At 73.8% G+C, this 56814-nt stretch carries 45 protein-coding genes and 5 pseudogenes; 22 read left to right on the top strand and 28 right to left on the bottom strand.

What is annotated here, in order from left to right; genetic code table 11:
• Positions 1–63 precede the first annotated feature (63 nt).
• From ADK60_RS36010 to ADK60_RS36000, 3 genes are all read left to right on the top strand, one after another.
• Positions 64–3798 (top strand): DUF5682 family protein, encoded by a 3735-nt coding sequence (locus tag ADK60_RS36010; protein WP_079008982.1) that lies wholly within the window; start codon positions 64–66, stop codon positions 3796–3798.
• On the top strand, positions 3795–5762 hold the full coding sequence (locus ADK60_RS36005; RefSeq protein WP_053651043.1) for a hypothetical protein: 1968 nt from the start codon (positions 3795–3797) through the stop codon (positions 5760–5762). Before ADK60_RS36010 ends, ADK60_RS36005 begins: the two co-directional genes overlap by 4 nt.
• A 159-nt stretch (positions 5763–5921) precedes the next feature.
• Positions 5922–6389 carry a MarR family winged helix-turn-helix transcriptional regulator gene (locus tag ADK60_RS36000; protein ID WP_045943029.1) on the top strand — a complete coding sequence of 156 codons (468 nt, stop codon included), beginning with the start codon at positions 5922–5924 and terminating at the stop codon, positions 6387–6389.
• A 54-nt stretch (positions 6390–6443) separates the two neighbouring features.
• Here ADK60_RS36000 and ADK60_RS35995 read toward each other — a convergent pair whose 3' ends face one another.
• From ADK60_RS35995 to ADK60_RS35975, 5 genes are all read right to left on the bottom strand, one after another.
• Positions 6444–7016, bottom strand: coding sequence for a GTP-binding protein (locus tag ADK60_RS35995; protein WP_030391834.1), 573 nt, complete (start codon positions 7014–7016; stop codon positions 6444–6446).
• Positions 7017–7143: 127 nt separating this feature from the next.
• Positions 7144–7524, bottom strand: a complete 381-nt coding sequence (locus ADK60_RS35990; RefSeq protein ID WP_030391835.1) for a DUF742 domain-containing protein — start codon at positions 7522–7524, stop codon at positions 7144–7146.
• The gene (locus tag ADK60_RS35985) at positions 7521–7952 is read right to left on the bottom strand and encodes a roadblock/LC7 domain-containing protein (RefSeq protein WP_045943028.1); all 432 of its coding nucleotides are present in this window, start codon (positions 7950–7952) and stop codon (positions 7521–7523) included. The genes ADK60_RS35990 and ADK60_RS35985 overlap by 4 nt, the downstream gene beginning before the upstream one ends.
• The gene (locus ADK60_RS35980; RefSeq protein ID WP_053651042.1) at positions 7952–10258 is read right to left on the bottom strand and encodes a sensor histidine kinase; all 2307 of its coding nucleotides are present in this window, start codon (positions 10256–10258) and stop codon (positions 7952–7954) included. Before ADK60_RS35980 ends, ADK60_RS35985 begins: the two co-directional genes overlap by 1 nt.
• Positions 10259–10636: 378 nt before the next feature.
• Positions 10637–11908: an acyl-CoA dehydrogenase family protein gene (locus ADK60_RS35975; protein WP_045943032.1), complete on the bottom strand. Its 1272-nt coding sequence runs from the start codon at positions 11906–11908 to the stop codon at positions 10637–10639.
• Positions 11909–12467: 559 nt separating this feature from the next.
• Between ADK60_RS35975 and ADK60_RS41285 the strand changes: the two genes are divergently transcribed.
• The 4 genes from ADK60_RS41285 (at position 12468) to ADK60_RS45315 (ending at position 17907) form a co-directional block, all read left to right on the top strand.
• Positions 12468–13532, top strand: a complete 1065-nt coding sequence (locus tag ADK60_RS41285; RefSeq protein ID WP_063772565.1) for a GAF domain-containing protein — start codon at positions 12468–12470, stop codon at positions 13530–13532.
• Positions 13533–13912: 380 nt separating this feature from the next.
• The gene (locus tag ADK60_RS35965) at positions 13913–15430 is read left to right on the top strand and encodes a lipase maturation factor family protein (RefSeq protein WP_079008985.1); all 1518 of its coding nucleotides are present in this window, start codon (positions 13913–13915) and stop codon (positions 15428–15430) included.
• A 262-nt stretch (positions 15431–15692) separates the two neighbouring features.
• A complete protein-coding gene (locus ADK60_RS47940; RefSeq protein ID WP_159400718.1) occupies positions 15693–17804 on the top strand; it encodes a hypothetical protein in 2112 nt (703 codons plus the stop codon).
• Positions 17767–17907 (top strand): hypothetical protein, encoded by a 141-nt coding sequence (locus ADK60_RS45315; RefSeq protein ID WP_159400717.1) that lies wholly within the window; start codon positions 17767–17769, stop codon positions 17905–17907. Before ADK60_RS47940 ends, ADK60_RS45315 begins: the two co-directional genes overlap by 38 nt.
• Positions 17908–18025: 118 nt before the next feature.
• On the opposite strand, the gene ADK60_RS35955 is transcribed toward ADK60_RS45315, so the two are convergent.
• A complete protein-coding gene (locus ADK60_RS35955; protein WP_502687475.1) occupies positions 18026–18823 on the bottom strand; it encodes a helical backbone metal receptor in 798 nt (265 codons plus the stop codon).
• A 192-nt stretch (positions 18824–19015) separates the two neighbouring features.
• On the opposite strand from ADK60_RS35955, the gene ADK60_RS35950 reads away from it, so the two are divergent.
• The 3 genes from ADK60_RS35950 (at position 19016) to ADK60_RS35940 (ending at position 22221) form a co-directional block, all read left to right on the top strand.
• Positions 19016–20107, top strand: coding sequence for an ABC transporter substrate-binding protein (locus ADK60_RS35950; protein ID WP_079008981.1), 1092 nt, complete (start codon positions 19016–19018; stop codon positions 20105–20107).
• A gap of 105 nt (positions 20108–20212) precedes the next feature.
• A complete protein-coding gene (locus ADK60_RS35945; protein ID WP_053651053.1) occupies positions 20213–21247 on the top strand; it encodes a FecCD family ABC transporter permease in 1035 nt (344 codons plus the stop codon).
• Entirely contained in the window at positions 21244–22221 is a 978-nt protein-coding gene (locus ADK60_RS35940) for an ABC transporter ATP-binding protein (protein WP_079008979.1), read from the top strand. Before ADK60_RS35945 ends, ADK60_RS35940 begins: the two co-directional genes overlap by 4 nt.
• Here ADK60_RS35940 and ADK60_RS35935 read toward each other — a convergent pair.
• The 3 genes from ADK60_RS35935 to ADK60_RS35925 all read right to left on the bottom strand — a co-directional run bounded on the left by ADK60_RS35935 (position 22206) and on the right by ADK60_RS35925 (position 26194).
• Positions 22206–23204: an L-tyrosine/L-tryptophan isonitrile synthase family protein gene (locus tag ADK60_RS35935; protein ID WP_079008978.1), complete on the bottom strand. Its 999-nt coding sequence runs from the start codon at positions 23202–23204 to the stop codon at positions 22206–22208. The two genes, ADK60_RS35940 and ADK60_RS35935, sit on opposite strands and share 16 nt — an antisense overlap.
• Before the next feature lie 117 nt (positions 23205–23321).
• Positions 23322–24683 carry a cytochrome P450 family protein gene (locus ADK60_RS35930; RefSeq protein ID WP_079008977.1) on the bottom strand — a complete coding sequence of 454 codons (1362 nt, stop codon included), beginning with the start codon at positions 24681–24683 and terminating at the stop codon, positions 23322–23324.
• 56 nt (positions 24684–24739) lie between these two features.
• Entirely contained in the window at positions 24740–26194 is a 1455-nt protein-coding gene (locus ADK60_RS35925; RefSeq protein ID WP_053651040.1) for an MFS transporter, read from the bottom strand.
• A gap of 229 nt (positions 26195–26423) precedes the next feature.
• Here ADK60_RS35925 and ADK60_RS35920 point away from each other — a divergent pair, with 229 nt between their 5' ends.
• Positions 26424–27161 carry a class I SAM-dependent methyltransferase gene (locus tag ADK60_RS35920; RefSeq protein WP_053651039.1) on the top strand — a complete coding sequence of 246 codons (738 nt, stop codon included), beginning with the start codon at positions 26424–26426 and terminating at the stop codon, positions 27159–27161.
• 81 nt (positions 27162–27242) lie between these two features.
• Here the strand turns inward: ADK60_RS35920 and ADK60_RS35915 are convergent, their stop codons facing one another.
• A complete protein-coding gene (locus ADK60_RS35915) occupies positions 27243–27830 on the bottom strand; it encodes a sigma-70 family RNA polymerase sigma factor (protein WP_053651038.1) in 588 nt (195 codons plus the stop codon).
• A gap of 55 nt (positions 27831–27885) precedes the next feature.
• Here ADK60_RS35915 and ADK60_RS35910 point away from each other — a divergent pair, with 55 nt between their 5' ends.
• The gene (locus tag ADK60_RS35910; RefSeq protein WP_053651037.1) at positions 27886–28179 is read left to right on the top strand and encodes a zf-HC2 domain-containing protein; all 294 of its coding nucleotides are present in this window, start codon (positions 27886–27888) and stop codon (positions 28177–28179) included.
• Positions 28180–28644: 465 nt separating this feature from the next.
• On the opposite strand, the gene ADK60_RS35905 is transcribed toward ADK60_RS35910, so the two are convergent.
• Positions 28645–29511, bottom strand: coding sequence for a hypothetical protein (locus ADK60_RS35905; RefSeq protein ID WP_053651036.1), 867 nt, complete (start codon positions 29509–29511; stop codon positions 28645–28647).
• A 330-nt stretch (positions 29512–29841) separates the two neighbouring features.
• On the opposite strand from ADK60_RS35905, the gene ADK60_RS35900 reads away from it, so the two are divergent.
• Both ADK60_RS35900 and ADK60_RS35895 read left to right on the top strand, forming a co-directional pair.
• Complete coding sequence (locus ADK60_RS35900; RefSeq protein ID WP_079008976.1) at positions 29842–31215, top strand: cytochrome P450; 1374 nt, start codon at positions 29842–29844, stop codon at positions 31213–31215.
• Positions 31216–31306: 91 nt separating this feature from the next.
• Complete coding sequence (locus ADK60_RS35895) at positions 31307–32752, top strand: CoA transferase (RefSeq protein WP_079008984.1); 1446 nt, start codon at positions 31307–31309, stop codon at positions 32750–32752.
• A gap of 71 nt (positions 32753–32823) precedes the next feature.
• On the opposite strand, the gene ADK60_RS35890 is transcribed toward ADK60_RS35895, so the two are convergent.
• Positions 32824–33423, bottom strand: coding sequence for an HdeD family acid-resistance protein (locus ADK60_RS35890; protein ID WP_063783367.1), 600 nt, complete (start codon positions 33421–33423; stop codon positions 32824–32826).
• Between the two features lie 193 nt (positions 33424–33616).
• Here ADK60_RS35890 and ADK60_RS35885 point away from each other — a divergent pair, with 193 nt between their 5' ends.
• Positions 33617–35443, top strand: a complete 1827-nt coding sequence (locus ADK60_RS35885; RefSeq protein ID WP_053651035.1) for an NAD-binding protein — start codon at positions 33617–33619, stop codon at positions 35441–35443.
• A gap of 36 nt (positions 35444–35479) precedes the next feature.
• Here the strand turns inward: ADK60_RS35885 and ADK60_RS48560 are convergent, their stop codons facing one another.
• The 6 genes and pseudogenes from ADK60_RS48560 to ADK60_RS35860 all read right to left on the bottom strand — a co-directional run.
• Positions 35480–35848: a hypothetical protein gene (locus tag ADK60_RS48560; protein ID WP_199839830.1), complete on the bottom strand. Its 369-nt coding sequence runs from the start codon at positions 35846–35848 to the stop codon at positions 35480–35482.
• Between the two features lie 8 nt (positions 35849–35856).
• Complete coding sequence (locus tag ADK60_RS35875; RefSeq protein ID WP_286185324.1) at positions 35857–36234, bottom strand: transposase; 378 nt, start codon at positions 36232–36234, stop codon at positions 35857–35859.
• Positions 36235–36631: 397 nt separating this feature from the next.
• Positions 36632–37198, bottom strand: a complete 567-nt coding sequence (locus ADK60_RS35870; RefSeq protein WP_079008974.1) for a GNAT family N-acetyltransferase — start codon at positions 37196–37198, stop codon at positions 36632–36634.
• A gap of 74 nt (positions 37199–37272) precedes the next feature.
• Entirely contained in the window at positions 37273–38211 is a 939-nt protein-coding gene (locus ADK60_RS35865; protein WP_053651034.1) for a MerR family transcriptional regulator, read from the bottom strand.
• A gap of 223 nt (positions 38212–38434) precedes the next feature.
• A pseudogene (locus tag ADK60_RS42690) lies at positions 38435–38539 on the bottom strand (M15 family metallopeptidase); the annotation flags it as partial.
• A pseudogene (locus ADK60_RS35860) lies at positions 38539–38804 on the bottom strand (GNAT family N-acetyltransferase); the annotation flags it as partial. The pseudogenes ADK60_RS42690 and ADK60_RS35860, both read right to left, overlap by 1 nt.
• Positions 38805–38962: 158 nt before the next feature.
• On the opposite strand from ADK60_RS35860, the gene ADK60_RS35855 reads away from it, so the two are divergent.
• A complete protein-coding gene (locus ADK60_RS35855) occupies positions 38963–39685 on the top strand; it encodes a maleylpyruvate isomerase N-terminal domain-containing protein (RefSeq protein WP_353651787.1) in 723 nt (240 codons plus the stop codon).
• Positions 39686–39783: 98 nt separating this feature from the next.
• Here ADK60_RS35855 and ADK60_RS42680 read toward each other — a convergent pair.
• From ADK60_RS42680 to ADK60_RS35850, 3 pseudogenes are all read right to left on the bottom strand, one after another.
• Positions 39784–40104 (bottom strand): annotated as a pseudogene (locus ADK60_RS42680) (transposase); the annotation flags it as partial.
• A 44-nt stretch (positions 40105–40148) separates the two neighbouring features.
• A pseudogene (locus tag ADK60_RS47205) lies at positions 40149–40448 on the bottom strand (hypothetical protein); the annotation flags it as partial.
• Positions 40393–40947 (bottom strand): annotated as a pseudogene (locus tag ADK60_RS35850) (flavoprotein); the annotation flags it as partial. The pseudogenes ADK60_RS47205 and ADK60_RS35850, both read right to left, overlap by 56 nt.
• Positions 40948–41002: 55 nt before the next feature.
• Here ADK60_RS35850 and ADK60_RS35845 point away from each other — a divergent pair.
• The 3 genes from ADK60_RS35845 to ADK60_RS45310 all read left to right on the top strand — a co-directional run bounded on the left by ADK60_RS35845 (position 41003) and on the right by ADK60_RS45310 (position 42877).
• Complete coding sequence (locus ADK60_RS35845) at positions 41003–42190, top strand: helix-turn-helix domain-containing protein (protein WP_053651033.1); 1188 nt, start codon at positions 41003–41005, stop codon at positions 42188–42190.
• A 103-nt stretch (positions 42191–42293) separates the two neighbouring features.
• Positions 42294–42728, top strand: a complete 435-nt coding sequence (locus ADK60_RS35840) for an ATP-binding protein (RefSeq protein WP_053651032.1) — start codon at positions 42294–42296, stop codon at positions 42726–42728.
• Positions 42725–42877, top strand: coding sequence for a hypothetical protein (locus ADK60_RS45310; RefSeq protein WP_159400716.1), 153 nt, complete (start codon positions 42725–42727; stop codon positions 42875–42877). The genes ADK60_RS35840 and ADK60_RS45310 overlap by 4 nt, the downstream gene beginning before the upstream one ends.
• 67 nt (positions 42878–42944) lie before the next feature.
• Here ADK60_RS45310 and ADK60_RS35835 read toward each other — a convergent pair whose 3' ends face one another.
• Together ADK60_RS35835 and ADK60_RS35830 are read right to left on the bottom strand one after the other, a co-directional pair.
• Entirely contained in the window at positions 42945–43724 is a 780-nt protein-coding gene (locus ADK60_RS35835; RefSeq protein ID WP_053651031.1) for an enoyl-CoA hydratase, read from the bottom strand.
• A 131-nt stretch (positions 43725–43855) separates the two neighbouring features.
• Entirely contained in the window at positions 43856–44890 is a 1035-nt protein-coding gene (locus tag ADK60_RS35830; RefSeq protein ID WP_053651030.1) for an enoyl-CoA hydratase/isomerase family protein, read from the bottom strand.
• A 128-nt stretch (positions 44891–45018) separates the two neighbouring features.
• On the opposite strand from ADK60_RS35830, the gene ADK60_RS35825 reads away from it, so the two are divergent.
• The 3 genes from ADK60_RS35825 to ADK60_RS35815 are packed head-to-tail and all read left to right on the top strand — an operon-like array spanning position 45019 to position 51034.
• On the top strand, positions 45019–50079 hold the full coding sequence (locus tag ADK60_RS35825; protein ID WP_053651029.1) for an HD domain-containing protein: 5061 nt from the start codon (positions 45019–45021) through the stop codon (positions 50077–50079).
• A complete protein-coding gene (locus ADK60_RS35820; protein WP_053651028.1) occupies positions 50076–50435 on the top strand; it encodes a hypothetical protein in 360 nt (119 codons plus the stop codon). The genes ADK60_RS35825 and ADK60_RS35820 overlap by 4 nt, the downstream gene beginning before the upstream one ends.
• Entirely contained in the window at positions 50432–51034 is a 603-nt protein-coding gene (locus ADK60_RS35815; RefSeq protein ID WP_053651027.1) for a hypothetical protein, read from the top strand. Before ADK60_RS35820 ends, ADK60_RS35815 begins: the two co-directional genes overlap by 4 nt.
• Positions 51035–51132: 98 nt before the next feature.
• On the opposite strand, the gene fahA is transcribed toward ADK60_RS35815, so the two are convergent.
• From fahA to ADK60_RS35790, 5 genes are all read right to left on the bottom strand, one after another.
• A complete protein-coding gene (gene fahA / locus ADK60_RS35810; RefSeq protein WP_053651026.1) occupies positions 51133–52356 on the bottom strand; it encodes a fumarylacetoacetase in 1224 nt (407 codons plus the stop codon).
• Positions 52353–53231, bottom strand: a complete 879-nt coding sequence (locus tag ADK60_RS35805) for a hypothetical protein (protein WP_053651046.1) — start codon at positions 53229–53231, stop codon at positions 52353–52355. Before ADK60_RS35805 ends, fahA begins: the two co-directional genes overlap by 4 nt.
• Positions 53228–54427, bottom strand: a complete 1200-nt coding sequence (locus tag ADK60_RS35800; protein ID WP_045941495.1) for a homogentisate 1,2-dioxygenase — start codon at positions 54425–54427, stop codon at positions 53228–53230. The genes ADK60_RS35805 and ADK60_RS35800 overlap by 4 nt, the downstream gene beginning before the upstream one ends.
• An 86-nt stretch (positions 54428–54513) precedes the next feature.
• Positions 54514–55728, bottom strand: coding sequence for a 4-hydroxyphenylpyruvate dioxygenase (hppD, locus tag ADK60_RS35795; protein ID WP_053651025.1), 1215 nt, complete (start codon positions 55726–55728; stop codon positions 54514–54516).
• A gap of 271 nt (positions 55729–55999) precedes the next feature.
• Positions 56000–56575 (bottom strand): hydrolase, encoded by a 576-nt coding sequence (locus tag ADK60_RS35790; RefSeq protein WP_079008971.1) that lies wholly within the window; start codon positions 56573–56575, stop codon positions 56000–56002.
• Positions 56576–56814 lie beyond the last annotated feature (239 nt).

The raw sequence follows: 56814 nt of genomic DNA, 5'->3' as shown, positions 1-56814 counted from the left end.
CCCGGCCCCGCACATCCCCCTCCACCCTTCCCCCTCCCCGAACTTCCACCGAGAGGTGAACACATGAGCAGCGCGGTGCCGCCCGGCGGGGCGGGGCTCGGCCACGACGACCCGCGAGGGGCGGTCGCGACCGAGGCGGCCCGACTGGCCGCCTCCGGCCTCGACGCACCCGGGCCCTTCCTGATCGGGGTGCGTCACCACGCCCCTTCGCTCAGTGTCGTCGTGCCCGCGCTGCTGGACGCCGCCCGGCCCGATGTCCTGCTGGTCGAACTGCCCACCGAGTTCCAGCCCTGGCTCGACCTGCTCGCGGACGAGGCCACCCGGGCCCCGGTCGCCCTCGCCGCCGCACCCGCCGCCGACCGTCCGGACGACGCGGCCGAGGGCGGTGGGCTCGCCTTCTACCCGTTCGCCGACTTCTCGCCCGAACTCGCCGCCCTGCGCTGGGCCCGGCGGCACGGCGTCGAGACGGTCGCCTGCGACCTGCCCCTCGCCGTCCGCGACCGGTACGCCGGCCGGGATGCCGATCGGGACCGCACCGGCCCCGGCGACCCCCGGCCCGGCGTCGCCGACGCCCTCCGCCGCCGCCTCACCGGCCGCGAGGACGACGAGGACCTCTGGGACCGCCTGGTCGAGACCGCCGCCCCCGGCTCCACCCCGGAGGCCGTCCGCCGCGCCGCGCTGCTGGTCGGCTGGGCGCTGCGCCGCGACGCCCGGGACGGCACCGGCATCGACCCCTACGACCTGCGGCGCGAGGCCTGGATGCGGGCGCGCATCCGGGAGGCGGCCGAGGGCGGACGCCGCGTGGCCGCCGTAGTCGGAGCCTTCCACGCGCCCGCGCTCCTCCCGGCCGGGGCGGACGTCGCCAAGGCACCCGGGCCCGACCCCGACCCCGCCCCCGACCTGGTCCCGGACGGCCGCCACGCCGTCTCCCTGATCCCCTACACCTACCCGCTGCTCGACGCCCGCTCCGGCTACCCGGCCGGCATCCGCGACCCCGAGTGGCAGCACACCGTGCTCGACGCCGCCGGGGACCAGGACCGGCTGGCCGAGGCGCTGGTCACCACCGCCGTGCGGATCTGCGAGGCCCTGCGCGGCCAGGACCACCCCTCCGGCCCGGCCGACGCCCGCGAGATCGTCCGCCTCGCCGGCGACCTCGCCCGGCTGCGCGGCCTGGCGGCCCCCGGCCGGGGCGAACTGGTCGAGGCCGTGCAGAGCGCCCTCGCCCAGGGCGAACCGCTCGGCCGGGGCCGGGCGGTGGCCCGCGCGCTGGAACGGGTCCTGGTCGGCACCCGCACCGGCGCGCCGACCCCGGCCGCCCCGCGCAGCGGCCTCGCCCCCGCCGTCGAGCGACTCCTCGCCGAGCTGGGCCTGCCCGGCCCGGGCGACACCGCCGAGCCCACCCCGCGCGAGCTGCGCCTCGACCCGTTCCGTTCGACCCTCGACCGCCGCCGCGAACTCCTGCTCCACCGGCTGACCGCCTGCGGTGTCCCCTACGCCGAACCGGTCGAGTCCACCGGCGCGGGCGGCACCGAGACCCTCACCACCCGCTGGCAGGTCCGCTGGACCCCGACCGTCGCCGCGATGCTCACCGTCGCCGGCACCCAGGGCGTCACCCCGGCCCAGGCCGCCGAGGGAGCCCTGCGCGAGCGGCTGCGCCGGGAGCGGCAGGCCGACGGCCCGACCGCCCGCGAGGTCCTCCAGGGCCTCGCCGAGGCCGACGCCTGCGGCCTCCCGGCCCTCACCGGCACCCGCCTCGACCAGCTCACGGCCGTGCTCCCGGAGAGCGGCACCCTGCCCGAACTCCTCGACGCCCTCGCCCTCCTCGACCGCCTCACCGCCACCCGTCGCCCGACCCCGGCCCCGGGCACCCCCGACCCCACCAGTCCCGCCAGCCTTTCCGGCCCCGGGTCGGAGGCGTCGTTCCTGGCCGCGCTGGCCGCCGCCGCCGAGGTGGTGACGGTCGCGGCGGTGCGGCAGTTGGAGGGGCTGGGCGGATCGGACGAGGCCGACGACGCCAGGGCGCTGGTCGAGCTGGCCCGGCGGGCCGATCTCTCCGGCGGTCTGCGGCTGCGCCACGCACTGGCCGAACTCGCCGACCGGGGGAGCCCCTTGGTGCGCGGTGCGGCCGGTGCCGTGCGGGTGCTGCTCGGGCAGGAGGTCCCGGCGGTCTTCGGGGACCGGGCCGCCTCCTGGGTCGACGGCGCCACCGGCCCCGATGCCCGGCAGGCCCTGGGCCGGTCGCTGGTCGGTCTGCTGACGGCCGCCGAAGGGCTGTTCTCCACCGCCCCCGAGGTGCTCGAACCACTGCTGGAGCGGATCGCCACCCTCCCGGACAACGCCTTCCTGGACCGTCTGCCCGCGCTGCGCGGGGGGTTCGACACGCTCAGCCCGGCGGCCCGGGAGCGGCTGCTGACGCTCGTCGAGGAGCGCCTGGGGGCCCGGCTGGACGCGCTTCCGGAGGAGGTGCCGCCCGCCCTGCTCGCCGACTGGTCCCGCGCCGACCTCGCGGCCCGATCCGCGCTCGCCCGCCGGGGGCTGCTCCCACCGAGCCTCCCGACACCTACCCAGGCGGCACCCACCGACAAGGCACCCGTCCCCGAGCCCGTGTCCGTCCCCGAGCCGTCCGGCACCCACGCCCTCGGCGCGGCCGAGCGCTGGCGGCTGCTCCTCGGCCGCCCGGGCAGCGGCCGCCTCGGCGGCCGTGCCTCGCGGCTCGCGTCCGCGCTCGACGAGCTCTACGGCACGGGGCACGGCGAGGGCTCCGGCCCCGGTCTCGACGGCCGGGGCGGGGCGGGCGGCAACCGGGGCGGCCGCGAGGCGCCGTACCCGGGCGTGCGCGAGTGGTCCGAGGAGCTGACCGCCCTGTTCGGGCCCGGCATCCGGGAGGAGGTGCTGGCGGCGGCCGTGGCCCAGGGGCGCGGCGACGCCCTGGAGGCGATCGACCCGGGTGCCGTCCGGCCGTCGGTCGACCTGTTGCGCACCGTCCTGGAGCACGCGGGCGGCCTGCCCGAGGCCCGGTTGGCCGGACTGCGGCCGCTGGTCCGGCGCCTGGTCGACGAGTTGAGCCGGGAGTTGGCGACCAGGCTGCGCCCCGCCCTCACCGGGATCAGCGTGCCGCGTCCGAGCCGGCGCCCCGGTGGCGGCCTGGATCTGCACCGCACGATCCGCGCCAACCTGGCGACCGCCCGGCCCGCCGCCCCCTCGATCGGCGGCGGCAGCGGCACCGACATCGGTACCGAGCCGGGCCGCATGGTGATCGTGCCGGAGCGCCCGGTGTTCCGGACCAGGGCCAAGCAGGCGTCCGACTGGCGTCTGATCCTGGTCGTGGACGTCTCCGGCTCGATGGAGTCGTCCACGGTCTGGGCGGCACTGACCGCGTCGATCCTGGCCGGGGTGCCCTCGCTGAGTACGCACTTCGTCGCCTTCTCGACCGAGGTGGTCGACCTGACCGACCGGGTGACGGATCCGCTCGGTCTGCTCCTGGAGGTCCGGATCGGCGGCGGCACCCACATCGCCGCCGGGCTCAAGTACGCGCGGGAGCTGGTGACGGTGCCGTCCCGCACGCTGATCGCGGTGGTCAGCGACTTCGAGGAGGGCGGCCCGGTGGGCGGGCTGCTCGCGCAGACCCGGGCGCTGGTCGACTCCGGGTGCCATCTGCTGGGTTGTGCCGCACTGGACGACACCGGCACGGCCCGGTACTCGAAGGCGATCGCGAGCCGACTGGTCGCGGCCGGGATGCCGGTGGCGGCGCTCAGCCCGCTCGAACTGGCCCGCTGGGTGGGGGAGAAGGTCCGATGACGGAAGCGGTGCAGGACGTGACGGGGACGCGGGTGCAGTGGCCGGCGGTGCGACCGGAGGTGGTCGCCGAGGTGGTGGCCGGACTGTCGGCGCGCCTCCAGAAGCGCCTGGACGGGGCCGCCGCCAAACTGGCCGAGCGGCCGGTGGAACGGACGGGCGAGGACTGGCGGATCGCCGTGGACGAGGAGGCGGAGCTCGTTCTGCACGCACCGGGCGGGGTGGTGGCCACCTCGGGTGATGTGCGCTGCGGTTGCCTGCTGGCGCCCGCCTGCGTGCACCGGGCGGCGGCGGTCACGGTCTGCCCGCTGGCCGACGGCGAATTGCCGGCAGCACAGGCCGAACCGGCTTCGGCCGACAGCGAGCCCCCGACCTCCGCCCCGGCCCCTCTCGCCGAAGGTCCGCAGGACGACGCTCCGGCCGCCGGAACGCTCGGCGCCGCCGAACGCGCCGCCGTCGACCAGCTGCACCGGGTGGCCTCCGCCGCACTCGCGGCGGGCGTGGGCGGTACCGGCGCGGTGCTCCAGGCGGAGCTGTTGCGGGCGGCCCACCGGGCCCGGCTGGCCGGGCTGCACCGGTCGGCGGCCGCTGCGGTGGCGGTGGTCACCCGGGTCCGGGCGGCCCGGTCGGGCGAGCCGGACCACCGCCTCGCCGACCTGGTGGCGGGCCTGCGCGAGCTGCTCGGGCTCAGCACGGCCCTGTCCGCCGCGGCGGCGGCGGACACTGCCGGTCCGGGCGTCGCCGCCCTGCGGGGGACGGCCCGCCAGGTGTACGCGCCTGCGGGCGGGTTGCGGCTGTACGGACTGTTCTCCGAGCCGGTGCTGACGGCCACCCACGCGGGGGTGCTCACCTGGGCGGTCGACGCGGGCGGCGGCCTGCACACGATGGCCGAGATCATGCCGCACACCGACGCCGCCGCGGCGGCGCCGCAGGCGGTCGGAGCCGGCAACCGGGCGGTCCGGCTGGGCGACGCGATGCTCAGCCACCGCGAGTTCACCCGGGCCGGGCTGGCCGTGCAGGGCGCGACCAGGTCGGCGGCCGGGAGGCTCGGGGCGGGCGCCTCGGTCCGGGCGGTGCGCGCGGCGGGGGCGGCCTGGACGGCAGAGCCGGCGGCCCGGCTCTGGGCCGAGCCGCCGGCCGCCCAGGTGGCACGGGCGCTCGACGCGGCCGCACTGCCCCCGGAGGTCCGGCCGCCCGGCGGTGAACTCCTGTTCCTGGACGTGACACTGCTCGGGGCGGTCCCGTACGGGCCGGGCGGGGAGCCGAGCTTGCTGGCGGACTGCGGGGGAGTGGTGGTGGCGCTGCGTGCCGCGCACGACCACCCGGGGCTCGCCCACCGGGGCAACCTCGCACTGCTCGCGACCGCCCCGGGCCTGCAACTGCGGGTGATCGGCCGCCTGGAGCGCTCGGCCCGCCCCGAGCTGCGCCTGCTGGCCGTCGGCGAGCCCCCGTCCACCCGACCCGCGGAGGCCCCAACCCCGGAGCCCCGGCCTCAGGACGTCCGGCCCCCGTCCCTCGCCCTGCCCGCCGATCGCGCCGGTCGGGTCAATCTCGGCCTGGAGCGGCTCCAGACGGCGGACCTGACCCTCCCGCCCCGGGACGCGGCTCCACCGCTCACGGCCCTGCCCGCGGGGCCGCTCCCGCCGACCGCGCCGGTGCACCTGCTGTCCCGCCGGGTGGAACAGACGGTGACCGGCGGCCGGGCGGTGCTGGCGCTGGGGACCGGGGCGGCGCGCGGCGACCGGGCCCGGTTGCGGTCGGCGGGGCTGGCCACCGGTGCATCGCTGCTGGAGGGTCTGCTCGGGGCGGCGGTGGACCAGCGGCGCGACGTCTTCGGGCGGGTGGTCGCGGACGACCACGAAGCCTTCGCGGCCGCCTGGTTGGCGGCGGCCTGGTACGAGGAGGAGTTGGCCTCGGCACTCTGTGCGACCGCCTGGTCCCAGGAGGCTCCCGGCAATCAGCTATAAGGAGAACTATTTGCACAAGCAGATATGCCGCGCCAAATGGCATACTTGAACGAAGCGGAACGTTCGAACGGCCGGGGGCCTGCCGGAGGGGGCCGGCCGCCCGGGGCAGGACCCCGCAGGACCGTACGAGCACATGACCCGAGCAGGGAGACGCGAGCCATGGGGATCCAGGACGATGCCGCCGAGATCCGCGCCAGCGGCTGGCGCACGCTCGCCGCGCTGCACGGGCTGATCGACTCGGCCCTGGAGAAGGCCCTGCAGGCCGAGTACCGCCTCTCCGTGGTCGAGTACACGGTCCTGGAGGCGCTGTCGCGGCAGGACGGCTGGCACATGCGGATGCAGCAGCTGGCCCGCGCGGCGGCGCTGAGCAGCAGCGCCACCACCCGGCTGGTGAGCCGGCTGGAGGAGCGCGGGCTGCTCGGCCGCTATCTGTGCGCGGACGACCGGCGCGGCATCTACACCGAGCTGACCGCGCAGGGCCGCGAACTGCTGCGGGCGGCGCGGCCGTTGCACGACGCGACCCTGGAGGCGACGCTCACCGGGGCGGCCGACCTCCCCGAACTGGCGCCGCTGGTGCGCGCGCTCCACGACCTGGAGCCGGCTCCCGCCTCCCCGGCCGGCTCCTGAGCACGGCGCTGAGCACCGGCCGCCCGGACATCAGGCCGCCCGGACGGACGGTGCTCAGCGCCGCGAGCTGAGCGCGTCCTCGTGGACCCGGTCGAGCAGGGCGAGCAGCAGTTCCTTGCTGGACGCGCGCTCCCGGACGTCGCAGAGCACGACCGGCACACCCGGGTCGAGGTCGAGCGCGCGCCGGACGTCGTCGGGGGTGCAGTCGCGGCGCCCGTGGAAGCAGTTGACGCCGATGGCGAACGGGATGCCGCGCTGCTCGAAGAAGTCGACCGCGGCGAAGCTGGACTCCAGTCGGCGGGTGTCGGCCAGCACGATCGCGCCGAGTGCGCCGAGGGCCAGGTCGTCCCACATGAACCAGAACCGGAACTGCCCCGGGGTGCCGAACAGGTAGAGCACCAGGTCCTGCCGGACGGTGATCCGGCCGAAGTCCATCGCGACGGTGGTCGTCGACTTGCCCTGGACGCCGTCGAGGCTGTCGACCCCGATGCTGGCCCGGGTCATCCGTTCCTCGGTCTGGAGCGGTTCGATCTCACTGACCGAGCCGACCATGGTGGTCTTGCCGACGCCGAAGCCGCCGGCCACGAGGATCTTGACCGCGCCCGGCACCAGGCTCTGGGTCGTCACGTCTGGTCTCCTGGAAGGGAACTGAGCGGAAGAGCGAAAGGTCGGAAGAGCTGCGAAGCGGAAGAGCTGCGAAGCGGAGGGACGGAGGGGCGGCGGAACAGGCCCGTCCCGATCGGGCCCGACCCGGTCAGAGCCGCCGGACACCCTCGATCACGGCCCGGATCAACGCGATGTCCGGTGCCTCGGCGAGCTGGACGGGTGCCCGGGTGAGGATCATCCTGGCCTCGGCGAGGTCGTCCAGTAATACCTTGACCACGCTCACCGGGAGGTCCATGGTCGCCGCGATCTCGGCCACCGCCAGCGGGCGTTCGCGGCAGAGGTCGAGGATCGCGGCCGGTTCGGGCGTCAACCGGCTGGTGTCCGTGCGCGGGTCGGCGGTGACCACCAGGGTGATCAGCGCGAATCCGTCACGGACCGGTCCGGTGCGCCCGTTGGTGATGGCGTAAGGGCGGACCAGATGGCCCGCGTCCTTGTCGAAGAACCAGGCCTCGTCGGCGTCGACGGTCACGCACCGCCACCCACGCCCGGCTGGCCGGCGTCGCTGCGCGGCGCCGCGGTGAGGTACTGGCCGACCTGCTTCACCAGCATGTTGATCTCGTAGGCCATCAGCCCGGCGTCGACCGCCTCACTGGTGAGCACGGCGAGCCGGGCACCCTGGCCGGCGGTCGTGACGAACAGGAACAGCTGGTCCATCTCGATCACGGTCTGCCGGACCCGCCCGCCGTTGAACCGGTGGCCGGCGCCGCGGGCGAGGCTCTGCAGACCGGAGGCCACGGCCGACAGGTGCTCGGCGTCGGCCCGGTCCAGGCCCTGGGAGAGCCCGATCAGCAGGCCGTCCTCGGAGAGGACGATGGCGTGCCGGGTCTCCGGGACCCGCGCCACCAGCTGGTCCAGCAGCCAGTTGAGGTCGCGCTGGGTATCGGTGTACTGCGTCATCACTGCTGTTCCTTAGCTGCGGAAGGTGCGGCCGGGGCAGCGGGCGCGGCCGGCGCGTCCGCGTCGGGTGTCGCCGCACGGGCGGTGCGGGTGCCGCGCTGGATGGCGGCCATGGTGGCCCGCGAGCGCTGCGGCGAGGGGTCGTCCGCGGACGGTCCGAAGGAGCCGTTCCCGCCGGTCCCGCCGACGCCGTCGGCCCCGTCGGGAGCCGCCGGGCCGGTGCGGGCGTACGGGGCGGGGGCGGGTGCGCCGGGCCGTCCGTACGCGCCGGGGTGGCCGAATGCCGTGCCCGGCGCGTTGGCCTCGCGCAACTGCTCGGCGAGGCTGGCGTTGCGGACCCGCTGCGGCAGCACGCGCGGGGTGCGCAGCTCGCCGTCGGGGCCGTGCTCCGGCGTGGTCTCCTCGGCGCGCTGGTGCGTGGGTGCCGTTGCCGCCGCGGAGGCCGCCGCGGCCGCCGTCGCCGCTGCGAGCGCCGCGAACGCGGCCGTCGGCCCGTCGCTGCCGTCCGCCGCCGACTCCCCGGCCCCGGCCACCGCCGCCCCGTCGTCCGGGCCGGGCTCGTCCTCCGGCTCGCCGTACGGCCGGGGCATGGCCGGTCGGGCCACCACCACGGCGCCCGGCAGACCGGGGATCGACGAGCCCACCGACAGGCCGGCGTTGACCGTCGGGTCGTCCTCGTCGCGGGTGCCGCCCTGGGGGTAGCGCGCGAGCAGTTCGCCGATCACCACGCTGCCGTCGAACCGGTCCGCGGTACCGCCGAGCACTCCGGTCGGGTCGTCACCGTACGGGACCGGGTCCGCGACGGGGGCCGGAGCCTGAGCCGGAACCGGAGCGAAAGCCGGAGCCGGGGCCGCACCTAGGGCCGGGAGCCCCTCCGTCACGGCGGCCTCGGTCCCACCGGCCACCGAATGCCCGGCCACCGAATGCCCGACGCCCGAAGCCTGCCCGAACTCCTGCCCCTGCCCGAAGTCCTCTCCCTGCCCGTACTCCTGTCCCTGCCCCGCCCCCGGCCGGGTGCCCAGCAGCCCGCCCAGGACCCCGGCGAGCGCGCCGGACAGCTCCTGGTCGATCTCGCCGAGCTCCGCGTCCGCGTCCGCCCCGCCGCCCGGCGGCAGGTCGGGCACGGGCGTCCGGGTGACCCGGGCGCCGGACGGCAGGCCGGGGAGGGCGGCCGGCTGCCCGGCCTGCTCCAGCAGCAGCGCGGGCACCAGCACCACGGCCCTGGTCCCGCCGTACGGCGAGGGCCGCAGGGTGACCTGGATGTCGTGCCGCGCGGCGAGCCGCGCGACCACGAACAGGCCGAGCCGCAGGTCGTCGCCGAGCGCGGAGACGTCCAGCTCGGGCGGGTTGGCCAGGTAGTCGTTGAGCCGCTCGTACTCGTCCTCGGCCATGCCGAGGCCGCGGTCCTCGACCTCCACCGCCAGGCCCTTGGGCACTTCCTGCGCGGAGACCTGCACCTGGGTGTAGGGCGGGGAGAAGGTGGTGCCGTTCTCGATCAGTTCGGCGACGAGGTGGATCACGTCGGCCACGGCCTGGCCGCTGAGCGAGGCCCGGGGTACGCCCTGGACGACGACGCGCGAGTAGTTCTCGGTCTCGGAGACGGCGCTGCGCAGCACGTTGACCATCGGGACGGCGTTGCGCCAGCGCCGGGCGGGCAGGGCGCCGCCCAGGATGACCAGGTTCTCGGCGTTGCGCCGCATCCGGGTGGCGAGGTGGTCGACCGCGAACAGTTCGCGCAGCAGCTCGGGTTCCTCGTGCTCGCGCTCCAGCGCGTCGAGCATGCTGATCTGGCGGTGGATCAGGATCTGGGTGCGCCGGGCGATGTTGAGGAAGACCTTCTTCGTCCCCTCGCGGCCCTGGGCCTGGTGGACGATCGCGGCGACCGCGGCCTGCCGGACGGCGGCGAGGCCGTCGGCGGTCTGCTGGACCTCGTCGCCGATCCGCCGGGAGGGAGTCCAGGCGGGCGGGGTCGGGACCGACTCGCCGGCCTGGAGCCGGCCGACGACCTGCGGGATCTCCTGCTGGGCGAGGGACAGGGTCTCGGCGTGGAGGTCGGCGAGCCGGCCCGGGAGGGTGCGCGCGGCGCGCAGGCCGCGGACCAGGCTCCAGAGGAGGACGGCGGCGACCACGGCGGTGCCGCCGTAGAGGGCGGTGCGTTCCCCGGCGTCGCGCAGCAGGTAGGCGGCGTAGCCCCAGGCGGCGGCGAGGCCGAGGCAGGGGACCACCGCGAGGGCGAGGAGCGAGCTGCGGAGGGAGCCGGACCGGCCGGCGCGGTGGCCCGTCCGGGGGGCCGATATGCCTGGCATCTGATTCCTTGTAGCAGGGCCGAACGGCGGTTGTCCGTGTGCGGTCCGACCGCGGTCGCGGGGCGCCACGGCCGGCGGTGCCCGGAGGGTTGCCGGATCCGGTGACGCCTTGTCACCGTCCGGACGGATTCTGCACGGCCGCCGACTGCAGGCACGCTACCAGCCTCAGGTGCCCTCTGGGCAACATCAACTGACGATATGTGAACGGGTGATGACAGGGCGGCCGGGGCGTTCGGGGTCGGTCCCGGGGGTCGTTCCGGCAGGTCGGAGGAGGTGCGGGGAGGGCCTGACGGCTTTCCGGAGGCCGGGGTCCGGTCGCCGGAAAGCCGTCAGGGACGTGTCAAGAGCACCCGTGGGGAGGTCCCGGCGCTGCCCGGCTCAGCCCGCCAGCGGCATCCGCAGCACGGCTGCCGTCGCGCCCTGCGCCTGCGCCTCCATCCCGTCCTCGCGCTCGGCCAGCTCGGTCCACGCCCAACTGGCGAGATGGGCGAGCTCGGCCGACCACTGCTTCCCGTAGGTGCCCGAGGCCACCTGGCCGAGCCGCAGCCGCTGGACGTCCGAGGTGCCGGCCGGCGGGTAGACGTGGGTGGCGTCGCGCAGATAGCGCTCGATGTGGAAATCGGCGTGCAGGCCGCGGGCGGCGTGGATCTCCATCGCGTTGCGCGCCGAGTCCAGCGCGTACTCGGTGTTGATCAGCTTGGCGTTCATCAGTTCGGCGTCGCACGGCCGGCCGTGGTCCAGCTGGTGCGAGGCGTGGTACGCGGCGAGCTTGGCGGTCATCAGCCGGGACTGCATCTCGCCCAGCTTCAACGCGATGTTGGGCAGTTGGGACAGCGGCTTGCCGTACATGATGCGTTCCTCGGCGAACCGCGCGGTGTCCTCGACGATCGCCCGGTGGATGCCGAGCGCGACCGCCGCCAGGTTCAGCCGCCCGTAGAGGGTCGAGGACGAGTAGGCCACGTCCAGGCCCTGGCTCTCCAGGCCGAGCCGGTTGGCGACCGGGATCCGGCAGTCCTCGAAGACGAGTTCGCCGAAGCTGAAGCCGTGCAGACCGCTCTGCGAGCCCAGCTCGCCGGTCCGGAAGCCCGGGCGGTCGCTCTCCACCAGGAACGCGGACAGCCCCTTGCTGCCCTCGCCGGTGCGGAGCACCACGCCGTGCACGTCGCCGATGTGCGAGTTGCCCACGAACCACTTGCGTCCGTTGAGCACGTACTCGTCGCCCTCGCGCCGGGCGGTGCCGCTCATCCCGAGCACATGGCCGCCGGACTCCGGTTCGGTGACGGCGATCGTGGGCAGCGCCGTCCCGTTGGCGAACCTGGGCAGCCAGTGGCGGCGCTGGGTGTCGCTGCCGAAGTGGATGACCTTGGCGACCCCGAGCTGCGAGGCCTGGGCGATCGCCCCCATTGCGCCGCTGACGCGCGACAGTTCCTCGACGATCACGGTTTTGGCCAGGTGTCCCAGTCCCAGTCCGCCGAATTCGCGCGGGATGGTGACGCCGATCCAGCCACGGCGGGCGATCTCCCGCGCGAGCTCGAATTCGACCTGGCGCTCGGCCTCCATTCTGGCCACCTGCGGGCGTACTTCCTTCTCCGCGAACTCGCGTACCTCCACTCGGAGGCTCTCGTGTCGCTCGTCGGTGAAGTAGTCCATCGCCATACCAGGTCCTCTCGGTTCGGGTGGTTCGGTGGATGTGCCTCCGTCCGTGCAGCCGATCCGCTTCGGCCGCCGAGGGGTGGGGGAGTGACGGTGGCGGCCGGTTGCCCCTGAGTTGCAGCCGGTGCGTGCGGATGTGCCGGCGGTGGCCCACGCTGCCCTTGGGGACCGCCGTTTTTCGGCAGGGCTCATTGTCATATGTGCGTCGGAAGCGCTCTACAGTGGATCTTGGATTGGCGTGATTCGGGCCGTTCGCGGACTACCGGGGATTGAAGGGGCGTCTGGTGGGGAAGTGACCTCTCCCGCTTTTGTGATCCGGGGTTTCCGTCGGTACCCGTTCCGGTTGTCCGCCGCTTCCCGTGCCGGTCGCCCGGCCGTTCCCGGCCCGTTCCCGCGCGGCGGCCCGCCGGACGGCCCTCCGCCGCCCGCAGGTGGGCCGCCCGCCGCCTCGCCGCCGACATGCGGCTTTGACTGAGCATCAGCAGCGGGGAAGGGGAGGGCCCGGGAGCGCGTAAGGCGCCGGATGTCTGATTACATGTGCGCCATGACTGATGTGATGAGCACTCAAGGCCAGTTCCCGGGTGCCGCCGGCGAGTCCGAGAGGGCCCGCAGGCTGCGCAGCCTGGGCCTCAACGAGCCCACCGCGGACGAGGCCTTCGACCGCTTCGCCCACCTGGCCGCCAGCATCACCCGCGCCCCCATCGCGATGGTCAACTTCATCAACGACGAGCGGCAGATGTTCCGGGGGCTCTACATCCCGCCAAACTCCACCGATGCGGTGGCCGAAGAAGGCTCCTCGTGGGCCGATCGCGGCATCGCCTTCGACCTTCCGACCCGGGAGATGCCGCTGAGTCACGGCTTCTGCCCCCACGTCGTCGCGCAGCGTTCCCCCCTCGCGCTCGACGACATCCTCGCCTACCCCCGGTTCGCCGGGAACCCGGTCGTCGACGAACTGGGCGTCCGCGCCTACCTCGGCGCCCCGCTCGTCGACGACACCAACACCGTCATCGGCACCGTCTGCGTGCTCGACCGCGAACCCCGCCAGTGGGGCCGCGAACGGCTGCGCGACATCCAGCACCTCGCCGAGGCCCTGCTCTCCGAGATCCGCCTGCGCGACAACCTGCTCGCCCAGCAGCAGGAGATGTTCGCGGCCTTCGACGGCTCGCCGTTCCCGATCATGCTCACCGACGGCCCCGGCCAGGAGATCCGCTACGCCAACGCCCAGCACGCCGACACCTTCGGCGCCCCGGCGGCGTACGGCGCCGTCGGCCTGGCCTACCCCCAACTCGGCGCCGCCGGCCTCCAGCAGGCGGTCTCCGAGGCGTACCACACCGGCCGCGCCACCGTCCTCAACGAGGTGCGGGTCCAGTCCCTGCGCCCCGAGGCCCAGCGCGGGCAGCAGATCTTCAGCTTCACCTGCACCCCGCTGCGCACCGCCCGCACCGGCCAGGTCACCGGCGTGCTGACGGTCGGCATGGACGTCACCGCGCAGTCCCGCACCGAGGAGGAACTCGGCACGCTCGCGGCCCTCCTGGTGGACCGCCTCCAGCAGAACGGCACCCCCCCGGTCGGCCGCCCCGGCCTCGGCGCGGGGGAGACCGGCCTCGTCCTGCCGGGCTGAGCACGACCGGCCCGGCCCGACCGCGTGCGGGTCACCCCCCCCGGACCGCGTACGCACCACCGGAGTTCCGTACGGCGCAGCACCGGCCGCCACCGCGGCGGCACCGCGCCCCGACCCAGTCCCGACCGCTCGACCAGCTCCCGCCCAGCTCCCGAACGCTCGACCAGCTCCCGACCAGGTTCCGCCCAGGTCCCGAACGCGCCCCGACCGCGCGTCGGACCGCAGCACGGCCGCCCACCGCGGCGAGCCGTCCCATCGCGGCGGGGCGCCTCTCACCCCCGAGGAGAGGCTCCCCGCCGCGCTGCTGTCCGGGTGAACCGCCCGCCGCCGTCCCGCCGGACCGGCCCCCGCGGCCGCCGCCGGTGGTAGGCATGGGCCGCATGCAGTGGTTCGCCGCCCCCGAGTACTGGCTCAGCAGACTGCTCGTGCAACGGATGCTGGCCGCCCTCTACCTGATCGCCTTCCTGGCCGCCGCCCGGCAGTTCCGCGCCCTGATCGGCAGCCGCGGCATGCTCCCCGTCCCCCGCTTCACCGCCCGGGTCCCGTTCCGGCAGGCACCCGGACTCTTCCACCTCCACTACAGCGACCGCTTCTTCGCCGCCGCGGCCCTGACCGGCGCCGTGCTCTCCGCCGCCCTCCTCGGCGGCCTCGGCGACGCCGTCCCGCTCGGAGTGTCGATGCTCTGCTGGGCGGTGCTGTGGGTCCTCTACCTGTCGATCGTCAACGTCGGGCAGACCTGGTACTCGTTCGGGTGGGAATCGCTGCTGCTGGAAGCGGGTTTCCTGGCCACCTTCCTCGGCAACGCCGACACCGCCCCGCCCGCCCCCGTCCTGTGGCTGCTGCGCTGGCTGGTCTTCCGGGTCGAGTTCGGCGCCGGACTGATCAAACTGCGCGGCGACAGCTGCTGGCGCGACCTGACCTGCCTGCGCTACCACCACGAGACCCAGCCGATGCCCGGTCCGCTCAGCTGGTTCTTCCACCACCTGCCCGGTCCGCTGCACCGCGTCGAGGCGGCCGCCAACCACCTGACCCAACTCCTCGTCCCGGTCTGCCTGCTCCTCCCGCAACCCGTCGCGACCTTCGCCGCCTGCGTCGTCGTCGCCACCCAGCTCTGGCTGGTCGCCTCCGGCAACTTCGCCTGGCTCAACTGGCTCACCGTCGCGCTCGCCCTGGCCGCCGTCGACCCGGTCCGCCTCGGCCTGCCCGTCCACCCGCGCGCCTACCCGGGCACCCCGGTCTGGTTCGAGGCCCTGGCCCTGGCGCTCACCGCCGCCGTCCTCGTCCTGAGCTACTGGCCGGTCCGCAACATGGTCTCGCCCCACCAGGTCATGAACCGTTCCTTCAACCGCCTCCACCTGGTCAACACCTACGGCGCGTTCGGCAGCGTCAGCCGCACCCGGCAGGAGGTCGTGCTCGAAGGGACGGACGAGCCGGTGGTCACCCGGCACACCGTGTGGAAGGAGTACGGGTTCAAGGGCAAACCCGGCGACGTCCGCCGCCTCCCGCGCCAGTACGCCCCCTACCACCTGCGGCTGGACTGGCTGATGTGGTTCGCCGCCATCTCCACCGGGTACGCCCGGCCGTGGTTCCTGCCGTTCGTCGCCCGGCTGCTCGTCAACGACCCCGACACCCTGCGCCTGCTGCGGCACAACCCCTTCCCGGACACCCCGCCGACCCACGTCCGGGCGACCCTCCACCGCTACCGGTTCACCGATTGGCGCGAACTGCGGCAGACCCGCGCCTGGTGGCACCGCACACCGCTGACCGAGTACCTCGCGCCGGTCGACCTCGCCGCCCTCGCCCGCGCCGGACACCATCCGCCACCGGCCCCGGGCAGGGCCGGAGCGGCCGGTACGGACCCGGACGGCCGGTCCCGGCGTGCTCCGAACGGGTGGTGAGCGGGTGACGACCGGTGACGCGGACCACCCGGCCGGCCCTCCCGGGTGGCGCCCGGCCGGGCGCTGTGGCACGCCACACCGCCCCGAGGAGTGGTGGGTGCGTGCATGGCTCGAACGGGCACCCGTATTCTTGGCCTCCGACCGGCAGCCCTACCGCGCGCCCCCTCAGCCCCACCCGCCGGGGCCGCACCGCGCACCCGGACCGCCGCCCCCTCGCCGCCAGCCCACGCCCCCGCCGCAGCCGCCCAGAACCGGACCTCACATGACAGTGCTTCACTCCCGCAACGCCGACGCGGCCGACGCAGCCGGCTCCGCAGACGTCAAGGACACCACGGCCGCCACGGACTCCACGGCCGCCGCGACCACCACCGACACCGACCTCCGCGAGGACCTCGGCCGCTACGCCGAACTCGGTGCCTTCACCCTCACCGCCGACACCCATCCCTGGTACGCGGCGCTGGACACCGTCGCCACCCCCGAGGACGCCCGCGCCGCGTCCACCGTCCTCGCCGAACTGCGCGGACACGACCTCCAGCAGGTCTGGGACGACGTCACCGCGCTCGCCGCCGACGTCCGGATCGACGCGCCGGACACCGTCGGCAAGACCGCCGTACTCGTCGAGATGCTCCAGCTCCTGCGCCGCACCTCGACCGTGCTCGCCCCGGCCGCGTACGACGCCGACCTCGACTCCCTGATCGCCGCCACCGCCGACCGGACCTGGCGGCGCGAGCGCGGCGTCAAGCTGTCCTGGCTGCGCGGTCGCTCGCTGCGCAAGCAGGCCACCGCCCTCGCCGTCACCACCGGCCGCCCCCGCGGCCAGGACCTGCACGAGGCACTCGCCTCCGCCGCGGTCGAGCGCCGGGCCTGGGCCGCCCTCGCGCCCGCCGGCACCCTGCCCACCGCGCCGTCCGACGCCGCCCTCGTCCACCGCACGGCGCAGGCCTTCGAGGCGATCAACACCGGGGTGCGCGAACTCGCCCGCCTGCTGCCCGGCCAGGACCTCGACGCGCTGTCCTTCCCGGACCTCGTCGACCTGGTCGACCGCCTCGCCGCCGACGAGGGCACCCTCTACCGGCTGCCCACCGTCCGCGGCCTGCGCGCCACCCTGGAGGAGGCCGGCCTCGCCGAGCTCCTCACCGAGCTGGCCGCCGCCCGCGCCGACCGCCGTGCCGCCGAGGCCGCCTTCGCCGCCCGCCAGGCCCTCGCCGGCGGGCAGCGCGACGGTCTGGTGCCGCCGGTCGAGGAGGCTGCCGACACGACGGCCGAGGAGTCGGCCGAGGAGTCGGCCGAGGTGACGGGTACGGAGGAGACCGAGGCGGCCGCCGACGTGGCCACCGAGGCCGAGGTCGAGGCCGAGGCTGAGGTCGACGTCGAGGCTGACATCGAGGTGGACACCGACGCCCCGGAGGCCGAGGTCGTCACCGCCGAGCCCGTGGCCGAGGCGGACAGCCCGGAAGCCGAGGCCCCGGTCGAGGAGCAGCCGCTCGTCGTCACCCTCCCGGCCCCCTCGCCTGCCGCCGACGACCTCCTCGGCACCACCCCTGCCCCGCCGGCCCAGCCCTCCGCCCCGGAGGCGGAGACCATCGCCGCCACCGAGGTCGAGGCCGAGGTGGAGCCGGTGGACGAGCCGGAGCCCGTGGCTGAGGTCGAGCCCGAGCTTGCGGTTGAGGTCGCGCCGGAGATCGAGGCCGATGTCGAGCCGATCTCGGTGGAGAAGGCCCCTGAGCCGATTGCCGAGGTCGAGCCCGAGGCTGTCGCCGAGACCACGGTCGAGGCCGAGGTCGAGGAGGAGCCCGTCACGGAGGCCCCCGTCGAGGTCGAGCCGGTCGCCGAGGCGCCGGTCGACGTCGAGCCGGCCGTGACCGAGTCGACCGTCACCACCGAGGTCGTGGCTGAGGAGCCGGTCGTCGAGGCCGTGGACGAGGCTCCGGTCGCGGAGGTCGCGGAGGTCGGTCGCGGAGGTCGCGGAGGTCGCGGAGGTCGCGGAGGTCGCGGAGGTCGCGGAGGTCGCGGAGGTCGCGGAGGTCGCGGAGGTCGCGGAGGTCGCGGAGTCGGCCGTCGAGCCCGAGCCGACCGTCGAGGCGGAGGTCGAGCCCGAGGCGGCGGTCGTCGCCGAGGCCGAGGTCGTCGAGGCAGTCGAGAGCGAGCCCGCTGTCGAAGCCGAGCCGGCTGCGGAGGCACCGGCCGTCGTCGTCGAGGAGCCTGCCGCCGAGACCGAGACCGAGACCGAGACCGAGACCGAGGCCGCGACCGAAGCGGCCGCGTCCCCGGCGAAGCCGGAGTTCACCCCGGGGCGGCCCGTGACCGCGTACTCGGCGGAGGAGCTGCTCGCGATCGTGCGCTGGATCGACGCGGACGGCGCCGGTCGGAGTGACGAGGAGCTGCTCCGTGCGGCGATGAAGGAGCTGGGCTTCGCCCGACTGGGCCCGCGCATCAAGGAGGCGCTGGGCGCCGCCGTCACCGCCGCCCGCGCCTGACCCAGGCCGCCCGGCCGCACAGCCGCACGACGGCACCCGCACCACCGAAGCACCACGGCCCCGGAGGCACGGTCCACGAACCGCGCAGCCGGGGCCGTGTCGTCGTTGCCGCCCGGCCCTACCCCGCCCCGGCGGGCCGGGCCCGGCGCAGCTGCTCCGCCAGGACCGCCGGGGCCTCCGCCAGTGACGGCCCGTACCAGGTGAGGTGGCGTCCGCTCACCAGCGCGGCCGGGATACCGGGGAAGGCTTCCGGGCCGTCCTCGGCGGTGAACCGGTAGGGCTCGTCGGGCAGGACGACCAGGTCGGGGCGGCCGGCCAGCAGCTCCGGCAGGGGGACGGCGGGGTAGCGTTCCGGCCGGGCCGGGTCCTCGGCGTGCGGGAGGTGCAGGCCGAGGCGGTGCAGCAGGTCGCCGGCGAAGGTGTCGTGGCCCAGCACCATCCACGGGCGGCGCCAGATCGGCACGACCGCCCGGCGGGCGGGGCCGGGCAGGGGGAGGACCTCGGCCCAGGCGGCCTCGGCGGTGTCCAGCCAGGCGGGGCGGGGCAGGCCGCAGCCGACGGTGAGCAGCCGGTCCAGTGAGCGGAACGCCTGGTCGAGGGTGCGGATGTCGGTGACCCAGACCGGCAGTCCGGCCGCCCGCAGCGCGTCGAGGTCGGGCCGGCGGTTCTCCTCGTCGTTGGCGATCACGAGGTCCGGGGCGAGGGCGGTGATCCGGGCCAGATCGGGGTTCTTGGTGCCGCCGATCCGGGGGACATCGAGCCCGGCGGGGTGGCTGCACCAGTCGGTCACGCCGACCAGCAGCCCGGGCGCGGTGGCGGCCACGGCCTCGGTGAGCGAGGGCACCAGCGACACCACCCGCCGCCGCAGCGCCCCGCCCCCGTCGGCTGTCCCGACCCCGGGCAGCGGCACGGCCAATCCAAGATCGTCGACCGCCGCACCGTCCCCCGGCGCCCCATCCGTCGAAAGGAAGCTCACCAAGTCACCCTAGCCGTCGCTCCGGTGGCCGGGAGGGCAAAGTTCCGGGAACCGGCAGGGCACAGCGGCCGACTACCTGGTCCGGGTTCACAGGACGAACCCGAGCACGACCATTGACCAGGAGAGTTACTGATGCGCCCTCGCGTCTTCTGCGGTATCGCGGCAGCCGTCGCCCTGTTCGCCACGGGCTGTTCCAGCGGCGGTGACGGGAGCGGCGACACCACGAACGGCGGCGGGAGCGCACAGGCGTCCGCCGCCGGCGCGTTTCCGGTGAAGGTGGCCGACTGCGGGGGCAAGGAGACGACGGTCTCCCGGGCGCCGCAGCGGATCGTCACCACCGACGCGGCCGGTCTGGAGATGCTGCTCCAGCTCGGGGCCGGTGACCGGGTCATCGGGACGGGCTTCCCGCCCGGGAAGGGCAGCCTGCCGGCCGCCGTGGCCGAGCAGGGCGCCAAGGTGCCGGTGCTCGGGGACACCCTGATCCCCAAGGAGAAGCTGCTCGGCTCCGGCGCCGACCTCTACGTGGACACCTTCGGGCCGATGCCGATGATGGGCGCCGCCGGTGCCGGGCCGACCGAGGAGGAGCTCAAGGCGGTCGGCATGCAGCACGTGCTGCTGCTCTCCACGGCCTGCGCGAGCGGTCCGAAGGCCGCGTCCGGGCCGCGCACCGACCTGACCGGGGTGGCGGAGGACGTGCGCCGCCTGGGCGCGGTCACCGGGACGGCGGCCCGCGCCGAGGAACTGGTCGCCGCGATGGACAAGCAGATCACCGAGGTCAAGAACGCCACCGCGGGCGTACCGGAGGCGCAGCGTCCCGGGTACTTCCTCTTCGACTTCGACGCCGGTACAAAGCAACCGATGGCCGTCTGCGGCAAGCAGATCGCCAACGCGGTGATCACCCTGGCCGGCGCGCGCAACGTGTTCTCCGACTGCGACGCCGACTTCCGGCCCGTCTCCTGGGAGGACGTGGTGGCGAAGAACCCGGACTGGATCCAGCTCGCCGTGCGCAACCGGGGCAGCGAGGACGCCAACCGCAAGGCCTTCGACGAGGCCGAGGCGTTCCTCAAGGGCTTCCCGGCGACGCAGGGGCTCAAGGCCGTGCAGGAGGGGCACTTCCTGCGGATCGGCTCCGAGGTCACCACGATCGCCGGGATCCGCAACGCCGACACCGTGCGGCAGATCGCCGCGACCGTCCACCCGACGCTCGTCAAGAACGGGCAGTAGGCCGTGCCCCGCGCCGCCACCGCCACGGACGGCAAAGAGGCTGTCCCCGACGCCGACGCCGACGCGGCCGCCCCCGGCCCCCGGCGCCGGGGGCGGGTCCGGGCGCTGCGCCCCGGGCCGCTCGCCGCGCTGCTCACCGCCGCCCTGGTGGTCGCGCTGACCGCCGCCGTCTCGCTCGGCTCGGTGGACATCCCGCCCGGCGAGGTGTGGTCGGTGGTCGGTGGTCGGCTCACCGGGCAGCACCCGGCGCCCGGCACCCGCGACCTCATCGTCTGGCAACTGCGCGTCCCGCGCGCACTGCTGGCGGCGGCGGTCGGGGCCGGGCTCGGCCTGGTCGGCACCGCGGTGCAGGCCCTGGTCCGCAATCCGCTCGCCGATCCCTACCTGCTCGGCATCTCCTCGGGGGCCTCGCTCGGGGCGGTGGGCGTGATCGTCCTCGGCACCGGCATGGGCCTGTCGCTGACCGTCGGCGGGATCGCCGGACTGACCGTCTCGCTGGCGGCCTTCCTCGGCGCGCTCGCCGCGTTCTCCCTGGTGTGGGTGCTGGCCCGGCGCGGCGGCGGCTTCTCCCCGCTGCGCCTGGTGCTGGCCGGTATCGGCATCGGCCAGTTCCTCACCGGCCTGACCAGCTATCTCGTGCTCCAGACCGGCGACGAGCAGCAGACCCGGGGCGTGCTGTTCTGGCTGATGGGCAGCCTCAGCGGCGCCACCTGGGGCCAACTCGCCGTCCCCGCCGCCGCCGTGGCCCTGGGGCTGGTGCTGCTCCAGGGCCGCGCCCGGGGGCTGAACGCGATGCTGATGGGCGACGAGACGGCGGCCGGCCTCGGGGTCGACGTGGTCCGGCTGCGCCGGGAGATCTTCGCCGTCACCAGTGTGCTCACCGGGGTGCTGGTCGCCGTCTCGGGTGCGATCGGCTTCGTCGGACTGATGGTGCCGCACGTGTGCCGGCTGCTGGTCGGCGGCGACCACCGGCGGCTGCTGCCGCTGTCCGCCCTCACCGGCGCCGTCCTGCTGGTCGTCGTCGACCTGATCGCCCGGGTCGCTCTGGACGGCCAGGAGGTGCCGATCGGCGTGGTCACCGCGCTGCTCGGCGCGCCCACCCTGCTCTACCTGCTGGACCGACGACTGGAGCGGAATTGAGAATCGCCGTCGAAGACCTGAGTGTCACTCTCGCCGGGCGGACCGTGGTGGCCGGTGTCCACCTGGTCGCCAAGGAGGGCGAGATCGCCGGCCTGGTCGGTCCCAACGGCAGCGGCAAGTCCAGCCTGCTGCGCACCGTCTACCGGCATCTGCGGCCGAGCGCCGGGCGGGTGCTGCTGGCCGGGCGGGAGTTGTCCGAGCTGAGTCCGGCACAGTCGGCCCGGCACATCGGGGCGCTGCCCCAGGAGCGCGGCGGCGACTTCGAGTTGACCGTGCGCGAGGTGGTCGCGATGGGCCGGACCCCGTACAAGCGGGCGTTCGCCAAGGACGACGCCGAGGACCACCGGCTGGTCGCCGAGGCGCTGACCCGGGTCGGCATGGCGCACGCGCCGGACCGGGGGTTCGCCCAGCTCTCCGGCGGGGAGCGGCAACGGGTGCTGCTGGCGCGGGCGTTGGCACAGCAGCCGGACGTCCTGGTGCTGGACGAGCCGACCAATCACCTGGATGTCCGGCACCAGGTGGAGCTGCTGGCGCTGCTGCGCGAGCAGCGCCGCACCACCCTGGTCGCGCTGCACGACCTGAACGCGGCGGCCTCGGTGTGCGACCGGCTGCATGTGCTGCACCGGGGCACGCTGGTCGCCTCGGGGGAGCCGAGGGAGGTGCTGACCGCCGAGCTGCTCGCCGAGGTGTTCGGGGTGCGGGCGGCGGTGATCGAACACCCGCTCACGGGGGACCCGTTGATCGCGTTCGACCACCGGGCGCCGGTCGGCGCGCCGGACCCGGGGGTGCCGGGTCCGGTCGCGCCGCCGTCGGGCAGGGGTGCCGCGGGTGCGGGTGCTGGTGCGGCTGCCAAGGAGCCGACCGGAGCCGGGGCAGGCCTGATCGCCCCGCCCTCGGTGGTACCGGTCACCGAAGTCACCGTCCCGGTCGGTCTCCCCACCCCGGTCTCCGTCGAACGTCAGGAGGTTTCGTAGTGGCTCGGGCGGCCGTTGCGCTCGACCAGCCGGCCGACCTTCGCCGCCTCCGCGCTGCGGATCAGCTCCCACTCGCCGTCCGGGCGGTGGAGCACCGAGGAGTGCCACGGGGTCATCCACATGTCCGTGTGCTCCAGCAGCCGGATGCCGAACTTCAGCACGCCGACCTTCTGCGGGTGGATGGAGAGCCGGAACGAGCGGGGGTGCTGCTCGGCGATCAGGTCGCCCCAGGCGCGGCTGCGCTGGATGACGCCGTAGGCGCGCTGGCGGCAGTCCTTCTGGAGGGCCGACTTGGTGCCGGTCCAGCCGAAGGTGTCCTCGGTGAGGAAGCGGGTGATGCCGCGATAGAGCTTGGCGGTCTCCTCGTCGGTGAGCACCTGCTCGCGCAGCTCCTCCTTGGTGGGCGCGTACTTGGCGTGCACCCGGGCGCGCTTCTCGTCGAAGGGCAGGTCGCCGAGGACGGCCCGCAGGTCGAAGGTGTCGAGGTTGGTCAGGCCCTCGCGCTCGATCAGCGCGGACAGCTCGTCGGAGTACTGGTCGATGTGGTCGTCGGGGACGTGGATGAGGTCGCCGAAGATGTGGCCGTCCGAGCAGATCAGGATCTTGGCGCCGGGCTCGTAGATCTTGCCGATCTCCTCGGCGAGCCGGTTGAGGAAGGTGAGCGACAGCCGCTCGCCCTCGTCGGGCAGGTGGCTGAGCACCTTGGCGAGGTTGGGCGACTTGCAGGGGAAGCCGGGCAGGGTGAACAGGATCTGGTCCCCGGCGGTGATGAAGTCCGCCAACTGCTCCAGCTGGAGCGGGAAGTCGGCGGGTATCGCCTCGGCGTCCGGATCGGACGCGCGGCGGTGCGGCAGCAGCAGGTCGAGGATCTCGGCGGAGAGCCGGGCCACGGTCTGCTGGTCCGGGGCGGTGTACGCGGTGCCGGTGCTCTCGTTGCTGTCGGCCTGGGAGTCACTGGTGACGGTGGTGCCGGCGGGCGGCATGGTTGTCCTCCATGGAACGGTGTACGGGCTTCGGGCAGGCGGAGCCACGCCCCGGCGGTGGTCGCCGGGACGCTGCGGTGGATGCGGGGAGACGCGTCGTTGGGTCCTCGCGGGCGGTCAGTGCCGCCGGTCGTAGGCGACCGGGAGCCGGTTCACCCCTCGGGCGAGGACGGCGGGCACCCAGGCGAGCGAGTCGATCTCCTCGCCGTCGGCGGCGGACGGGCGCAGCCCGGGCAGCCGGGTGAGCAGGGTGCCGACGGCGATCTGGAGTTCGGCGCGGGCCAGGGCGGCACCGGGGCAGAAGTGGATGCCGTGGCCGAAGGCCAGATGGGCGTTGGGGGAGCGGTCGAAGTCCAGGACGTCGGTGTCCGGGAACTGCTCCTCGTCGCGGTTGGCGGCGCCGAGCGAGACGATCACCGAGTCCCCGGCCGGCACGGTGGTGCCGTGCAGGTCGCTGTCGGCTCCGAAGAACCGCCAGGTGGTGAGTTCGAACGCGCCGTCGTAGCGCAGGAGTTCCTCGATCGCCCGGGTGAGCAGGCCCGGCTCGGCGCCGGGCGCGTCCGGGTCGAGGCTCGCGCGCAGCCGGTCGAGCTGGTCCGGGTGGCGGAGCAGGGTGATCAGCATGGTGGTGATCTGGTTGGTGACCGGCTCCTGGCCGGCGACCAGCAGCTGGAACACCATGGAGGCGAGCTCCTCGGGGCTCAACTCGCCGGCGTCGCAGGCGGCGACGAGCCGGCCGAGCAGGTCCACGTCGGGCCCGGCGGGGTCGTAGGTGGCACGCTTGTGGGCGACCACGTCGGCGATGTAGCCCTGGAGGCCGTGCAGCCGGCCCTCGTACGCCGGTCGGCCCGGGTCCTGCGGGCCGACCGGTTGCACCACCTTGCCCCAGTCGCGGTCGAAGCGCACCGCGAGTTCCTGGGGCAGGCCGATCACGGCCGCCAGCACCCGGAACGGGTAGTGGGCCGCGAAGCCTTCGACCAGGTCGGTGCCGCCGGCCGGGGCGGTCGCCGGGAGTTCGTCGATCAGGGCGTCGGCCAGCTCCTGGATGCGCGGGCGCAGTGCCTCCACCCGGCGCGGCGCGAAGGCGTCCAGGACGAGCTTGCGCATCGTCGTGTGCTTCGGCGGGTCCTGGTGCAGCAGGTGCACCTGGAGCTGGGAGTGCTGCGGCTCCGGCATGATCGAGGCGAGCTTGCGCCAGTCCTCGTTGCCCAGTGAGTGGTTCTTGCCGAGCCTGGGGTCGTTGAGCGCCGCGTGGGCCGCCTTGTAGCCGGTGACCAGCCAGGCGCCGACGCCGCTCGGGAAGGTCACCCGGTGGACCGGGCCCGCGGCCCGCATCTTCCGGTACAGCGGGTACGGGTCGCTCTTGTACTCCGGTCCGAACAGCGGTACCGGATCGGGGAGTTCGTCGTACCCGAACGGGCAGCGCGGCCCGTCGGGCGTCTCGCCCGCCGCGGTCGGGTCGTGGACGGTGTCGGTCATTGCGGTTGTTCCTCCGGTAAGGATCTGCCGTGCGTAGGGGGAGGTGTGACGGTGGGTCACACGCGGCTGCGGATCGTCCGGTCGGTTCCGGTGGTGCTCCCGCTGCCGGTGCTGCCGCCGGCGGCGGCGTCCTTGGTGCGGTTGTTGCGGTGGTGCAGGGTCAGTAGTCCGACGGCGAGGGCGGCGGCGGTGCCGGCCAGGGTGAGCCCGGCCCGGATGCCGGCGACCTCGGTGGTGCCGTAGAGAGTGGCGGCGGTGCCCAGTGCGGGGCCGAGCGCGAAGCCGAGGCTGCGGGCCAGTTGGACGGCCGAGCCGGCGGTGGCGAGTTGGCCGGGCGGGGCGGAGGTCATCACCAGGGCCTGGACCGGCCCGCCGTTGAGGCCCATGCCGACGCCGGCCACGGCGAGCCGCCAGGCGATGTCGACCGGGGACCAGTCGGTGTCGACCGGGACGAGCAGCAGCAGGCCGAACGCGGTCACGGCGGCGCCGGTCAGCGCCGTCGGGCGGGCGCCCCAGCGGTCCGCGAGCCGCCCGCCGAAGCGGCCGGCCACCACCATGCCGAGCGGGAACGCCAGCATGGTGAGCGCGGTGTTGGTGGCGCTCTCGCCGTCGTCGCGGCGCAGGTACTGGGCGAGCAGGTAGTGGTTGGCGGCGAAGCCGGCGGCGAGGGCCAGTACCGAGCCGTTGACGGCGGCGGTGCCGGAGGCGCGCAGGACACCGGCGACCGGCCGCCCGCCGGGGCGGCGCAGCCAGAACAGCACCAGCGGCACGGACGGCAGCGTGAGCAGCAGCCAGAGCGGCGCGTCCGGGGCCAGGGTGAGGCCGAGCAGTACCGAGGCGACCGCCGAGCCGATCAGCGCGGCGTCGCCGAGCGAGGCGCGGTCGGGCAGCCGCAGCTGCTTGCCGCCGCGCGGGGCGTCCTTGCGGGCGATCAGCCAGGCGGCCAGGCAGATCGGCAGCTTGACGAGGAAGATCGCCCGCCAGCCGACGTGGTCGAGCAGCAGGCCGCCGACGACCGGGCCGAGGACGGCGCCCAGCGGGCCCAGCGTGGCGGGCACGCTCATCGCGCGGCCGCGCAGCTCGGGGCGGACGGCGGTGGCCGCGAGGACCGGCATCAGTACGAACAGCACGGCGCCGAAGGCCCCTTGGGCGAGGCGGGCGGCGATCAGCCAGCTCGCCCAGGGCGCGACGGCGGCCAGGGCGCTGCAGAGCGCGAAGCAGCCGACCGACAGCAGCAGGGCGGCGCGCAGGCCGACCTGGTCCAGCCACCGTCCGGCGGGCAGCAGCAGGGCCACCAGGGGGAGCTGGTAGCCGAGCACGGCCCACTGGGCGGTGGTCGGGGAGACGTCCAGGGCGTCGGCGATGTCGGTGAGCGCGAGGTTGACCACGTTCATGTCGAGCATCGCGACGAAGGAGATCAGCCCTGCGGCGAAGACCAGGCTCCACCGGTCCTCCGACCGGACCGGGCCGTCACCCGACGTACTGGTGGCGGGCGACTGCTGCGCTGCCATGGGTCATCCTCCGTTCCCCCGTGCTGTCCGGACACCACCTCGGCGGCGGCGTCCGGTACAGCAGTCGGAGACACCCCGGCTCGAGTTCCGAACAGGTGGGGGATTTTTATGGCTTGGCCGGATCATGCCCACAGTGGCCGATCCTGTCCGCTGCCCGCCGCCGGTTCCCGACGGCCGTTCTGCGCGGTCGCCGCCCGCTCCGGGTCCGCACCGCCCTAGGTTCGAACGCATGGTTGACGAATGCTTCGGACATCCCCGGCTGGCCGCGATCTACGATCCGCTCGACCCCGACCGGGGCGATCTCGACCCCTACCTCCGGCTGGCCGGGGAGCTGGGGGCCCGTCGGGTGCTGGACATCGGCTGCGGCACCGGGGTGTTCGCCCTCCTCCTGGCCGGCCGCGGGATCGAGGTCGTCGGCGTCGATCCGGCCCTGGCCTCCCTCGACGTGGCCCGGGCCAAGCCGGGCGCCGGACGGGTGCGCTGGATCCACGGCGATGCCACGGACCTCCCGCCGCTGCGGGTCGACCTGGTGACGATGACCGCCAACGTCGCCCAGGCGATCGCCGGTCCGGCGGCCTGGCGGCGCACGCTGCGCGGGGCCTTCGGGGCGCTGCGGCCCGGCGGGCACCTGCTCTTCGAGACCCGCGATCCGGCCGCGCGGGCCTGGGAGGACTGGACCCGGGAGAAGTCCCACCGGGTGACGGAGCTGCCGGGTGTGGGCCCGGTCGAGAGCTGGGTCCGGCTCGTCGAGGCGGACGGGCCGCTGGTGACGTTCCGGTGGACCTTCGTCTTCGCCGCGGACGGGCAGGTGCTGACCTCGGACTCGACGCTGCGGTTCCGGGAGCGGGAGGAGGTCGAGGGCGAGCTGGCGGCGCAGGGGTTCGTGGTGGCGGAGGTCCGGGACGCGCCGGACCGTCCGGGGAAGGAGTTCGTCTTCCTGGCGCGCCGCCCGTCTGCCGATGCCTGACCGGACGGAGGGAGCATGCCGGAGGGCGGGTGACGGACCCCAGGGTCCGTCACCCGCCCTCCGGCAGGCCCCGCGCGCCGCTCAGCAGGCGGCCGCCAGTTCCGCCGCCGCGCCGGCCGCCGGCTCGCCGGCCTCGGCGGCCCGCAGGCGGGCGATCAGTTCCTCGCGCGCCCGGGCGACCCGGGAGCGGACGGTGCCGACCGGGCAGCCGGCCACCTCGGCGGCCTCGGCGTAGCTCAGCCCGACCACCTGGGTGAGCACGAAGGCCTCCCGCCGTTGCGCCGGCACCCGGTCCAGCAGGTCGCCGAGCGCCACGCCGTCCTCGAAGCCCGCGGCGGGCGTGGTGCCCTGCCGCTCGGCGGCCTCCTGCCAGTCCGGCAGCGCCGCGCAGCGCGGGCGGGCGGCGGCGTTCCGGTAGCGGTCGATGACGGTCCGGCGGGCGATCGACAGCAGCCAGGTACGGGCCGAGGAGCGTCCGGCGAACCCGGGCAGGCTGCGCAGGGCGCGCAGGAAGGTCTCCTGGGCGAGGTCGTCGGCGGACTGCACATCGGTGAGGTGGGCGACGAACCGCCACACGTCCCGCTGGGTGGCCCGGACGAAGGCTTCGACGTCGGCGGACCGCCCCTCGCGGGCGGCCAGGGCGAGGGCGGTCAGCTGTTCGTCATCCATGGCGGCCTCCCACCCGGACAGTCCCACCTGGGAGAAGGTGCGGGACGATGGTCATATGAGATGCGAGCAACTCCGTACCGCTCTGTCCGCCCGCCTCGACGGCGAGCCGGCCGGTGTGCCGGACCGTCGACTGGACAAGCACGTCGCGCGCTGCGCGGTCTGCCGGGACTGGCTGGAGCGGGCGGAGCGGCTGCGCGGACCACTGCTCGCCGACCGGACCGGCGGCGACCCGTCGGGGGAGTGGACGGCGGCGCTCCTCGCCGGCCTCGGCGCGGAGCCGGCGGCGGATTCGGTCGTCGAGGAGATGGAGGGCCGCCCCGGGCAGGGGGACGGCGGGCGGACGCGGTAGGACGGTGGCGCCGGTTCGGACCGGTGCGCCGTCGAAGTGAGACATGGAGGAGTCCCGGGGGGAAGACGGTGGTGCGGTCCCGCTGCGGGCGGAACCGTCGGCGTCGGTGGGCGGCCGCGCGTCCGGGGCCCCGGCCGGCGGAGCGGCGGGACGGTCGGCGCGCACGGGCCCGGGCCCCGGTCGCGCGGGCGGCGTCCGTCGGTACCGGCGGCGCTCCGTCCCCGGGTCGCCCGGCCCTCGGCGGCCTCCGCCGCCGTCCGTGGCCGTCGGTCCTGCTCCCGGTCCCGGCTCCGGCAGAGGCGCGGGGTTGGGCGGGGCGGTGCGACGGCACGGCGGTGCGGTGGTTCGCGGTCGGTCGGGGTCGTCCGGGACGGGCGGCGGTACCCGGCGGCGCGGCTGCGGCGCGGGGCGACCTGCCCACCGCGTCGGGAACACCGGTCGGTGTCCGGGAGGGCGGAGGGCGCGTCAGCGGGCGAACGCGGTGCGGGGCGGCCCACGCCGCACCAGGGCGTGCGAGAGCAGCACCAGCCGCGGTAGCCGGGTCCGGCTGCCGACGGGTCTCGGCGCTCCCGGCGGCCGGTACCCGGCGGGTCGGCCGAACAGGGCCAGCAGCGGTGCCAGCAGCGCCCCGGCCAGTACGGCGCCCAGTGCGCCGAGCAGGTCGAACAGCCGCACCAGCGCCGTCTCGCCGCGCCAGAGCAGCAGCGCGCACGCGAGCGCGGCGATCACGTGGGCGGCGATCATGCCGGTGGACATGCCGTGCGCGGCCATGTCGTGACCGCCCGTACTGTGACCGCCCGTCGCGTGACCGGCCAGGCTCTGCCCGGTCACGCTCTGCCCGGTCACGCCCGCGCCCGACCCGGACGCCGGGTCAGGTGCCGCCGCCGCGCCGTGCGCGTGGTGCGCGGCGGTCGCGGCCTGGGCACCGGCCGGCGGGACGTCCGGATCGAGCCCGGCCATCACGGCCAGGTCGTCCGGCGTCAACCCGGTGGGTGTCGCGTCCGGATTGCACAGCAGGAGCGAGGCCCAGTCCGTCGGCGGAGTGCGGCTCGCGCCGCCACCGCCGAGCAGCGAGCCCGCCTGTTCGAAGGTCAGGTGCAGGGCGGTCTGCGCCGCCACCATCCAGAGGCTGATCACCGTGAGCCCGCGCCGTCGGCCCGCCAGCAGCCAGGTGAGGCCGAGGGTGAGACCGAACGCGCCGGCGAGGACGGGAGCCGAAACCCCGGAACCGGACATGGAAACGTGCGCCGTGGCGGCCAGCGCCACGCAGAGCGCGGCGAAGACCACGGCGCGCAGCGAGCGGATCCGGTCGGTCATCACGATGACACTCATCGTCGCACCCGCCTCCGCCGACCAGTACCGCACCCTCCGCTATTGGCCGGTTCCACCCCTGTGGCGGCACGTCCGGGCACCTCGGGCGGGTCCCGGCGAGGCAGGCCGTTCGGGCACTGACACCTCCGGGGCCGCTGGGAAGGGTGGTGCGGGAGGGTTGTCGTCCGGTGGCTGGATCCCGACGGTGCGGGAAGGGGTGGAGCGCAGAGCGGCGCCCGACTGGTCCCAGAAGATGCTATTCATGCCGTCATATCGGTTTGACAGCTTCGTTCCGATACGTACTGAATGTGACCTCGCACACACGGGACCGACAGGGACAGGAGGCCCGGGATGGGCACCACCGCATCCGATGCCGGCGCGACCACGACCAGCGGTGCGACGGGCGGAGCGGCCGCGGGCGTCCGCCCCGGGGCCGACGTCAGGTCCGGAGTCGCAGGCGTCGGCCCCGGGTTCGCCGTCGACCGGCCGGAGGGTGCCGACCTCGCGGATCCGGCCTTCTGGCGACTGCCCGCCCCGGCCCGCGCCGCCGCCTTCGCCGAACTGCGCCGCCTCCCCGCCCCCGCCCGCTTCGGTGCCGGCCCGGGCCGGGGCGGCCGCGACCAGGGCTTCCACGCCCTGGTCCGGTACGCCGACGTGGTCGAGGCCAGCCGCATCCCCGGCGTCTTCCTCAGTGGACCGGGCGTCACCACCCCCGAACCCGCCCGCTGGGTCCGCCTCCTGTTCGGCGACTCGATGGTGAACCTGGACGACCCCCGGCACGCCCAGCTGCGCCGGATCGTCTCCCGCGCCTTCACCCCGCGCCTGCTCTCCCGGGTGGAGGAGGACATCCGCCGGGTCGCCACCGAACTGGTCGACCGGGTCGAGCACGAGCGCCCCCGGGACTTCGTCAACGCGGTGGCCGCCGAACTCCCCTTCCGGGTGATCTGCGACATGATGGGCATTCCGGCCGAAATCCGCCGCGCCATCCTCGACCAGGTCAACCACGCCTCCGAGCACACCGGCGTCGCCCGCCCGCTGCGCGAACGCCTCCGGACGCCCGGTCGCGGGCTGCGGGCGCTGGCCCGGATGCAGGGCATGGTCGCCGCCCTCGGCCGGGAGCGCCGCCGCCGCCCCGCCGACGACCTGATCTCCGCCCTGGTCACCGCCGACGTCGACGGCCGCCGCCTCACCGGCCGCGAACTCGGCGCCTTCTTCTCCCTCCTGCTCGTCGCCGGGGTCGAGACCACCCGCAACGCCCTCGCGCACGGCCTCCACCTGCTCACCGTCCACCCCGGCCAGCGCGCCCTGCTCCTCGGCGACCTCGACCGGCACCTCGGCGGCGCGGTCGACGAGATCGTCCGCCACTCCACGCCGATCATCCAGTTCCGCCGCACCCTCGCCGTCGACCACCGGCTCGGCGGTCCGGACGGCCCGCTGCTGCGGGCGGGCGAGAAGGTGGTGCTCTACTACGGCTCCGCCAACCACGACGAGACCGTGTTCGCCGACCCCGAGTCCTTCGACATCACCCGCACCCCCAATCCCCACCTCGGCTTCGGCGGGGGCGGGCCGCACTACTGTCTCGGCGCGCACCTCGCCCGGCAGGAGATGAAGGTGCTCTACCGGGAGCTGTTCACCCGGCTCCCGGAGGCCCGGTCGGTCGGCGAACCGGAACTCGCACCGTCCAGCTTCGACCACCGGGTCCGCGCGCTGCGGTTCACCTTCTGACCCGCCGGGCTCCGCTCCCCGCACGCTTCGGACACGTCGGAAGGTGGCCGTCGTCACTGCGACCGCCCAGACCGCCGAGCAGAATGCCGACATGACCGACCGTTCGCTCCCCACCGCGACCCCCCCCCCGGCCCCCGCCCCTGCTCCGTCTCCCGTTCCCGCCGACCCGCTGCCGTCCGGTGTCGACGGGCCCACCGCCGACGCCTGGACCGCGCTCGGCGGACCGGCCGCGCTGCTGGACCGGGTCTCCTTCCACGGCCCGGACGCGGTGCTGCCCTCCCGGCTGCCCGTGCGGCGGCTGGCCCGGGCCACCGTCGCCGCCTGCTCGCTGGCCGCCGCCGAACTCGCCGCGCAACGCTCCGGCGGCCCGGTGCCCGAGGTCCGGGTCGACCAGGGTGCGGTCGCCACGGCCTTCGTCAGCGAACGCCACCTGCGGATCGACGGCCGCGCCCCGGTCAGCTTCGCGCCGCTCTCGGGCTTCTGGCAGACCGCCGACGGGTGGCTGCGCACCCACGCCAACTACCCCCACCACCGGGACCGGCTGCTCACCGCCCTCGGCCTGCCCGCCGACACCGGGCCCGAACGGCTCGCCGCCGTACTGCGCGAACAGCCGGCCGCCACCGTCCAGGAGCGCGCGTACACGGCGGGAGCGCTCGCCGTCGCGGTCGCGCCGGCCCGGGAGCTGGTCCTGCCGCTGGTCGAGCTCCGGACCGTCGACACGGCCGCGCCCCGTCCACTCGCCCCCGCCGACCTGCCCGCCGCCGGGATCCGCGTCCTCGACCTCACCCGGGTGATCGCCGGACCGGTCGCCACCCGCACCCTCGCCCTGCTCGGCGCCGACGTGCTGCGGGTCGACTCGCCCCGTCTGCCCGAGGCCGAGGACGCCCACGCCGACACCGGCTTCGGCAAGCGCTCCACCCGCCTCGACCTCGCCGGGCCGACCGACCGGGCCGCGTTCGACGGCCTGCTCGCCACCGCCGACGTCGTCGTCACCGCCTACCGCCCCGGCGCCCTGGACGCGTACGGACTCGCCGCCGACGAGCTGCTCGCCCGCCGACCGGGCCTGGTGGTCGTCGAACTGAACGCCTGGGGCTGGACCGGCCCGTGGAGCGGACGCCGCGGCTTCGACAGCCTGGTCCAGGCGGGCTGCGGCATCGCCGCCGTCGAGGCCGGCGCCGACGGCCGCCCCGGTGTGCTGCCCGCCCAGGCCCTCGACCACGGCACCGGCTACCTGATCGCGGCCGGGGTCCTGCGCGCCCTCACCGACCAGCGCACCGGCCACCCGGGGAGCCGCCACCTGCGCTACTCCCTGGCCGGCACCGCCTCCTGGCTGCTGCAGGGCATCGCCCCCACCGCCGACCCGCACGTCCTGCCGAACGACGAGCCCTACGACCCCACCCGGTGGATCACCGACACCGCCTCGCCGGACTACGGCCGGCTCCACCACGCCCGCCCGCCCCTCGGCTACGCGGGCGCCCCCACGGACTGGTCCCGCCCGCCGGGCCGCTGGGGCACGGACGCCCCGGTCTGGCGCTGACCGCCGGCGCGCCGACGGCGGGCCCCGGCCCGAGGGCCCGCCCGCCGTCCCGTCGTCCTTCTCTCCCGCCCTCAGACGCCGGACGGGATCTGCTTCGCCGAGCTGCGCACCTGGAGGGCCGTCACGATCTCGACCAGCCCGAGGAACAGCAGCCAGCACCCGGCCAGGACCGTCAGCGCCTTGATCGAGCCGACCGGCCAGACCATCAGCAGCACGCCGGCCAGCGTGTTCGCCGCACCCGCGAAGGCCTGCCAGCCGCGGGCCGGCATCGTCTCGTCCGAGATCGCGGCGACCAGTTGCGTGATGCCACGGAACAGCCAGCCGATGCCGATCCAGATCGCCAGCAGCAGCAGCGACTGCGCCGCGCTGCGGAAGCACAGCAGACCGAGCAGCACACAGAGCGCGCCACTGATGAAGGCCAGCACCCGCATCGCGGTGGTGGCGTGGGTGCCGAACGCGGCGACCAGCTGGACGATGCCGATGACCAGCAGATAGAGGCCGAACAGCACGCCGACCACCATCAGCGTCTGCTTCGGCCAGACGAACACGACGATCCCGAGCGCGAGCGAGACCAGCCCGGCGAGCAGCAGCACCTGCCAGGCGGCCTTGGCGAGCATCCCTAGCGGACCCCGGACCGGGGAACCGTCGGGAGTGATGATCGGGGAGACCACGGTGGCATCCTCCTGGAGTGCGGGCGGTGGACGGCGTTCCTCACGGGAGGGCGTTCCTCACGATCACCTCACGATCACCGCCCGCGCCGGACCGCGCTCGCGGGGCGCACCCGTTCGGGCGATCGAACGGATTTCCCCCGGGGTTCCCCGAACGTCACCTCACCCTCACTTACCGTCGATAAGATCCGTCGATATGACTTCTGAAGGGTGGGGGACCCCTCCGGTCGAGCCGATCGGTCAGCACTACATCGTCTGCGGCGGCAACGCACTCGCCCACCGCCTGGTCCTCGAACTCGTCGAGCACTACGAAGTACCGGTCGTCGTCCTCGTCCCGGACCGCACCCGCGACCACGCACCCCGGATCGAGCAGCTGGACGGTGTCGCCGCCGTCGTCGAATACGCCAGCGTCACCGAGGAGGCGTTGCGCGCCGTCCGGGTCGAGACCGCGCGCGGCATCGCCCTCGTCGACGGCAGCGACCAGGAGAACATCCACGCCGCGCTCTCCGCCCAGGGGCACAACCCCGGGATCCGCATCGTGCTGCGGATGTTCAACCAGCGGCTCGGTTCCAACATCGAGCGGCTGCTCAGGAACGGCACCGCGCTCTCCGGCTCCGCCACCTCCGCCCCGGCCTTCGCCGACGCCGCACTGTCCCGGCCCAACTCCGTCCAGGTCGGCGACCGCTTCCTGCACATCGCCTACGACGACGACATAGCCGCCGACCGGATCTGCGTCGTCGCCGACCGCATCGACCGCCAGGACCTCGGCCGGATCCGCCTGCTGCCCGACCAGGAGGGTGACTCCGCCTCCTTCGTCCGCCTGGCCGGCGAGTTCGGCGACGGCGGCCCGATCCGCTCCGCCACCGAGGCCCGCCGCGCCGCCGAACCCGCCACCGCGCCCGACGAACCGTCCCCCGCCGCCGGGGGCGTCGCGGCGCTCCAGACCCTGCCCAGCGAACCCGCCGTCCGGATCCCCTGGTGGCGGCGGCTGCGCTGGCGGCTCCTCGACACCCTGCGCTTCTTCACCAGCGCCCGCCTCCGCGTGGTACTGATCACCGCCCTGGCCGCGGTGCTGTTCTCGTTCGGGCTGCTCTGGTACCTCAACGGGGACTTCGCCTGGACCTTCTACGCCTCCCTGCTCGACCTCGCCGGCGCCGCCCAGCCGGACCAGCCCGGCGCCGGGGACGGGAGCGGCACCGGCGGCACCTGGCAGCGGATCGCCCAGGTGGTGATCACCTTCTGCGGCATCACCTTCGCGCCGGTGGCCACCGCCATCATGGTCGAGGTGCTCGCCTCGGGCCGCCGCGGCCAGCACCGCAGCCCCGGCGCGGGCACCCGCGACCACGTCGTCGTGGTCGGCCTCGGCAACGTCGGCACCCGGGTGGTCGCCCAACTGCACGGACTCGGCGTGCCGGTGGTCGGCCTGGAGAGCGACCCCCAGGCCCGCGGCATCTCCGCCGTCCGCGCCCTCGGCGTCCCGGTCGTCGTCGACGACGGCCCCCTCGCCGAACAACTCCGCCGCGCCCGCCTCAAGCACAGCCGCGCAGTGGTCGCCGTCAGCGGCGACGACGCGACCAACCTGGAGGCCGCCCTGGAGGCCCGCGCCGTCCGGCCCGACGTCCGGGTGGTGCTGCGCCTCTTCGACGACTCCTTCGCGAGCCACGTCTACGCCACCCTGGACAATGTCGCCTCGCGTTCGACCTCGTATCTTTCGGCGCCGGCTTTCGCCGCCGCCCTGATGGGCCGCGAGGTGCTGGGCACCCTCTCGGTTTTTCGGCACGTCCTGCTGATCGCCGAACTCCCCGCCGAGCTCGGCACCGGCCTGATCGGCCTCAACCGCCACGACCTGGAGGACCCGGGCGGCGTCAGGGTCCTGGCAGTTCGACTGGCCCGCAGCCCCCGCCTCTACCACTGGAACTATGCGGACCGCACCCGGACGCTGGAGCCGGGCGACAGCGTCGTCGTGGCCACCACCCGCAGCGGTCTGGCTCGCCTCAACACGACGCTGACGGAGAACACCTGAGAGCCACAGGAAGTCGGCCACGCCGACTTCCTGTGCTCAAGGGCACTGCTCTCCCGGCGGGTGCCGGCCGTCGTGCACGCGGACGGCCGGCACCAGGTCACCACCGGCCACGGAGACAGGCTGATGCTCCCGGTCGTTCCCGGTCAGGGCCGCCCCTTCCGGAATGGTGGTTATGAAACGATCAAGCTTCGGACCTGGGGCTCGCAATGGGAGCTGGTGCACTCCGATATCGACGACCTTGTCGGCACCGAGGTGCACTTCCGGGTGTTCCATGGCGGTGATCGTGTACGCGATGGCGTTGTCCAGGATCCGCTCGGCCATGTTGCGGACCACGGTGTTGTCGCGGAGCAGGAGCGCGATCTCCCGGTCGTACAGGTCGCCGGTGTTACCAGGGCCCTCGAACATGTTGTACGTCAGTTCCTTGACGTACGGCCGAACCGCATTGAGGAGCGCGCGGGGGTCACGGAACTCGGTCTCCGCATGTGCTTCAAGCGCAACGGTTCACCTTCTTGCCGCCGTCGAATCCCCGGCTCACGGACCTCACCCCGCAGCCGGTCGTGGAACTCGGCGACCAGGCCCTTGTCGCGCCAGCGCCGGAAGAAGGCGTAGACCCGGTCCCACGCGGGGAAGTCCGCGGGCACAGACCTCCAGGCGATACCGCCTGCGACCAAGTAGCGCACAGCGCTGACCAGCTGTCGGTGGCAGTAGCCCTCCGGCCTCCCGCCCCTTCCCGCTGGCCAGGCGGGCACCGGCATCGCGTCACGCACGACGGTCCACTCCGCGTCGCTCATGTCGGAGGGGTACCTCGGCCGCCTGTGCGGTCGGTCCCCGGCGTTCCCGAACCGATGAGCGAGGCAATCACACGGCAGAGGCGCGGAGTCGGACGACAACGACACGGACGCGGAAGACTGCAGCACCAGGGCCCCTTGTTGCTCGGTTGGATTCGACAGCCACGAGCTGTGCGGGAGGCCCCATTTTCATGCCCAGCCAACCAGAAGATCACCCAACCGAGTCGACAGCCTCGGACTCACGCCCACCGAGATCGATAGAGCAACGGCCACTGAACGCAACCCACCTTGTCGCTCTGGTCCGTGCTCGGGCACGGTTCGAACGCGGCCACCTCGTCGAACGCCCCGAGCTCCTCTCGGCGTGAGCAGCCTCAGCCGATCCGCAGAAGCCGGGAGGATCTCAGGCACTCGCGTGCCGTATGTGCAGGTGGCCATCGCGGGGGAAGGAGGGCGGTGCCGCGGGCAGGATGGTGTCGAAGTCGTAGCGGCTCTTCTGTGCAACCCGGCACGATGCCAGGTTGTCCACCTGGTGCAGGAGTTCGAGACGCTCCAGCCCGTCGGCTTCGAAGGTGTCGAAGGCCCAGTTGGTGAGTGCCTCCAGAGCGCGGGAGGCCACTCCCCGCCCGCGAGCGTGTGCCGCGGTCCAGTAGCCCACTTCGGCCGCCGGTGTGCCGGAGGTGACCCCCTTGAGGACCACGTTGCCCACCAACTGTTCGCGAACTGAACCGGTTCGTGCCTCAAAGACGGCGAAGCCGAACCGGTCCCCCGTTGCCCAGCCCTGCTGCTGAGCCTGCACCCAGCGTGTCCCGTCGGCATCGGTGTCCACGACAGAGCTCGCCCACTGGCGCAGTGTCCGATCCCGGCTCACCTCGACCAATGCGGCGACGTCCTCCATGCGCCAGGGGCGAAGAACGAGAGCGGGGGAGACCGGCGACGCGGCCACCTGAAGTACGACCGGGACACTCATCAGCCGATCATGTGTGGCGGCGTTCTCACCCGATGCCAGCCGTGTCCGCCCGGTGCCGCCTTGTGACCGCCCCGTCATTGCTGGGTCCGGGCGCGCAGAGCCTGGACGGACCAGTCGAACACTGGAGCCAGGCTCTCCGGGGCCGGCCAGCCGTTGACCACTGCGAGCAGCTGGAGGTACCGCTCCCTGCGGGGGTCGTTCACGCTCTCCAGTCGAGTCGCCAGCCGGCGGCGAAGCTCGATGTCGTCGGGGCGGCCGAGGAGGTGCGCGTAGTACGCCGTGAACTGCGCGACGATCGGATCGGCCTGGGGCGAGGCCGGGTCGATGCCGGCGGTCAGGGCCGGGCCGACCTGGTCACGGACGGCTGCGGCAATGTCGCGGCGCGGGGCCGTCACGTCGCTTCGGGTCTGCTCGGCCGCCTGGTCCTCGACCATCCGCCGCACGACGGCGCGGAAACCCGGGTCCAGGGACATTTCGGCCAGCTCCACCCACGCCTGGACCTGCTCTGCCTCCGGGTTGTCGGGCAACTCGGGGGTCATCGAGCGCATGACCCCCGCGAATGCGGGGGCGGCGTCAAGACCGCCGAAGACGGTGTCGAGGAAATCGCCGATCAGACGGCTGCGTTCGTCCTCGGAAAGGCGGGCCAGCTGGTGCATGCGTTCTGTCTCCTCAGGTGTGGACCCGCGCTCGGCCACCGCCGTCAGCACCGCGCGCTGCAGGCGCAGGACGCGGATCTGCACCGTCAGTGCTTCGGCGTGCGCTGCGGCGACCTCGGGAAGCGAGAGCTCTCGGTCCACGACCTTGCGGATCGTGGGAAGGTCCAGTCCCAGCTCGCGCAGGGTACGCACGAAGTCCAGGCGTGCGACGGCGTCGATGCCGTAGAGGCGGTAGCCGGCCGGGCTGCGGTCGGTCGGCGCCACGATTCCGCGATCGGAGTAGAACCGAATGGTCTTGACCGTGAGACCGGTACGCCGAGCGAGTTCGCCGATCGAGTAGAGCGTGTCGCCGTTCATGTCCCCACCTTTGTGTCTCCCCCTACGGGAGACTCAAGTCCCTTCGCCTGCTGGCAGGCAACCACTCCTCATCCACAAGTCTTGACAATTCCTCTTGCCGGACCAGGGTGGGCGGCTCGCCGCCGGTGTGGTGCCCGGGCCGGAACAGGAGGTCTGGTCGGTCGCTGCGCTGGCCGAGTTCCTTGGGGCCGTAGAGGGCTGCGGCCTTTCCTGCGAGCAGGGCTCAGTAGCGGTCCCCGAAGGACCAGTGCCACCACTCCTTGGGGTAGTTCACCAGTCCCGCGGCCGTGAGGACGGCGCCCAGCAGCTTCCGGTCGGCGCGGGCCTGCGCTCGCCACCGCGGGGATCGAGCGTGATCATGCCGATCATCGTTCCGTCGCGTTCGACCACGAAACAGCTGGGGTGTCGGCCGGGCACTTCGGGCATCGCGTGCTCGAGTCCGTCGCGGGGCCGGACGCCGCCGATGTAGGTGCCCGCCTCGGGCGAGGCGAACAGCTCGACGAAGGCCGCACGGTCCCGGGCCTCGGACTGGCGGAGCACGAGCCGGTCGGTATCGGGTCCGTCGGCCAGGGGAAGGTTCCAGGTTCGATCACGGCGGGGGACCTATCGCACGCCCCATGAGCAGCGATTGACGGAGAAGGCCGGCTGCTGCTCGGCGATCTTTTTCCTGCGGTCTGCAACCGGCACCGCTTCGGCGTGCGTGTCGATGATCCGAGAAGCGCGCGCGGAGCGGAACCGGTGGGGCGGCGAAGTGAGCAGGGGACAGCGAACGGACGGAAGGCGACACGGCGTGGGTCACGATCAGGTTCTCGAAGCGTTTCAGCTGGAATGCGCAGCCGTCGGCGACGCCGTGGCCGGACTGTCCGAGGCCGAGTGGGACCTTCCGACGCGCTGCACTCCCTGGACCGTACGCGACCTGCTCGGGCACGTATGCGTGGTGATCGACTGGCTTCCGGCCATGCTGGACGCGCCGGAACCCGGCGAGGCGGAGATCTCCGCGGTGGAGTACTACCGCCCGGACGACCGCTTCTCACAGCGGACCAACGGCAAGCGGATCGCCCTGGCCCAGGACCGTGCGGCGGAGCCAGCCGACGGCGCCGCCTGCGCCGAGGACTTCGCCGAGACCTGGCGGCGGGTCGACAGGCTGTGCCGGGCCCAACCAGACGGCCGGACCGTGCGGACCCGCCACGGCGACGCCATGCTCCTGTCGGAGTTCGTCCTCACCCGCGTCGTGGAAGTCGCCGTCCACGGCCTCGACCTGGCCGACGCACTCGGACGCGAAGCCTGGCTCACCCCGGCGGCCGGTGACGCCGTGACGGAGCTGCTCCTGGGCGCGGAGCAGGCCCTGGCGGCCGACAAGCTGGAGTGGAGCCGTCCCCACTTCCTGCGCAAGGCCACCGGCCGGGAGCCGCTGACCGAGCCGGAGGCCGCGCAGGTCGAAAGGCTCGGCATCCGCTGGCTCGCCCTGGGCTGATCTCCGTGCACAAACCGGTCTGGGCCGAAGACCGCGCCGAGGTAGTGGTGGCCGGTCATGCGGCACCAGGCGGGCAGGTCGAGCGGGGCGGCCGGGACGGTGCTCGGCGCGGCGCGGTCGACGGGCGAGGGGCCGATGTGATCCCCCTTTGAGGGCCCGGACGTGCGATCCACCCACGGAGCAGTCATCCAGGTCCAGCAGGTTGGCGCGGCGGAGTTCTGTCAGCAGGGCGGCGTGCAGGCGTGGCCAGACGCCGGCCTCGGCCCAGTCCCGCAGCCGGCGCCAAGCCGTTACTCCGGAGCAGCCCACCGTCTCTGCGGGAACATCACGCCACGCGACACCGGTCCGCAACACGAACAGGACACCGGCGAGTGCTCCCGGTCCGGAACGCGAAGTCTCCCGGGATGCCGATGGCGACGCACGACAGCGACATCACGGTGATCAAGTGGCGGAGCTGAGCGGCCATGTCCGCCGGGCTTCCGATCCTGGTCCGCAGCACCCGTTCCTCGATCAGTACCGCGAACCGGTGCGCCCCCGTGTACTTTCGCGCACCTCGCGCATTCCTGCGCCCGGAGTCGACGTGACCACCAGCATCAGACGTCCAGGGCTGCCTTGTCAGGCGTTTCGTCCGCCGGCGACCCGCCGGATCGTTGGGCGGCGGTGGGCGGAGTGTCCCTGCCCACCGCCCACGGACCTTGCCTCGGACGAACCACTGGTCGGAGCAGATCGAGGACGTTGGTCCAGCTGTACGTGTCGCGGCCACCACCGGAGTCGGGTGGGTGGGGGACGTAGTCACCGATCAGAACGTCCATGGCGCGGAGTCGGGCCAGGCTTTCCGTGTACGCGGGATGGGCGGCGAGAGCGGAGTTGAGGTACGGCTGGACCGCCGTGGGGATTCCCTGGCCGTACGCCTCACAGAGAATCGCCAGTGCGAGCGTGTCGGCGATGCCGAGGGCCCACTTGTTGATGGTGTTGAACGTGGCGGAGACGACCGCTATGGCGTCTGCCGGGGGCAGTGGCCGTGGGCTGCCAGGTGTGCGCCAGGCGGAGCGGATCGGGTAGCCGGTCTGCCGTTCGACTGCCGCCTGGTCAAGGAGTCCGAGCGCGTTGGGAGTGGCGATCACTCCGACCTTCCATCCCTCGGCCTGAGCTGCCGCGATCAGCTCGCCGACCCCGTCGGCGACCCCGGAGGCGCAGACGACCGAGTAGAGGAACGGCCCGTGGTGGTCGGTCAAGCCTCGACTCCCTTGGAGAGGGAACATCCCGCTGTCCTCGGCGGGTATCGTCCGCACTGGTCGCTAGGAACGGAGTACCAGTATGCCCAGGCACACCTCCGAGCACATCGGCGAACGTATCGCCCAGTACCGCAAGCTTCGCCGACTGACCCAGCGTGAACTCGCTTCCCGTGCCAGCATTTCCTACAGCATGCTGGCCAAGGTCGAGCAGGGCGTCAAACCGGCAACGCCCGCTGTGATCGCCGCAATTGCCCGAACGCTGTTCGTGCAGACCGTCGACCTCACCGGCCAGCCGTACCTGGCGGAGCTTCGGCAGGACGAGCTCGACATGCTGATTCAGCCGATCCGCGAAGCCCTCGACCTGTACGACCTCGGCGCCGATCCCGACATCGCACCCCGCCCGGCGGGCGAACTGAAATCTGCGGCCGATCAGTTGTGCCACCTGATCCGCGAGACCCGGATCAAGGATGCTGCTCGTTCTCTGTCGGACCTGATCGCCGAGGCCACCACGGCGGCCCACATGGCTCCCTCCGAGGAGGCATGGCAGGTGCTGGCGAGCACGTACCGCACGGCCTACGACATCACCACGAAGCTGGGCTACAGCGATCTGTGCGTCGTCGCCCTGGATCGGATGGCATGGGCCGCCGAACGCGCGTCCGACCCGGTTCTCGCCGGAATCCGCCAATACCTGCGCTCGATCGTCTACCTCCGCTCGGGCCAGTTCGACCTCGGGAGGCGACTCGTCGGGGTGGGTATGGCGACCCTTGAACAGGCGGACGCCGACCGGGTCCGCGACGTGGCGGTGGGGCAACTCCATCTCGGCGCCGCCATGTTGGCCGCACGATCCGGTGACGGTGACACGGCGGCCACGCACATCTCCGAGGCTGGGCGCCTCTCCGAGGCCACCGGCGAGGCCGTCCGGGTGCATTGGCTCTCCTTCGGCCCGACCAATGTGGCGGTCCACCAGGTTGCGACACTCGCCGAGCAATTCAAGTACGCAGAAGCCGTCCAAGTTGCCGAACAGGTCAGGGTCCCGGGCGATTGGCCGGCGTCGCGGGCGGCCGCGCACATCGCGGAGGTGGCACGGGCGCAGCTGTGGCTCGGACGGTCGGAGGCCTCGTTGAGGTCGCTGCAAGAGGCCCGGGAGCTCGCTCCCCAGCAGATGCGCTACCACCCGATGGTGCGTGAGACGGTCGCCGGACTCGTCTCCGCGCACCGGTCGACGCCGGGCACTCTCACCGGCCTGGCGCACTGGGTGGGAATCGGATAATCACTCGTTGGAGTCGAACTATCACCAATGAGTGATAGTTCGGCCCTTCTCCAGTGGCGATGCTCAAGGCAACGAGTCCTCACTACGCCACGGAGAAGCGTCGATGACCCTCACCTCGAACGCCGCCGGAGGTGACGTGGCGCTCCGCCATGCCACCCGACCGGCAACCGTCAGCCTGCCGTACCGCCCGGAATCCGTGGCCGTCGCGCGTTGCTGCGTCCGCGCGAAGCTGGACGAGTGGGGGCTCGACGAGTTGGTGGACGATGCGTCGGTGATCGTGAGTGAGCTGGCCACCAACGCCGTCAGGACCGGTTGCCGGACCCGCATGATCGTTGCTGTCCGCCGACCGGCCGAACACCTTGTCCGGCTTCTCGTCGTGGACGGATCGGGTGCGATGCCCGTGATGGTCGAGGCCGGATCCGATGCCACGTCCGGCCGAGGCCTGGCCATCGTTCATCGGCTCACACATGGCCGCTGGGGAGTCACCGTGTTCCCCTTCGGGAAGATCGTCCACGCCGACCTGGCGATCGCCCGGTGAGGCGGCAGCCCTCGGACGACGATCTCGACTCCGGTGACTCGCCCCCGGGCGCCGATCCGGTCCGGGTCTGGGCCGCGTACGGGGTGTCGGTGGCGGCGGGGTTCCATGTCGTGGTCGCGGCCCTGGTGTTGATCAACCGCTCCCGCTGAATCCCGCCTGTGCCGCCGGACGCGGCGGCACAGGCGGCGATCCGAACGCCGACCGGTGCCGGCCGGGTCAGCGGTGCTTGAACTCCGGCGGGCGCTTCTCGGCGAAGGCGGCCATGCCTTCCTTCTGGTCGGCGGTGGCGAAGGCGGCGTGGAAGAGGCGGCGTTCGAAGCGGACGCCCTCGGCGAGGGTGGTCTCGAAGGCGCGGTTGACCGACTCCTTCATCATGATCGAGGCCGGGGTGGACATCGCGGCGACCTTCTCGGCGGTGGCGAGGGCCTCCGCCAGCAACTGGTCGGCGGGGACGATCCGGGAGACCAGGCCGGCCCGCTCGGCCTCCTCGGCGCCCATCATCCGGCCGGTCAGGCACAGCTCCATGGCCTTGGCCTTGCCGACGGCGCGGGTGAGCCGCTGCGAGCCGCCGATGCCCGGGATCACGCCGAGCTTGATCTCCGGCTGGCCGAACTTCGCGGTGTCCGCAGCGATCAGGATGTCGCAGAGCATCGCCAGCTCGCAGCCGCCGCCCAGGGCGAAGCCGGACACCGCCGCGACCACCGGCTTGCGCAGCGCGCCGAGGCGGTCCCACGGGCCGAGCCAGTCGTCCAGGTAGACGTCCGGGAACCGGTTGCCCTGCATCTCCTTGATGTCCGCGCCCGCCGCGAACGCCTTCTCCGAGCCGGTGATCACCAGACAGCCGATCTCCGGGTCCCGGTCGAACGCGGTGGCGGCGGCCACGACCTCGTTCATCAGCGTGGTGTTGAGCGCGTTCAGCGCCTCCGGTCGGTTGAGCGTGATCAGCCCGACCCGGCCCTTGCGGTCCACCAGGATCGTCTCGTAGGTCTCGGTCATCGCCGTTGACTCCCATTCCGCTGCTCGGCCCCTCTCGGGGCGCGCCAAGACCGTCCAACGATCTCCGAAACGGGCCGCCTCGCGCCAGTCTCGATCCGCGAGACGGTCGTCACCCGCTTGGGCAGGACAGGTCACCCCAGCCGCAGGTCACCGTCGGCCGGCGGCTCGAAGAACGCGGCCACCGCCCGCTCGTCGACCTCGGCGAGCGTCGCCGGCGACCAGCGCGGGTTCCGGTCCTTGTCGACCACCTGCGCCCGGATGCCCTCGACCAGGTCGTGGTGCGCGACCGCCGCGCAGGACACCCGGTACTCCTGCTCCAGGCTCTCCGTGAGCGAGCCGTGCGACCGGGCCCGGCGCAGCGCGCTCAGCGTGACCTTGAGCATCGTCGGTGACCGCTCGGCCAGCTCCTCGGCGGCCTGCTTGGCCTCCGGCACGCCGCTGGCCACCAGCCGGGCCACGATCTCCTCCACGCTGTCGGCCGCGTAGCAGGCGTCGATCCACTCGCGCTGCTCCGCGAGCGGCGCGGCCGGCGCCGGCTCGGCGTACCGGGCGACGGCCTCCGCGACCGGAGAACCGTCGAGCCCCGCCAGCAGCTCCGGCAGCTTCGCCGAGGGCACGAAGTGGTCGGCGAACCCGCACAGCAGCGCGTCGCCGGGCGTCATCGAGGCGGCGCTCAGCCCCAGGTGGGTGCCCAGCTCGCCCGGCGCGCGGGACAGCAGCCGGCTGCCGCCGACGTCCGGGACCAGGCCGATCCGGGTCTCCGGCAGCGCCACCACTGACCGCTCGGTGACGATCCGCACCGAGCCGTGGGCGGAGACGCCGACGCCGCCGCCCATGGTGATGCCGTCCATCACGGCCACGTACGGCTTCGGGTAGCGGGAGATCAGCTCGTTCAGCCGGTACTCGTCGCGGAGGAACGCGCGGGTGCCGGCCCCGCCGAGCTTGGCGTCGTCGTGGAACGCCCGGATGTCGCCGCCCGCGCACAGGCCGCGCTCCCCGGCGCCGGTCAGCACCACCACCCGCACCGTGTCGTCCCCGGCCCACGCGTCCAGCGCGGCCCGCACGTCCAGCACCATGCCGTGCGTCAGCGAGTTGAGCGCCCGGGGCCGGTCGAGCACGATCCGCCCCACCCCGCCGTCCCGCCGGACCAGCACCTCGTCACCCATCGTCCCCACTCCCGTCCGTCGTCGCCGACCGATCCTTCGGACACCGTACTTGTTGTCGGTGACGGGGCCGGTCGGTGCGATCATGGGCGTCCGTCGGGGGCGGCGGTTGTGGAGAGCAAGGGGGCAGGGTGGGGGAGAGTACGGGCGCCGGGGCACGGACGGCGCTGCTGATCGGAGTGGGGGACGCCCCGGCGACGGCGCACGTCCTGCCGTCGCTGGAGCCGACGGTGGCCGCCGACCTGCGGGCGCTCAAGGCGGCACTGGAGGGCAGCGGTTACACCGGGGTGGAGGTCCTCCAGGACGGTAGCCGGAGCGAGATCGCCGAACGGATCACGGCGGCGTCCCGGCGGGCGGAACCGGGTGGGACCCTGCTGCTGTACTTCACGGGACACGGGGTGCGGGTCGGCGACACCGACCACCTGGTCCCGGCCGACGCCCGCGGCCCGCTGGAGGATTCCGGCGAGGCCGACTGGGACCAGCCCTACGTCCTGGACTCCCTGCTGGACGCGGACATCAGCCGCTACCTGCGGGACTGCCGGGCGGGCACGGTCCTCTGGATCATGGACGCCTGCCGCTCGCCGGAGGCCGAGGGCAGGGCGACCTTCGGCAGCCGCATCACCCAGGGACCGCCGGGGAGCGGCTTCGTGGTGATGACCGGCTGCGGGCCCGGGGAGCGCAGCGGCTTCACCCCGGACGGCAGCCTGTTCACCTCCGCGCTGGCCCGGGCCTTCGACCCGCTCAGCGAGTCGACGACGGTGGAGGAGGTGTTCGGGACGGCGTACGGGCTCACCCGGGAGTCGTCCCGGCGGGCCCAACTGCCGCAGATCTACTACGGCAACGACCGCGAGCAGGAGACCCGGACGGCGGTCGTGGCCGACGGACGGCGGCTCTTGGGGGCATGGTCGGAGGCCGTGCGCGCACCGGAGCTGTGGGCGCTGGCGGCGGACGCCGAGGACGAGGAGGTCAAGGCGTTCCAGGAGAGCCTGACCGCGTTCGTGGAGAGCGTCGCCCGGCAGGTCGACCGGGCGCAGAAGCGGCTGCCGGACCCGTGGGCCGACGACGACTTCCCGGTCCGGCTGCTGCGCGACCGGCTGCCGCAGCTGGTGTCGAAGGAGGCGCGGCTGTCGGTGCTGGAGGTGGCGGCCCTCGTCGCCGCCGTCTTCGCCCACGAGGCGGCCTGGGCCGGACGGCTCAGCCGGGCGGCGGAGCTCTACCCGCACTTCGTCCACCACGCCCCGGCCGCGGACGAGCCGAGACGCCACTACGAGCTGATCCTGGAGCAGTATCCCCAGGTCGCTGACAAGATCAGGCGCCACCACCGCCGGGAGGGCGTCGAGCCGGGGTCGGAGGCCACCGTTCTGTGGCTGGTCCACCGCTGGATCGCCGAGCGCTTCGAGACCGACGAACATGCGGTGCCGGCCGCCCTCGGCGACGAGGCCGCGGCCGCGCTGCTCGGGGGCACCGACGGCGGCCGGCGGGGCGGCCGGGCCGAGGAGCTGTCGGGCGCCCTGCGCGCGATCGCGGCCGGACTCTCGCTCGGGCACCTCTCCGACCAGGGACAGGTGTCCTGCCCCGACCGGCACGTGGTGCGCGGCAGGGCCCGCCCGTTGCGGGTCCGGCCGCTGGCCGCCTTGGTGAGGCTGGCCGGACTGTTGGCCCTGGACTCCCGGACCCTGCCCGATGTCCTCGCCGAGCACCTCGCGGTCTCCGACTCGGTTCTCCCGCGCGAGGTGCTGTCGGTCCTGGAGAACGCCCACTGGGACACCGAGGGCCGGGACGGCTCGGTCCGGGAGCTGCAACTCGACGTGGTCTGCCCGCATCCGGCGATCCACGCGGCCCTCGCCGCCGTGGCCGAGGAGGCGGACGAACTGGTCCAGCAGCTGGCGGCGGAGGAACGCCGCCTGCCCGCCGCCGAGGCCGCGCTGCTCGGCGGCCTGCCGTCCCGGGTCACCGACAGCCGCCTGCGGCCGGCGGAGGAGTCGGGCCGACGGGCGTACGACATGCCGCTGCTGCGCTTCTCGCTCGCCCAGACCGAGGTGCGGCGGCTGCTCATGGGCGAGCAGTTGTACGACGGAAAGCACGAGGCCGCTGTCCGGGAGCTCTACCAGAACGCCATGGACGCCTGCCGCTACCGGGCGATGCGCGAACGGTACCTGCGGGCGTGCGGCCGGGGCGTCGGCACCTGGTCGGGCTCCATCCGGATCGTCACCGGGCAGGACGAGCGCGGCCGCTATGTCGAATGCCTGGACAACGGCGTCGGTATGACCGCCGAGCAGCTGAAGGGGACCTTCACCCGTGCGGGCCGCCGCTTCGAGCAGTCCGGCGGGTTCCGGCGCGAACAGGCGGCCTGGCTCCGGCAGGACAGCGCGCTGCGCCTCTACCCCAACAGCCGGTTCGGTATCGGCGTGTTCAGCTACTTCATGCTGGCCGAGGAGATGACGATCACCACGCGCCCGGTGGGGACCGACGGGCGGCCGGCTCCTGGGGCGATGCGGGTGGACATCGCCGGGAGTGGCAGCCTGTTCCGGATCCGGCAGGCCGACGCCGGGTCGGCGGCAGCGCTGGAGGAGGGCGGCACCGCCGTCCGGCTGTACCTGAAGCCCGGCCTGATGACCGGCGATGCGTGCGTCGAGGCCCTGCGAGCCGCCGTCTTCGTGAGCGAGTTCCGGCTGGAGGCCAGGGGGGACTTCGGGGCGGCCCGGGTGTGGGAGCCCGGTGTGCTGGCGGCGGGGGGCGGCCGGCGGCAGATCGAGACGGACACCGCCGTCGAGGCCGTGCCGGGTGTCCTGTGGTGGGTCCTGGGCAAGGGGGCGGTCCTGTGTGACGGGATCGCGGCGGACAAGTTCCCGTACGGCTACGTTCTCAACCTGACCGGCGCCCAGGCGGGGAGGCTGAGCGTCAACCGGGAGAAGCTGGAGCACTACGACCTGGCGTGGCGGGCGGAGCAGTGGCGTCGCGGCGCCTCGGCGCTGGCGGACTGGGAGGCCCTCAGCGTCGAGTGGCTGTGGGCCCTGGAGGCCCAGAACCTCGACGCGGTCCAGGTGATCGCCGGGGAGTGGGTAGGCCGGGGGGTGTGCGTCCAACGGCCGTTCGGCGGGCCGATCGACATGGACCGGACGGGCTGGTTCCCGCCGGACAGCCAGGTCGTGTCGCCGAAGCCCAGGGATTCGCGTCAGCGGATCGACCCCACGGTCGGTCCGTGGCGGGCCGCGGTCCACGACACCCGGTGGGCCGTGCCCCAGCTGGCGGGTCCGCGGTCCCTGGACGGTTATCCGGTACCGGAACCCGGTTGGGCCGGTCTGGCCGAGGACGAGGCCCGTGACTGGCGTGGTGTGGTGCTGGCGGCACGCGAACAGGGCCGGACCGTGGCCCAGGTGCTCCGGGCACTGCGCGGCCTGCGGATGGCGCACCCGCAGCTGGCCGGCCCCGCGGTCCGGGCCGGAGACCTGGACTGGATCCCGGACCTTCCGGACTGGACGATCGCCGACCTGCTGCTGTGGCCGGACGGCACCGACCGGACGCGCGGCCTGGGTGCCGAGCCGGAAGAGTACCGGCACGATCCGCAGGACCACCGGGGCCTGGTCCGCGTCTCGGTGACCGGTCGGCGGAGCCTTGGCGAACTCGCCGAGCGTTTCGCCAGGTACGCGCCCTTCCTCGAACGTCCGCTGTCGGAACCGCCCGCGACCGCCCGCGACCGGGTGTGCGGTGAGCAGGAGGTCTCCGTCCTGTACGTCAGGGACGCGAAGGGGCGGATCCTCCGTCCGACCGCCGGACCGTGGGACCTGGCGGCGGATACGGAGGGCACCGGCCGGGACCCGGAGGAGGCCCGGCGGGTGCTGGCCGGATTCGCCTGGCTGGGGTGGGCTGTTCCGTCCCGGGAGGAGACGGCCGCATGGGCCGCGCTGGAACCGGACCTGCGGGACGTCCTCTCGTCCTACCTGCTCGTCGACGCGGCGGGTCGGGTCGAGTTTCCCTGGGCAGCGACCCTCGGCCTGGCCGCGCGGTGGGAGACCACCGTACGGAAGGCCGAGAAGGCCATCGCCAGGGTCGCTCCGCTGCTCGGGGCCGTCCACCGGCCGCGCTATGCGACGGGCACGGTGGCGCGGGGCTTCGTGCCCGAGCCGGAAACGGCGGAAGCCGCACTGCGGCTGCAGCGCAGCGGGATGCGGCTGGAGGACGGGGTGTCGCTCCGGGACCTCGCGTTCAGCCGCCGGTACTCCATGTCCTGGGAGGCGCGCGCGGCCTGCCTCGACGAGCTGCGTGCCGCGGGTGTGGACGTCCCGGACGCGGCGGCGCTGCTGGCGTCCTGGGAGGAGCTTCCGATGCCCGTCCGCTACGCCTTCTCCGGGATGGACCCGGGCTTCGAGGGGGCGGACTACCCCGTGCCGCCCACCCCCGCCGTCCTTCTCGCGGGAAGTGTGCACCTGCGGCAGACGCTCGGTTACCTCTGGGACGTCGCGGGCGTGGAGACCGGGCGGCTGGGACTGCCCGGGCTGGCGCCGCCGGAGCTCCCGGACCGCCTCAAGGACTTCCGGCCGACCTCGGACGAGTGTCGGGCTCTGGTCGACCAGGCCGACGGCGAGGGGTTCCCCGAGGACTGGTTCGAGAGCCCCCGATGGGCACCTCTGGACGGTTCCCGGCTGATCGGCTACGCCCGGGCCCGGCAGATCGGCGTACAGGAGGCGTTCCGGCTGCTGGAGGAGTTCAGGGCCATCGGCGCCCTGGTGCCGGACCTGTCCCCGGCCCAGGTCGCCGAGCTGCCCCAGACCGTCCCGGATCCCTCGGACCACTCCGCGCTGTCCCCGTTCTACCGGGTCTCCCCGCCCGGCGCCCCGCTCGTCCCGCTCGATCTCCTCAGCATCGCCTGCCGCCTCGGCGAACCCCTCGACCGGGCCTGGCAGCGCATCTCGCCCTACGGCGTCCTGGAGGACTCGCCCAGCACGTTCCCGAACGTGCCCCCGGTCCAGCCGTGCTGGCAGGACCTCGCGATCCTCTCGGTGGGCCTGGACGGCATGCTCCCGGGTCTCACCGGCCCGGTGACGGCCGAGCGGCTGGCGTTCGCGGCCGAAGGAGTCGGTGAGACGCCCGCCTGGGTCCGCGACCGACTCGCCCTCTACGCCGAGCTCTTCGGCCTGGACCTGCCGCCCGCGCCCACCACCGAACCCGACGCAGAACAGGAACAGCCATGAGCACCACCCCGACGACGCACGACCACCACCTGCCCTACGCCGAGGCCGACCTGGGCGAGGTCGACGGCGCCTCGTTCAGCCAGGACGCCGCGCCGGACGGCCGCTCGGTCCGCGTCACCGGAACCTGCCCGCGCTGCCACGGCCGGACCGGGACGGAGTACCGGCGCGGGAACCCCGGCACCGGGACCAAGGGCCTGTTCGACCGCCTCCCCGGGCGCTCGGGCGGCACGGCCCAGGCGGAGCCGGATCCGCTGCACGGCGAGGTGCACTTCTGCGAGTGCGGGCACGGGCACCCGAGTATCCCCGCCGAGGTGCGCTTTGTCGGCTGCGGCGCCAGCTGGCGGATCGCCCCGTGAGCGCCCGCTCCGACCGGCGGTGGGCCGAACTCGCCCTGGACCTGGAGTTCACCCGCCTCCCGGAGCTGCGCCGGCAGGCCGAGGGCTGGCGCACCGGCCTCACCGGGCTGACCGCGCTGCTCGCCGTCCTGGTGCTGCTGAAGGGCCGGGACAGCCTCGACCAGCTCCCGGCCTGGGCGGGCAACACGGCGACGGCGCTGCTCGCGCTGGCGTTCCTGCTCCTGGTGACGGGCTCGCTGCTGGCGGTCCGGGCGGCGCACGGGGTACCCGGGGAGGAGATCCTGCTCGGCGGGCAGGCGCTGCGGCGCTGGACGGAGCGGGAGGTGGGCCGGGTGACCCGGGCGCTGGCCCGGGCCTCGGGGTGCTGTGCGGTCGGACTGGTGCTGGTCGTGGCGGCGCTGGCGCTGGCCTGGGCGACCACGGAGGCGGCGCCGTCGCACCTGGTCCGGGTGCGGACCGGCAGCACCGACCTGTGCGGGGAGCTGGTCCGGGCGGACCAGGCGCAGCTCGTGCTGCGGACCGGGACGGACCGTGCGGAGCGGACGGTCCCGCAGGTCGATGTGACGGGCCTCGAAGCGGTCGGTTCCTGCCCGAAGTGAGAAGCGGGAACACCGGAGGGCGGCACCGGTGCTGACCGGTGCCGCCCTCCATACCAACGGTGGTGCCGCGACGGGGCCCGGGTGGTGGCCCCGCCGGGTCAGGGGGTGACGCGCCCGGTGACCTCGCCGAAGCCGACGACGGTGCCCTCCGGGCCGGGGGCGGTCGCGGTGATGGTCACCTCGTCGCCGTCCTCCAGGAAGGTGCGGGTGGTGCCGTCCGGGAGCTTGAGCGGGTTCTCGCCGTTCCAGGTCAGCTCGATCAGGGCGCCCCGGGTCTCCGGCTCCGGTCCGCTGACGGTGCCGGAGGCGAACAGGTCGCCGGTGCGCAGCGAGGCGCCGTTGACCGTCATGTGGGCGAGCTGCTGGGCGGCCGTCCAGTACATCGAGGCGAACGGCGGGCGGGAGATCCGGTGGCCGTTCAGCCGGACCTCCAGGGCGAGGTCCAGGCCCCAGGGCCGGTCGCCCGCGCGGTCGTCGAGGTAGGGGAGCAGCTCGACGTCGCGGGCCGGCGGGGTGACCCGGGCGTGCTCCAGGGCGGCCAGCGGCACGATCCACGGCGAGACGGAGGTGGCGAAGGACTTGCCGAGGAACGGGCCGAGCGGCACGTACTCCCAGGCCTGGATGTCCCGCGCGGACCAGTCGTTGACCAGGCAGACGCCGAAGACGTGCTCGTGGAAGCGGTCCATGGTGACCGGCTCGCCCAGTACCGAGGGCGCGCCGACGACGAAGCCGACCTCGGCCTCGATGTCCAGCCGGCGGGTCGGCCCGAAGGACGGCACGGCGTCGGCCGGCGCCTTGCGCTGCCCCTGCGGGCGGCCCACCGGGGTGCCGGACACCACCACGGTGCCGGAGCGGCCGTGGTAGCCGATCGGCAGGTGCTTCCAGTTGGGCGTCAGCGGCTCCGACCCGGGGCGGAAGATCTTCCCCAGGTTGGTGGCGTGGTGCTCGGAGGCGTAGAAGTCGACGTAGTCGGCCACCTCGAACGGCAGGTGCAGCGCCACCTCGGCGAGCGGCAGCAGCAGCGGGGAAAGCGAGTCCCGGTGGGTCTCGTCGGTCAGCCAGCGGGTCAGCGAGGCGCGGACCTCGGTCCACACCGGGCGGCCCGCCGCCAGCAGCGGGTTGAGCGAGTCCGCGTCGAGCAGGACGGAGGGCTCCCCGGCGGCCCGGGCGGCGGCGCCCGCGTCGAGGACGAAGTCGCCGATCCGGACGCCGATCCGCCGCACGCCGGGCCGGTCGGACGCCGTGAAGACGCCGTACGGCAGGTTGTGCACGCCGAACGGCGAGTCGTTCGCGGGGGCGAGCCAGCTGCGGGGGGTGGTCAACGGTCCTCCTGGGACGTCAGGGCGGGCGACAGCAGGCCGAGGGCGGCCAGGTCGTCCAGGGGCTCGGCGATGCTACAGGTGCCGAACGCGGTGAACGAGTTGCGGATCACCGTCACCTGACGGTCGGTCAGGGTGCGAACGGCCTCGGCGAGCACCTCGCCGGAGCGCTCGGCCAGCACCTCGGCCGCCGCCTTCGGGTCGGTCTCGGCCGCCGCCAGGAGGACGTTCAGGAAGCCGTGGTGCTCGAAGCCGGTCGCCGGGTCGGTGTGCCGGACGGCGTGGTGCAGCCCGGCGGTGCACTTGTACGGCAGGCCGCGCTGCGCGCACCCGGTGAGGAAGCCCGCGAGCTCGGCCTCGTCCGGGAAGGCGCCGGCGACCACGCCGCCGGTGCGGAACTTGGCCCGGTACGGGCTGTCGACCAGGACGTCCAGGACCTCCTCCAGCCCGTCGCCGCGCAGCAGTTCGCGCGGCAGTTCGACGGCGGCGGGCACGTCCGGCGGCAGCAGCAGGTCGAGTGCGGCGACGGCCTCGCGGGCGTCCCGGGTGGCGAGTTCGACGCCGGCCACCACGAACGGGGCGGCGGCGGTGAGGGCCGGGCCGAGCTCGGAGCTGCCCCCCGGCAGCACCAGGCCGACCCGGAGCCGGGGGCCGGTGCCGCCCGCCGCTTCCACGGCGGCGGCCAACTCGCCCAGCCGGCCCGCCCCGCAGAGGAGCGGGCCGACGGCGTCGGCGTACGGGGCGGCGCGGTGCGCGCGGTGCGCGGGCACCGCCTCGGCGACGGGCAGGTTCCCGGGCGGGAACACCGCCGCGTCGTCGAACAGCCCCTGGAACAGCGGCGGGACGGCGGCCGCCCCGGCGGCGGGCGTGGTGCTCACGACTGCGGCCCCCGACCGGCCCACGTCCAGGCGTAGTTCGGGTCCTCGGTGGCCCGGCCGCCCTCGCCCAGCTCCAGCGGGCGGAAGGTGTCGACCATCACCGCGAGCTCGTCGAAGAACTCCGCGCCGATCGACCGCTCGTACGCGCCCGGCTGCGGGCCGTGGGTGTGCCCGCCCGGGTGCAGCGAGATCGAACCCTGGGCGATGCCCGAGCCCTTGCGGGCCGCGTAGTCGCCGCCGCAGTAGAACATCACCTCGTCGCTGTCCACATTGGAGTGGTAGTACGGCACCGGGATCGACAGCGGGTGGTAGTCCACCTTGCGGGGGACGAAGTTGCAGATCACGAAGCCGTTGCCCTCGAACACCTGGTGGGCCGGCGGCGGCTGGTGGATCCGCCCGGTGATCGGCTCGTAGTCGCTGATGTTGAACGCGTACGGGTACAGGCAGCCGTCCCAGCCGACCACGTCGAACGGGTGGTGCGGCACGGTGTACCGGGTGCCCGAAATGCCGTTCGGGCCGCGGTGCTTGACCAGGACGTCGACGTCCGTGCCGTCCACCAGCAGCGGACCGGCCGGGGCGCGCAGGTCCCGCTCGCAGTACGGCGCGTGCTCCAGCAGCTGCCCGTACTTGGAGAGGAAGCGCTTGACCGGTGTGATGTGGCTGTTCGCCTCGATGCAGTAGGCGCGCAGCGGCTCGTCGCCGGTCGGCACCCAGCGGTGGGTGGTCGCCCGGGGGATGAGCACGTAGTCGCCCTGGCCGACCTCCAGCGTGCCGAAGACCGTCTCCAGGGTGCCGGAGCCGGACTCCACGTACACGCACTCGTCGCCGAGCCCGTTGCGGTACAGCTCGCTCGGCGCCCCGGCGGCGACGTACGAGATCCGCACATCGCCGTTGCCGAGGACGAGCCGCCGGCTGCTGACGACGTCCGCGGACTTCCACTCCTGGCCCGCGAACAGCTCGTGCAGCTTGAGGTGCCGGGGGAGCAGGGGGTGGTTGGCGACCGTCGACTGGTCGGGCAGCTCCCACGGCACCGCGTTCACCACGGCCGAGGGGATGCCCCGGTGGTAGAGCAGCGAGGAGTCCGAGGAGAACCCCTCCTCGCCCATCAACTCCTCGTAGTACAGCCCGCCTTCGGGCGTGCGGTGCTGCGTGTGCCGCTTGGGCGGGATGCTGCCCAGCTGCCGGTAGTGCGCCATCGTCCCTGCTCCTCCCGGACCCTCCGGGGCCCAGACCTTCGTACGGCTCCAGCGGTGGCCTGTCGCCCCTGGGGGCGAGGCCGGCCTCAGAGGTTGCCGCGGGCGTCCTGCTCGCGCTCGATGGCCTGGAAGAGCGCCTTGAAGTTGCCCTTCCCGAAGCCCAGCGAACCATGCCGCTCGATGAACTCGTAGAAGACGGTCGGGCGGTCGCCGATGGGCTTGGTGAAGATCTGCAGCAGGTAGCCGTCCTCGTCGCGGTCGACCAGGATGCCGCGGCTCTTCAGCTCCTCGATCGGCACCCGGACGTGGCCGATCCGCTCGCGCAGCGCCGGGTCGTCGTAGTACGAGTCGGGGGTGTTGAGGAACTCGATGCCGCGCGCCCGCAGCACGTCGACGGTGCTGAGGATGTCGTTGGTGGCCAGCGCCATGTGCTGGCAGCCCGGGCCGGTGTAGAACTCCAGGTACTCGTCGATCTGCGACTTCTTCTTGGCGATGGCCGGCTCGTTGAGCGGGAACTTCACCCGGTGGTTGCCGCTGGCGACGACCTTGGACATCAGCGCGGAGTAGTCGGTGGCGATGTCGTCGCCCACGAACTCGGCCATGTTCACGAAGCCCATGACCTTGTTGTAGAAGGTGACCCACTCGTCCATCTTGCCGAGCTCGACGTTGCCGACCGCGTGGTCCAGCGCCTGGAACAGGCGGCGCGGCGAGCCCTCGGGGTGCTTCACCCGGCTCTCGGCGGCGATGTAGCCCGGCAGGTAGGGGCCGGTGTAGCGGGAGCGGTCGACCAGGGTGTGGCGGGTCTCGCCGTAGGTGGCGATCGCGGCGCGGCGGACGGTGCCGTGCTCGTCGGAGACGTCGTTCGGCTCCTCCAGGACGGTGGCGCCCTGGGCGCGGGCGTGCGCGATGCACTTGTCCACGTCCGGCACCTCCATCGCCAGGTCGACGACGCCGTCGCCGTGGCGGCGGTGGTGGTCCAGCAGCGGGCTGTCCGGGGCGACGCCGCCCTTGATCACGAAGCGGCAGGAGCCGGAGCGCAGCACATAGGCCTTGCGGTCGCGGCGGCCGGTCTCCGGGCCGGAGTAGGCGACCAGCTCCATGCCGAAGACGACCTGGTAGAACTGGGCCGTCTGGGTGGCGTTGCCGACCACGAACACGACGGCGTCCTGCGCGGTGACCGGGAACGGGTCGCTGGCGGGGTCGTGCTCGACGAGGCCGACGAGGCGGCGCAGCTGCTCGGCGTCGAGACCGGCCTCGCGCTCCTCGGGGGTCAGCTCAAGGGCGTGGGACTGCGGGGTCATCGGTCGTTCCTCCACATTGAGGCCTCGGCGTTGAGGCATCCGCTGGTGGCGGCCGCGCCGCTGGGGGGGTGGGCAAGGCTGCGCGGGCGGTTGAGCGGAGAGCTTGCTCCAGTCGGGGTGGTTGGGCAACAGGTCGGGTTTTCACTGTTCAATGTGTACAAGGTGATCAGGAAATCGCTGATCGGGCTGTGCAGGATGCCTGGTGGATCGGTGGTGTTCCACAGGTTCTGCGTAACGGCCGTCGGCGGGTCGCCGGGGGTTCGACGGGGGCCTACGGGCCCGCGCCGGAGTGCTCGACGAACCAGTCGCGGGCCAGCTCGGCGACCCGGTCCAGCGTGCCGGGCTCCTCGAAGAGATGGCCGGCGTGCGGGACCACCGCGACTTCACTCTCGCAGCGCAGGTGCTCGCGCGCCCGCCGGTTCAGGTCGATCACCTCGTGGTCCCGGCCGCCGACGATCAGCAGGGTCGGCGCGGTCACGGCGGCCAGCGTCCGGGGCCCGGCGAGGTCCGGCCGCCCGCCCCGGGAGACCACCGCGGCCACCCCGTCGCCGAGCCGGGCGGCCGTCCACAGCGCGGCCGCGGCGCCGGTGCTCGCGCCGAACAGGCCGAGGGGGAGCGGAGCGCCCGAGGGCGGTCCGATCGCGGGGTCCCCGGGCAGGGCGCGGGCGACATCGGTCAGCCGGGCGCCGAGCAGGGAGACGTCGAAGACCTTCCGCCGGTCCGGCTCCTCGTCCTCGGTGAGCAGGTCGAACAGGAAGGTGGCCAGCCCGGCGCGGTTCAGCTCCTCGGCCACCCGGCGGTTGCGCGGGCTGTGCCGGCTGCTGCCGCTGCCGTGCGCGAACACCACGATGCCGCGGGCACCGGCCGGGACGGTCAGCCGGCCGGTCAGCTCGACACCGGCGGCGGGGAGGGTCAGCTCGCGGTCGGCGGCAGCGGCGGCGGCGGCGGGGGCGGGGTGGGGGTCGGGAGCGGCGGGGGGGGGGGCGGCGGGGGGGGGCGGCGAGCGGGCGGCGGTGGTGGGGGGGGCCCGCCGCTACCGGGGCGACGGGCCGCCGGTCGACCTGGGCGGGCGGACGGTGGTCGTGG

Origin of the sequence: Streptomyces sp. XY431, from assembly GCF_001279805.1 — a bacterium.
GTDB classification, from domain to species: Bacteria; Actinomycetota; Actinomycetes; order Streptomycetales; family Streptomycetaceae; genus Kitasatospora; species Kitasatospora purpeofusca.
The sequence above is the reverse complement of the archived record's forward strand: the minus strand, read 5'-3'. Positions and strand labels throughout refer to the sequence as shown.

Coding starts and splice junctions, on each gene's coding strand:
- ADK60_RS36010 (WP_079008982.1), top strand. CDS start 64: ATGAGCAGCGCGGTGCCGCCCGGCGGGGCGGGGCTCGGCCACGACGAC.
- ADK60_RS36005 (WP_053651043.1), top strand. CDS start 3,795: ATGACGGAAGCGGTGCAGGACGTGACGGGGACGCGGGTGCAGTGGCCG.
- ADK60_RS36000 (WP_045943029.1), top strand. CDS start 5,922: ATGGGGATCCAGGACGATGCCGCCGAGATCCGCGCCAGCGGCTGGCGC.
- ADK60_RS35985 (WP_045943028.1), bottom strand. CDS start 7,952: ATGACGCAGTACACCGATACCCAGCGCGACCTCAACTGGCTGCTGGAC.
- ADK60_RS35980 (WP_053651042.1), bottom strand. CDS start 10,258: ATGCCAGGCATATCGGCCCCCCGGACGGGCCACCGCGCCGGCCGGTCC.
- ADK60_RS35975 (WP_045943032.1), bottom strand. CDS start 11,908: ATGGACTACTTCACCGACGAGCGACACGAGAGCCTCCGAGTGGAGGTA.
- ADK60_RS41285 (WP_063772565.1), top strand. CDS start 12,468: ATGAGCACTCAAGGCCAGTTCCCGGGTGCCGCCGGCGAGTCCGAGAGG.
- ADK60_RS35965 (WP_079008985.1), top strand. CDS start 13,913: ATGCAGTGGTTCGCCGCCCCCGAGTACTGGCTCAGCAGACTGCTCGTG.
- ADK60_RS47940 (WP_159400718.1), top strand. CDS start 15,693: ATGACAGTGCTTCACTCCCGCAACGCCGACGCGGCCGACGCAGCCGGC.
- ADK60_RS35950 (WP_079008981.1), top strand. CDS start 19,016: ATGCGCCCTCGCGTCTTCTGCGGTATCGCGGCAGCCGTCGCCCTGTTC.
- ADK60_RS35935 (WP_079008978.1), bottom strand. CDS start 23,204: ATGCCGCCCGCCGGCACCACCGTCACCAGTGACTCCCAGGCCGACAGC.
- ADK60_RS35930 (WP_079008977.1), bottom strand. CDS start 24,683: ATGACCGACACCGTCCACGACCCGACCGCGGCGGGCGAGACGCCCGAC.
- ADK60_RS35925 (WP_053651040.1), bottom strand. CDS start 26,194: ATGGCAGCGCAGCAGTCGCCCGCCACCAGTACGTCGGGTGACGGCCCG.
- ADK60_RS35920 (WP_053651039.1), top strand. CDS start 26,424: ATGGTTGACGAATGCTTCGGACATCCCCGGCTGGCCGCGATCTACGAT.
- ADK60_RS35915 (WP_053651038.1), bottom strand. CDS start 27,830: ATGGATGACGAACAGCTGACCGCCCTCGCCCTGGCCGCCCGCGAGGGG.
- ADK60_RS35910 (WP_053651037.1), top strand. CDS start 27,886: ATGAGATGCGAGCAACTCCGTACCGCTCTGTCCGCCCGCCTCGACGGC.
- ADK60_RS35905 (WP_053651036.1), bottom strand. CDS start 29,511: ATGAGTGTCATCGTGATGACCGACCGGATCCGCTCGCTGCGCGCCGTG.
- ADK60_RS35900 (WP_079008976.1), top strand. CDS start 29,842: ATGGGCACCACCGCATCCGATGCCGGCGCGACCACGACCAGCGGTGCG.
- ADK60_RS35895 (WP_079008984.1), top strand. CDS start 31,307: ATGACCGACCGTTCGCTCCCCACCGCGACCCCCCCCCCGGCCCCCGCC.
- ADK60_RS35885 (WP_053651035.1), top strand. CDS start 33,617: ATGACTTCTGAAGGGTGGGGGACCCCTCCGGTCGAGCCGATCGGTCAG.
- ADK60_RS48560 (WP_199839830.1), bottom strand. CDS start 35,848: ATGTTCGAGGGCCCTGGTAACACCGGCGACCTGTACGACCGGGAGATC.
- ADK60_RS35875 (WP_286185324.1), bottom strand. CDS start 36,234: ATGAGCGACGCGGAGTGGACCGTCGTGCGTGACGCGATGCCGGTGCCC.
- ADK60_RS35870 (WP_079008974.1), bottom strand. CDS start 37,198: ATGAGTGTCCCGGTCGTACTTCAGGTGGCCGCGTCGCCGGTCTCCCCC.
- ADK60_RS35865 (WP_053651034.1), bottom strand. CDS start 38,211: ATGAACGGCGACACGCTCTACTCGATCGGCGAACTCGCTCGGCGTACC.
- ADK60_RS35845 (WP_053651033.1), top strand. CDS start 41,003: ATGCCCAGGCACACCTCCGAGCACATCGGCGAACGTATCGCCCAGTAC.
- ADK60_RS35840 (WP_053651032.1), top strand. CDS start 42,294: ATGACCCTCACCTCGAACGCCGCCGGAGGTGACGTGGCGCTCCGCCAT.
- ADK60_RS35835 (WP_053651031.1), bottom strand. CDS start 43,724: ATGACCGAGACCTACGAGACGATCCTGGTGGACCGCAAGGGCCGGGTC.
- ADK60_RS35830 (WP_053651030.1), bottom strand. CDS start 44,890: ATGGGTGACGAGGTGCTGGTCCGGCGGGACGGCGGGGTGGGGCGGATC.
- ADK60_RS35820 (WP_053651028.1), top strand. CDS start 50,076: ATGAGCACCACCCCGACGACGCACGACCACCACCTGCCCTACGCCGAG.
- ADK60_RS35800 (WP_045941495.1), bottom strand. CDS start 54,427: ATGGCGCACTACCGGCAGCTGGGCAGCATCCCGCCCAAGCGGCACACG.
- hppD (WP_053651025.1), bottom strand. CDS start 55,728: ATGACCCCGCAGTCCCACGCCCTTGAGCTGACCCCCGAGGAGCGCGAG.